The organism is Natrialba hulunbeirensis JCM 10989 (genome assembly GCF_000337575.1).
Lineage (GTDB): Archaea > Halobacteriota > Halobacteria > Halobacteriales > Natrialbaceae > Natrialba > Natrialba hulunbeirensis.
Genome location: NZ_AOIM01000034.1, coordinates 57,672 through 114,386 on the forward strand (window position 1 = coordinate 57,672; position 56,715 = coordinate 114,386).

Sequence of the window (56,715 nt, forward strand, 5' to 3'; positions counted from 1 at the left end):
TTGTCCTCGTCGGCTGTGCTGCGTTCTCGGCACCCGTCGCCGCACAGTCCGAGACGCGCGCCGGGGGGACCATCACCATCGGACCTGACGAGACCGTCGACAGTCTCAACGCTTTCGGTGGCACGGTCGTCGTCGAGGGAACGGTCACCGGAGACGTCAGCGCTGCCGCGGGTGACGTTCGAATCGATGGCAACGTGGGTGGCGACGTCGAGGCCGGCGCCGGAAGCGTCACGATCACCGGCGACATCGGCGGTGACGTCAACGCCGCGACTGGCGGACTTGAAATCGCCGAAGGTGCAACGATCGGTGGCAGCCTCGCCGCCGGCGCGGGGAGTGTGGCCATCGACGGAACGATCGACGGCGACGCCGAACTCGGGGCCGAAACGACGACTCTCGGCGAGGAGGCCGCGATCGGCGGTGACCTGCGCTACGGCGGCGACCTCCAGGGGAACACTGACGCCGTCGCAGGCGAAATCGAGTACGACTCCACGCTCGGCGGCGAGTGGGCCCCGACGTTCGAGCCGATCGGATCGCTGCTCGCCTCGGCGTACATCTTCGTGCTGAACCTGCTCCTCGGAGCCGCGCTGCTCGCTATCTTCCCGCGGTTCTCCGATTCCGTGGCGGGCCAGGTTTCTCAGAAGCCCGTCCGCTCCGGTCTGGTTGGACTTGGTGTGCTCATCGGCGTCCCGCTCTTGCTGATCGCGCTTGCGATCACGATCGTCGGCATCCCGTTCTCGCTCGTCGGCGGACTCCTGTTCGCACTGATCATCTGGGTCGGAATTATCTACGGCCGCTTCGCCGTCGCAGCGTGGCTGCTCTCCGCCGGCGGGATCGACAACCGGTGGCTCGCCCTCGTCGTCGGGCTGGTCGGCGGCGCACTCCTCGCGCAGATCCCCTGGATCGGCGGGCTGTTGAACTTCCTGTTCTTCCTGCTTGGGCTCGGTGCGCTCGCTCTCGCACTGGTCAAGCACCGGCGAACGAGTCGCGAACAGCGCCGAGAGCGGGACCCACAGCCGTACTCCCATCCCGGCCCGCGGCGCGACCAGCCGCGCCGACGCGATCCGGACGGCCGCGACGGATTCGATCAGGACGACCCGACAACTGACTAACGTCACGGAATCTCTCTGTCGCCGTTCAGGGAGCGCGACGGCCGCGAACAACGAACAGCGAACGGCGAACAACGAACGGCGAACGACGTGCTCAAGTTTCACCCGCCGTAACACCATCCATGCGCGTCACCGTCGACGTCAAAGGCGAGGAGACACACGAGATTTCGCTCGCCGACCTCCGTGAGATCGGTGGCGACTCGAGTGCAGACACTGCTGAAGACAAAGAAGCAAAACCGACGTATGCCGACCTGCTTCGAGAAATCGACTTGAGTCCCCACGAGGTGAGCGTGCTGGTTGAGGGACGGCCAGTGCCGGAGGATCAACCGGTCGAGAGCGAGCAGGTGACGGTGTTGCGGTTGATTAAGGGTGGGAGTCGGTAGCCGTGGCCGGTAGCTGATAGCCAACACTACCGCGAGACGACGGAGCCTCAGGCGTTGACGTGCGTTACCTCGTAGCCGTGATCACGAATCGAGCGGATAATTGCCCGCGCCTGTCCCGCGCCGCTGGTCTCGATCTGGAAGTCGAGGTGCGCCTCGCCGACATCGAGTTCCGGCGCCGAGCGGTCGTGGCGCACCGTCTGAATGTTGGCGTTATGGTCGGCGATGACGCCCGAAATCTCCTCCATTTTGCCTGACTGATCGTCGATTCGCACGCGAAGCCGTAGCAGTTGTTCCCGATCGGAAAGCGCGTGGACGAGCACCGTCTGGAGCATCGTCATATCGAGGTTCCCGCCGCAGAGCAGGGCCATCACCGTCTCGCCTTCGACGTCGAGTTCGTCGCTGATAATCGCTGCAACCGAGGCCGCGCCAGCCCCCTCGACGACCTGCTTTGCACGCTCGAGAAGGAGCAAAATCGCTCGTGCAATTTCACCGTCGGTCACCGTCACCACGTCGTCGACGTGCTCCTCGATGAGCGAGAGCGTCAACTCCGAGACGCCGCCGGTCGCGATGCCGTCGGCGATCGTGTTCACCGACTCGAGTGAGATCGGTGCACCCTTCTGGAGGCTATCGGGAACGGTGGCCGCGTCGGTTGCCTGGACACCCACGACACGAGTCTCAGGCGAGTGCTCGGCGAACGCGGTCGCGATGCCGGCGATGAGGCCACCGCCGCCGATTGGGACGACGACAGTGTCGACCTCCGGCAGGTCCTCGTACATCTCGAGGCCGAGGGTACCCTGTCCGGCGACGATCGCCGGGTCGTCGTAGGCGTGGACGAACTCGACGTCCGTGCCGTCGACGAGGTCTTCGGCGAAGTCCATCGCCTCGCGGAAGTCGGTGCCGACGAGTTCGACGTCCGCGCCGTACCCTCTCGTCGCATCGACCTTCGCCTGTGGTGCGGTCCGGGGCATGACGATGGTCGAGTCGATACCGAGTTTCGTCGCGGCGAGTGCGACCCCCTGGGCGTGATTGCCCGCGCTCGCGGCGACGACGCGGTCGGTCCCGTCCTCGGCAACGCACTGTGCGATCTTGTTGTACGCGCCGCGGGTCTTGAACGAACCCGTCCACTGGAGGTGCTCCATCTTGAGGAACACCTCGCCACCGGTCAGTTCGTCGAGCGACGTGCTCCGCTCGACGGGCGTTCGCTTAACAACCGACTCGTCGTCGAACCGGTCGCGAGCGGCCTCGATATCGGCGATATCGACAGAGTCTGAATGTTGCACCATTGTACAGCGTTAAGTACCTCATCCCAGCAATCGGGAATAATAGTTCGGGTTGCACGCCGAAAGTCGTGATCCTGACCACGAGCCACAAACTACGACCGCGGTATAGTACGGTACAGTACAGCACCGGCGACGACGAACTCACCAACCAACGCACTGTTGACACCCGACGACGAACACGACTACATGGCTGGCGACATCCACGTCCGCACCGCCACAGCCGCGGACGAACTCGAGATCCGTCGCATTCTCGACGCCGCGATGCTCACATTTGGGGACCTCGAGACACGGCTTGCGGTGGGAGACGTACTCGTTGCCGGCGACTGGCAGGGCGGTTCGACTGACTCCAACCACACGCCAGAATCCGAGGAAGCCAGCCCGCGAGCCGACGAACGAATCCTCGGCACGCTGGTTCTGGCTCCGGTTCCACCCGAAACAGACGGGTGCAGTACTGGAACAGAGGGTGCTGCCGAGACAAACGAGTCCATAGAACCGGCCCGCGAGAGCGCACACATCGCCGCAATCGCCGTCCGACGACGCCACCGCGGACAGGGAATCGGACGGGCGCTCGTCACGTGCGTACTCGAGTCCGAATCCGAGTCTGAGTCCGAGTCCGTTCCCGAGCGACGAGTGACGGCACACTTCGATGCGGATGTACGGCCTTTTTACGAGTCGCTTGGGTTTGCGATCGAGCCAATCGAGGTGAGCCAGGAAGCCGGGTCGGCCGAATTAGGCGGGCACGACAACGCAACCGGAGCCGATCAGTTTCGTGGCATCGCCGTCGCCACCGACGACGAGTCGGACATTGACACTGGCAGCGACACCGACACAGACAGCGACACCGACACCAACAGCAACACAGACAGCGACACCAACACCAACAGCAACACAGACAGCGAAACCGACTCGGCGACTGATCGGTAGTACTCGAGTTCGGCGAGTCAGTCGAGAGGGAGACGGTTCCATCGGTCCCGATCGTTGTGAGAAACAGTTGGAACTAATACATCGGCTCGCTGTCGTAACGGTATGGCTCCCCGTCGACCCGGTTCGAACTCGCGTCGTCGAGAGTGGCACGCGCTCGTCGAACAGTATACACCGGATGGATCGCTCGGCCGGTTCCTCCTCGGTGCACCGATCGGGACGATTGGATTCTGGTTCCTGTTAATCGCTCTCCTCGAGATACCACGCGGCGGGGTCACACTCGGAGTGCTGTTCTGGACACCGGCACTACTCGGCGCGTCAGTTGCGATGCTGGTGTTCGCCGTACTAATGCTCTGGCCGATCTACCTCTCGCTCATCGGGAACGTCGAGTCGACGGAAGCGTACGCCGAGTCGGTAACCGGCGAGTCGAAATCGACGGGGACCACGTCCGTTAGTGGTTCGACCACGGGACACACTTCGCCACCGACCGGAACACCGGCGGCGGGGGCTCGGTCTCACTCAACTCGAGACGAGAGCCACTCCGGGTCCGAATCGAGTGACCCATTCGAAGAGCTCAAGCGGCAGTACACAGCCGGCAAGATCAGCGAGGAGGAGTTCGAGCGACGGGTCGAGGCACAGCTCGACGGCGGTGACGGGGCCAACACAAACCGCGCGAGCGACGGCGAGACCGAGCTCACCGACCGTCGCTGAGCAGTCGGCCTGCGGCCTGAACACACCAAACTAAACATCGCTGGGCTGTCAGCTAAAATATACTGGACTGAGCAGAGCGTCGCTGATCAGGACAGCTTCGACTGGAACCGATCCAACCCGAACTCGAGCATGTCCGGACTCACAGTCTGGAACTCGTCGTCGTCCGGGAGGAAGGGAACGACGGAGTCCCAGCTATCGCGAGCGTAGCGCTCGTCTAACAGCACGCGGACGCCCGTATCCTCGGGCGAGCGGATCACCCGACCGATCGCCTGCCGAGCCTTCCGAACCGCGGGAATCGTCAGCGCGTAGGTGAAGCCGTCGCCGAACGCGTCGTCGTAGGCGCGACGCACCGCTTTCGTCCGCGGACTCGAGGTATTGACGATCGGAACGCCACAGACGACCGCAGCGGAGAGACGGTCGCCGCTGTAGTCGACACCTTCCGTCAGCGTCCCGCGGAGACTCGTCACGAGCACCTTCCCCTCGCCCGCGAAGAACTCGCTCTTGAGTGACTCCGTCGCCTCGTCGTCGCTCGAAGCGTCGCGGAGCACGGGTTTCTCGAGACGGTCCTCGAGAATCTCGGCGATCCACTCGGCCTCAGCGTAGCTCGGCATGCCGACGAGCACGTTGCCCGGAAGTTGACCAACCTGTGTGATTGCGTCGGCGTAATGGGTCCGCGTCGGATTCTCGTCGCCCGTTCTGCCGCGGTTGTCGTACGTGAACTTCGGCGCGGCGACCGCGAAGCTCTCGCGGTTCTCCTCGGGGAAGTGCAGCCCGTATCGTCGTTCGACGACCGGTCGATCCTCCTCGCGGGCGAGGTACTCGAGTCCCGTGACCTCGGTGAAGGCGTCCATCGGCTCCAGCGTCGCGCTCATCAGGATGCCGCCGCCGAAGGCCGCGAGGCGGTCGCCGATGGCGTCGCTTGGGACGCAGTTGTGCAGCGCGATACGAGCGGTGTAGGCCCGTCGCCAGGAGTCCGCCGGCTCCGTGTCGTTCCAGGTGCGCTCGAGTTCGATCTCGCGGAAGTACTCCGTGTGACCGCAGCGGTACCACTCGCCCAGCACGCGGCCGACGGCGGGTGCGGCCCGCGTCCGGTCTTCGTCTTCGGCCTCGTTCAGGATTCGTGCGGCGACAGCGCCGACAGCCTCGACGCGGACCCAGTCGGCGTCGCCGTAGCCCGCCTCTCTCGCCCACTCCGAGAGTTTGTCTTCGGCCGGCTCCCCGGGGTCACGGAGTGGAATCTCTTCGTCAGGGAGGTCGGTGAGATCCGACCGCCACCCCCTGTGTTTCCGGTCGAGATGGGCGGTCACACGGCGGTCGAGTTCGTCTCTGAGATCGCGGATGAACTCGAGTGTCCGGTTGAGTTCGTCGTAGGTGACGTCGCTGTCCTGGAGTTCGGCGCGGACGAGGTCGGCATCGGCGGTCTGGGAGCCACCGGTTGCCTGGCGGCCCTCGCGTTCGAACTTGATGGGCTGGATAACGCGCGAGAGTTCGGTTTCGGCGTCCCGGAGCGTGGTGTCGGCGACCCCGTCGCTGACGAGGTCGCGCACGCGCGGTTCGAGCATGTGGGCCTCGTCACAGACGACGAACGTGGAATCGTCGAGCAGCGCGCCGGTGAACGAACCGGTCGTTCGCGGGTCGAACGCGTGGTAGTAGTTTCCGATGACGACCTCGGTGTGGGCGAGTGCAGCGCCCATGACCGAGTGCGGGCAGGTACCGTTGCGGACCGAGCGCGCGACGAGGTCCTCCGGCGTGATCATCCCCGCGTCGGTGAGGTCGTAGGGGACCGCTTCGACTGCGTCTCCGTCGCTGCCCTCGTCTGGCAAGTCCTCCAGGTACTGCGCGTAGAACGGACAGAACTCAGTCTCGGCGCTCACCGGCCCGCCATCGGAGTAGGTCGCCATCTCTGGCGGGTAGGCAGCCGTCTCGCCGGCAGTTTCGAGAAATCGTCCCATAGAACCGGAGCGGCCGCTGTCGGCGAGCCCCGTCTGTTGCTGGCGTGCGCTGGCGGTCAGTGCGGCGGCGGTCGTCTCGCCGCCCTCGCCGGTCAGGTCCCGTGTTCGATCGCGGAGGGTCTCACAGCGGTCGTAGACGTTGCTGTCGTCGATGTCACCCGCGCCGGCCCGGTTGTACGGGCAGACGTCGGCCTTCCCGACGAGTGTGAGCCCCGAAACGGGGTCCCAGTCGGCGGGCAAGTTCTCGTTGATCGTCTCGAGGTCGGCTTCGAACTGGCGCAGTTGCTGTTTGACGCTAGTGAGGACGAAGACGCGCTCGTAGTCGGTGTCTGGGTCGCGCACGAGGTCGATACCGGCGGTGAGCGCGATCATCGTCTTCCCCGTCCCGCAGGCTCCTTCGATGACCGTGTATCCACCGTCACGGGCCGCGTCGACGGCGGTGTCGATGCCGTCGACCTGCTCGTCGTAGGGCTCGGCGTGACCGAAGATCGGTCGCCAGTCCGTCATTCTTCCCGTACTCATGGTCGGGTGGCCAAAGCGTTGACGGACCACTCTCGGTGCGGGATCGGATATAAACCTCCGCACAGCGAATCGTGTCAATTCAACGGTTTTTATATCGTGCCGACAGTCAAAGACCGTAATGTCCCTCCCTGACCCTGGTGGCGATTCCCCGTTCTACCGCGACCTCGCGGTCTCCCTGCTCGCGCTCTGTCTCCTCACCAGCCCGTTCCTGGTTGCAACGTTTCACATCGGCGAGCCGGCCCACGAGTTCGACCGCGCGGCGGTGACGACCAACGACAGTACAATCGAATACGCCGACCGAGACGATGTACCGGCCCTGACACCGATCAGTGAGGATATCGACTGCGCCGGCTGGGCTGGCGACCTGCGAGCCTGTGCACTCGAGGAGCAGGTGCTCGACGGGCAGGCGGTACCAGCCGGAATGTGGACGGAAGGAGTGGGCCACACGCCACCGGCAAGACCGTATCTGGCGGGCTACTACCAGTACGTCCAACTCGACAGGCAGGTGTACGAGCCCACGTATGAAACGAACGCGTCGGAACAGCGAAACGGGATGCACAGGGTCGAACTGTCCCTCGAACCCACAAACCCAGACGACGCGCTACAGCGAATCTCGGTCGACGTAACCGACGAGGTTCTCCATCCGACCGTCGCCGAAGCCGCACGAGAGGGGGCAACGACCACTCGCGCCGCCGTCGACATCCCGGAGACACCGATCGAACTCGAGGACGGTACTCGCTACCGGGTGTACGAGAGCCAGCAGGTCGACGATTCGCCGTGGGACTCGAGTTCGCTCGCGTCTGCGCTGCGGTATATCGCGCCGCTGTTGGGGATCGCGCTGCTCGTGTCGCTATCTCGTCGGATCGAGGTGTCCTACGTGGGTGGGGAGTCAGAACGATCGGAGTAGGTTGACCGTTCGGATCGGGTGGGTGGGAGCGAAGGAAGAGCTACTGTCCACCAGTGTTGCCGGTGTCACCGGTGTCGCCGTCGTTACCGTTGTTTCCACCCTCTCCGACGTCTCCACCGTCAAATTCGGTTGTCGATTCGCTCCCGAAGTGCGACTCCTCGTCACTGTCCCCGAAGTCGTCGTCCCCACTATTCTCGTCCTCTACAAGCGCCCACTCGCGCGTCAACGACGGCGTTCCGCGGACTGCGATGGCGACCGCAGCGAGTCCGAAGACCGCGATGCCGACCGCACCGACCGGGTTGACCACGAGTTCGGAACCGCCCTGTGCGAAGACGATCAGCGTCGTGCCGAAGGCGTTGAACGTGCCGTGGAAGATCGCCGGCGCGATCACCGATTTGGCGCGAATCGTGATGTAGGTGTACACCGGCGACATCGCGAGGCAGGCCGCGGTCATGACGGCGACGCCGACGAGCGGATCGGTTGTCGGATAGTTGTACCCCTCGAGGATCACCGGCGCGTGCCAGAGCCCCCAGACGACGCCGATCGCGGCCGACGCCGGCCAGAAGCCGTAGGGTGACAGCTCCGTCAGGAACACGCCACGCCAGCCGAACTCCTCGCCGAACGCGAGGACGGCGTTGATCGTCGCGCCGGTGATGAGTGCGGCGACGATCGTCACGAGCAAGTTGAACGGCCAGTCTGGCAGCGACGGCCCCTCGGGCTGATCCGCGGGGTCGGCCGGTGCGAACTCCGTTCCCTCACCCGTGAACGGGTTCGCGTCGGGCACGAACTCGACGCCGGGCAGCGCGAGCGCGATGGCGATGCCGAGCAGGACAAGTGCGATCGGGACGATTGCGGCGATCGCGAGCCAGCGCAGTCGTTGCCACGGGAATCGAAGACCAGCAGCCTCGAACGACGGCGAGCCGACCATGCAGGTTGCGATCCCGGCGAGCATCGGTGTGAACATATACGCGGGCGCGAGCGCGACCATACTCACGTCGAGCGCCTGCGAAACGAGCACGAACGCTCCCGAGAGCACGACGAGCGAACCGAGGAAGACGGCGATTGGCCGCCGTCCGGGATCAGGAGCGGGACCGGGGTCAGGTCTAGAACCAGAGCCACTATCGCGCTCGGTCACAGCCATCCCTCCTGTGTCTGCGTCGAACCGTCGGCGTGCTGTAACATGGCTGAACTGTACGTCCCGTGAGAATAAGTATTGCACCGTCTCCCCCGCTCGGAAACAGGTGACGAGAGCCAGAATCACTGTTCGGCGTACGCACTCTCACGAGACAAACAGTACGCATACTCACCACGGGACACAAACGCTACACCCCCACCACGGAACACAAACGCTACACCCCCACCACGAACCACAGAGCACAACACACACCCGTCACCACCCCGAACACCACCCATGAGCGACACGAGCGATTCGACCCACGACATCGACACCGAGCAGTGGCGCACCGAACTCGAGAAGAAGCGCGCAGAGAAAAACGAGTTCTTCGCCAGCCACCCCCAGTCACCCGTCCCACCGGAGGAACGCGATGAATTCGAGGCACTCGAGTACTTCGACCCGAATCCGGAGTACCGCGTCACCGCGAGCGCCGCGGTCCACGACGACCCCGAAGTCGTGCTCATGGACACGACGACCGGACGCGAGATGCGATACCTGCGCGTGGCGACACTCGAGTTCGACCTCGAGCGCGCGGACGAGGAACTCGAAAACGTCAGTACGTCACTTGCGGCGTACCAACTCGAGAGTCCGAACCAGGAGCCGTACTTCATTCCGTTCCGGGACAAGACGACGGGCCAGCAGAGCTACGAGGGGGGTCGGTACATGGAACTGGCGGCGGATCGTGATCTCGAGACGGGCGACGAGTTAGTCGTCGATTTTAATCTGGCGTACACGCCGTTCTGTGCGTTCAGCGAGACGTACGACTGCCCGCTCCCGCCGAAGGAAAACTGGCTCGACGTGACGATTCCGGCGGGTGAGCGATTCGAGTAACCGAACTGGTGTCGACCACCGCTATGATGTTGAAAGTTAGCTGGGCAACACGAACAGGCTTGTTTCCACTGGAACGGAAGCACTGTTTCCAGGCTGGTGGTGGGGTGTGACAGACTTCGAGTGGAAATAGGGGGGTTTTGGTCTCTGCGGGTTTGTCGGCGACAATTGTGACGGTGGTGTCGGTATGGTGCGACGCCGACGTAGTTACGGTGCGACGCCGACCGTGAGCAACGTCCCGAACTCGCGGTAGCGTTCGACCATCTCCGCGCGGGTGTCCCAGTCGTCTACCGGGAACTCGGCTTCGGCGGGAATCGTGATCTCGCGGTCCGGAATGTTGTCCTGCTCGGCGACGTACAGTCCGGCGTCACGGAAGGCCTCGCGGTACTGGTCGCGGTCCCAGCGAGTCATCTCGATCGAAATTTTTTCCTGCCACTCGTGGGAGTGAACGTTCTCCTCGTAGTAGTTGACCGCACAGTAGAAGGTGCCGCCGGGGCGGAGCACGCGAGCGATTTCGGCGAGCGTTTCGTGGGGATCGGCGGCGTAGTAGAACGCCTCCATCGACCAGACGTGATCGATAGTGTCGTCACCGAAGGGGAGCGAGCCGAAGTCGCCGACGACGTACGAGACCTGCGGGTCCTGCGTGTAGCCCGCGGCGTTGTGGGCCATTTCGGGTGAGCCGTCGAGCCCGTAGATTCGTCCTGCGTCCTTGGTATCTCGGAGTGCACGGCCGGCGTAGCCGCTCCCACAGCCGAGGTCGAGGACGGTATCGCCGGCCTCCACCGGCATCCGTGCGAGTGCGTGCTTTGCCGTGTGCCAGTGGCGCTCTTCCATCCCTCGGTCGCGACCGCTCGTCGCCCAATCGTCGAACTCCTCGCGTACGCTCATGCAGGAAGTGCAGGGCTACTGGCGCAAAATGGATTCGACTTCTGTCGGCGCGAGACGGGGGCGACAGATACTTTAGGATCGCCTAAAAAGATGAACGTGGAGAGGTTTAGGCCGGCCGAAATGCCGTGGGCATCGGTGTTGGCCGCCGAACAGCGACTGCTCTCCATCGATTTTCGAGGATATACTCGCTGCTAATCGGAAGCTATATGTGTTTTAGGTCGACCTAAAACAATGTATGGAACGGCGCGACACCGACGGATCAATGGGAACAGCGATGAATCGACGGCGGTTTCTGGGCGCAACGGCGGTCTCGATCGGCAGTCTCACCGTCGCAGGCTGTATGGGAAGCTCCGGAGAGGACCCGTTCGACGACTACGGGCCACAGGCTGCCGCCGTCGAATCGTCTGCCGTCTCCTGGGACGACCTCGGCGACCTCGAAGGAGAGCTCACGATCTACTCCGCACGAAGCCAGGACCAGATCCAGCCACTGTTCGACGCACTCGAGGAGCGCTACGACGACTTCGAGATTCGTGACGACTACGACGATGAAGACGACCAACTCGTCAGCCTGCTCGAGGAAGGTGAGAACAGTCCGGCGGACCTTTACTACACGCAATCGTCTGGCGAACTCGCCCGTGTCAAAGCGGAGGGACTCGCACGCGAACTTCCCGAGGACGTTATCGGTGCCGTCGACGACAACTACCGTGATTCCGACGGCCAGTGGACCGGTGCATCCGGACGTGTTCGTGCGATTCAGTACAACACTGACGAGTTCGACGCAGAGGAACTGCCGGACGACATCTTCGAGTACGCAGAAGACGAACGGTTCCAGGATATCATCTCGACACGACCCAACTCCGGCACCTTCCGCTCGTTCATCATCGCGATGATCGAAGCGGAAGGCGAAGAAGCCACCCGCGACTGGGTCAGCAGTATGGTCGACGACCAGAACGCAACGCTGTACAACAGCGGCTCCCAGCAGGCCGAAGCAGTCGCAAACGGCGAGCAGCAGGTCGCTCTCGGGAACCAGTACTACGCCGGCCGAATCGTCGGCAACGATCCCGACGCTCCAATCGACGTCACGTTCACCAACAACGATCCTGGCTGTCTGTTCAACGTCTCCGGTGTCGCCATCCTCGATGGCGAGAACAAGAAGCCGAACCTCGCCGCCGAGTTCACCCGCCACGTCATCGCCGCGGAAGGACAGGAGTTCTTCGTCGACACGAACGGCGAGTACCCCGTCATCGACGGCGTCGACTACGTTGGCGAACTACCGACGCTCGAGGAGATCAACCCACTCGAGTTCGACCTGAATCAGCTCAGCGATCTCGAGCCGGCGAACGACCTGCTCCGCGAAGAAGGCATGATGTGACCGGCGGCGCCCGGACGTAGACAGTTCGAATCGGGAGATTGGATACTGTCCAGTCCAGACCAGTCCGTTCGCTGTCATCAGTGGTTTAGGAAGCCCTAAATCCCTCCCGGCAAAATACTCTGACCGAGTATCACCCGTGGCCTCGAACCGACTGCAGAAACTGTTTGACGCGGCCGGGCAGAACTCGCTCTCCTGGCTACTCGTGTTGAGTGGCCTCATTGCACTCCTCGTCGCGTCACCGCTGCTCTGGATCGGCCAGCGCGCAGCGCAAGTCGAACCGGCACGAGGCTTCGAACTCATGGTCTCGGCGCGCACCGCCGAGATTCTCGTTACCAGCCTCGGGCTCATGGCCAGCGTGACGATTCTCTCTATGCTGATCGGCGTGCCACTCGCAATCGTCACGACGCGAACTGACCTCCCCTACCGACGGTTCTGGACCGTCGTCGCCGCGCTCCCGCTCGTCATCCCCAGTTACATCGGCGCGTTCGCGTTCGTCTCTGCCTTCGGTGAGCACGGCGAACTCGAGTCCGTTCTCGGCATGGCGATGCCGAACATCCAGGGCTTCTGGGGTACTGTCCTGATCATCACGCTCTATACCTACCCGTACGTGTTCCTGACGACTCGGGCCGCCCTGCTCTCGATGGACGCCTCGCTCGTCGACGCCGCCCGGACGCTCAACGCCGACCGATTCGAGGCGTTTCGCCGCGTAACGTTCCCCCAGATTCGGCCGGCCATCGCCGCCGGCTCGCTGCTCGTCGCACTCTACGCCATCTCCGATTTCGGGACGCCAGCGTTCATGCAGACCGAGGTCTTCACGAGCGCCATCTACTGGGAGTACGGCGCGATCAACGTCGAGTACGCCGCCCTGCTGTCACTCCAGCTCCTCGCAGTCACCGGGCTCGTGCTCTTGCTCGAGGCACGCGTCGGCCGAGACGAAGACGCAAGCAGCGGCGACAGTCGCGGCTCACAGATTCGACTCGGTACCTGGAAGTGGCCCACGATGGGCGGAATCGCGAGTCTCGGTATCGTGACGATCGTCGTCCCGGTCGCCATCTTCGGCGTCTGGCTCCTCCGAGGAACCGGCGGCGCCACGACCGCGTACGCGTTCGAACTCGAGTACGCGCTGAACTCGATGGTGCTCGCCGTGCTGGCGGCGCTCGTCGCCTGTGCGTTCGCGCTGCCGGTCGGCTACCTCTCGGCTCGCTCTGATTCGTTGCTCGCGCGACTGTTCGAACGGGTTACCTACGTCGGATTCGCCGTTCCGGGAATCGTTATCGGGCTTGCACTCGTGTTCTTCGGGTCGAGCTATCTCTCGTTCATCTACCGCGAGAGTATCGTGTTGTTGGTCTTCGCCTACGTCGTTCGATTCCTCCCGCAGGCGGTTGGCAATATTCGGACCTCCGTACTGCAGGTCGACGACCAGCTCCAGGAGGCCGCCAAGACGCTCAACGCTAGCCGTGGCGAGACGTTTCGACGGGTAACGCTGCCGTTGATCGCTCCGGGGGTCGTCGCCGGCGGTGTCCTCGTCTTCCTGACGACGATGAAGGAATTGCCGGCGACGCTGATGCTGCAGCCGATCGGCATGGAGACGCTGGTGACGCTTATCTGGGGTGCACACGGAACGGCACACTATCGGTATGCCGCCTTGCCTGCGCTCATTCTCGTCCTCATCTCCGGGCTGTCGATGATTATTCTGCTTCGGCAGGAAGATTCTGACCTGCAGTAACCTCGTTGACAGCGCAGTTCTCGTTGACAGCGCAGCTCTCATTGACAGCGCAGTTGCTCCACAGCAACACAGAAATCATTTCACGAGACCCACAGTAAATCGGTTCACGACACTCACCAAGGGTGTCACATTCACACAGATCCTCACTATTAAGTCCGTTCCAGCAGTTGTTCACTGCAGTATGGATTACACACTCGAGATCGAGGAGACACCGGACAGCGTACCCGGCGGCACAGGCATTCTCTTGCTCCACCCGAGTACCGGCGAAACGGACCGCATCGACACCGACTTCCTCAAAACCGACACCGATCACTTCCTCGTCGTCTCCACGCGAACCACTGCCCGCGAAGTCAAGCAGAAACTCGAGTACTACGACGTCGACGAGGAGCGCGCCGAGATTTTAGATACCCTGAGCATCGAACACGGCTACTCCCGTCGCAAGAGCGACACCGTCCACTACGTCGCCGCTCCCGACGATGTCGACGGCATCATCGAACACATCGACGGCTTCCTCGACAGTCACGACGGCAAACTGCGGCTCAGCTTCGATTCGATCACCGAACTCGCCTACTACGCCGGCGACGACGAAGCCCTCGAAGCGGTCGACCGCATTCTCGACCTACTCGAGTCCTACGATGCAGTCGGGCTCTTTCACGTCTCGGAAGACCCCCATGAACCGGAACTGGTCGAGGCGTTCCGTGATCGCTTCGATGGTGTGATCGATCTCGACGAAGACGGCGACGTCGACGCGGCGTTCTAGCGCCCATTCTGGACGACCAAGCGAACGAGTAGCAGTCAGTCTGAGAATCGATACGGTAGGTGCTATTCGGAGAGCGACCGTTGTGCTACTATTCGGAGAGCGACCGTTTTGCTACTATTCGGAGAGATGCCGTTGTGCCACTATTCGGAGGGCGAATCCATCACTCCGCGAGCGCGTCGAACGTCTTCTCCGCCCACCGGATCGCATACTCGGGGCCATGATCGCGGTAGGCGCTCGTATCCAGTGCTGCGAACGGTGCCGGCAACTCGATCGCGTGCTTGATCGACGCACAGGCAAGTTCGGTCGCATCCGCAAAATCCGTCTCGCCGCGTGCGACCGCACGCGGGAGTCCAGCAACCCGGTCCTCGAGTCGTGTTCCCGCATCCTGCCAGGCGTCACCGAGTTCTGCGCGGTCCGACTGCTCGTGCCACTCGGCAAAGACTTCCCGGGTCTGGAGTCCGAGCCAGCCGTCGTACAGCGCTGCCGCGATCTGGTAGGTGCTGTTCGGGTCGAGATCGACCGCCTGATCGAGATCCGCATACTCGTCTTCGAAAAAGCCGATGAAGTGCTCGGGAACATCGAGTCCGAGTTCGACGAACGCCTCTGCGAGAAGGAAGTCGACGAACGACTCCGGCGACCCCTCGACTCGGGGCTTGACGAGGACGAGCGGCGGCTCCGTCTGGCGCGTCCAGACGACACTCCCGTCGCCTGGCATCCCGATCGTGAGATCGGAACTCGCGTATCGTGACAGCAGCGTGGGTGCATCTTCGGGCAGCCACGCTGCTGGATAGTTCGCCGGCTCGAGTGTGTCGACCACGAGACCGAGATCCTCGGCGAGCGCCGGCGGGAGTGTCTCGAAGTCGCGCTCGCAGTCGAAGACGAGAGTGTCAGGCGCGTGTTCGTCTCGAACTGCCTCGACCGGGCGTGAGAGGTCGCGAGCCTCGAACATCAGACGAAAACGTTCTGGAAGACCAGCAGGATCGACAGCAGCGCCGATACAGCGACCGTCGTAACGACGACCTTGGTTGCAGTGCTCATGGTCGGGAACTGTCGCCCGCGTCGCTTAAATCCATCTGTCCCGGCCGAACAGTGGGTTCACTCTGCTCGGCCGACCGTTGTGCTCACTCTTCGCCGCCATCTCGCCAGGAATCAGGAACGTCGATCACGTACCGACCGTCCTCCTGTAACGAGATAATGTACTCCTCGCGGTTGTAGAGCTCCATCAGATTGAGTTCGTACTGACCGGGACGAACGATCCGAATGCTCTCGAACTGCTTGTTGAGTTCTTCCCGGAGTTCTTCCATCGACGGGTTCTCGCCGCTTGGCTCGCTGACGACGCGACCGTGCTCCGGCGGACTGTCGTCGGCTGGCTGCTCCGAATTGCCACTGGGCTCTGTGTTCGCAGACGCCGCTGGCTCACCAGACTGGCGCTCGACAGACTCGTGGCGTTCCGCACCACTCTCTCCGTGTTCACCACTCGCCGGTGTCGACTGCGACGAAGCACTGGTCGCCGTCCCCGTCGGCAACTCGTCCGATGGGACGAACTCGCTTCGTGCATCCGACTGCGCCGTGTTCTCGCTGTTTGCCATCGTCGTCGACGACGATGGCGATGGCGCAGTCTCCGAACTCGAGTCCGACCGCTGCTGGCGTGAGCGTGGTCCACTCGAAGCAGACCCCTCGCTGCTGGCTGCCTCGTCTGTGTCGGTAGACGAACGAGCGGACGAAGATGCCTGTTCCCAGGAAGAGGAGGCAGCTTCGCCCGCAGACGACCGATCCTCCGGACGCCGGGCGCTATCCGGCCACTCCTTGAAGGAGCCAAAGTCATCCGACTGTGATTCCGATCCTGGCGCTGTCTCCGAATTCGGGTCTACGTTGGATCCGCGCGCAGGTTTGGAGTTCGGGTCGAGGGTCTCTGCGGTATCGGCAGTATTGTCAGTATTGGTGGTATCAGCAGTACCGGTAGTTTCGGTGGGACCACCAGCATCAGCAGACGACGGACTCGAATCCGTCTCCGACGCTGGCGACGTTGGCCACGCCGACGAGGGATCCGGTGCATCCTCGGTGTCGTCTCGAGTAACCCAGTCGCGGACCGTTTCGGCTGCGCGGCTCGTGACACCACTCGAGTCCGTGTCTTGATCTGGGGGTGAGTTGGAGTCGGAACTCCGTGTTCCGGCTCCGCCAGGGGAGTCGGCTGAGCTGGGCGAATCGGACGAATTGGGCGAACCAGCACCAGCGCCACCAGACGGATCCGACGCTGTATCCGCGTTCGTCGCAGACGATGGCGTGAACTGGAACTTGTTCCCGTTGCAGTCAGGACAGCCCGAAAGCATCTCCTTGGAGCCGTCCGGGAACGTCCGACCGCAGTTCGTGCATTCGTGTGGCATTAGTCTCTCACTCTCCTCACTGGCTGTGCGCTAATCACGGGAAACGAGCGCGCTGATGAGTGTTTCGTCCTTGTGGAGTGTCTCGATCTGGTTCGCCGGGCCGATCACCGTCAACTTCGCCTCGGTTTCGTCCGATCCCATGAGTCGGCCAAGCAGCGACGAGTCGCGCGTCTCCGACTTGGGATACGTCTCGATTTCGATCCCGTTGAACTCGTCCGGGCTGATCTCGGACATCGTCACCTCGATGAGTCGACTCTCCTCGTCTGGAGTCAGTCCCTCCTCGAGGATAACGATATTGCCGTCGTGGACGCCGTCTAAGATCATCCGGATCTTCTCCATCGTCGCCATGCTATCCATGCGCTCACCGCTGATGAGATCGATCTGGACACCGTCGGAGTCCGGCGGATCGGAGTCGTCCGCGTTAGTTGCTGTTGGCATCGGTGCTCACCCGAAGTACTCCGCGATATTCTCGTAGACTTCGTCCATATTCTCACCCTCCTTTGCGGACAGCGGGATCGTCTTGTGCTGCGGGAACGCATCCTCGATGCGCTTGACACTCGAGTCGTCCAGGTCGATCTTGTTCGCGAAGATGAGAACAGGCAGGTCCCGAGACTCGATGATGCCGATCAACATCGTGTTGACCTGCGTGATCGGATCTTCTGCGCTGTCGAGGACGTAGATAACGCCGTCGACGTCCTCACGAAGCCAGTGCATGGCCTCGGCGACGCCTTCGGTCGCCTCACGAGAGCGGCGGATTGCGTCGTCCTCCTCCATTTCGTCGGTGAATTCCTCGTAGTCGACTTTCGTCGTGACACCGGGTGTGTCGACGATGTCGATCGTCACCGTCTTGCCGTTGCGCTCGATCTCGACATCTTCTTTCCTGCGCGCGCGCCGCGTTTCGTGTGGAACGTGGCTTTCAGTCCCGATCGCATCGCCAGTCCAGTCGCGAGCGATCCGGTTCGCGAGCGTCGTCTTTCCAGCGTTCGGTGGACCATAGATACCGATTCGTTTGGGTTCCTGTTCGGAGAACAGGCGGTCCGTAACCCGAGAGATACTATCTTTGAGTTCTGTGAACAGTCCCATCTGTAGGGCCCTCCAGCACCGCGGGGTGCATCTGCGCGTACTACTGACTGAACTCACTTAAGCCTACGTCAAACGTGTTGATTTTCAGACGAAAAAGCATAGATTGCTGTCAGGTTCGACGGCACAATCGAATTGTGGTGTTGCTGCAACGGTACGGATTACCGAAATACAGGGATGAACGTGTTTCAGAGACCAAGCGACGCCGATGGGTCTAAGCGGTATCTGGAGGGTGAAATCTGAACTGCATCGGGAGCGACACTCTGAGCCGAAGAGATGGCTGCTGAACCTGAGTGCTGAACTGGGGTTGAATTCCGCTGGAGGTGTGAACTGCTTGTGGCCTGAGAGTGCGATCGGAGGTGTATAGAGATTCAGAGGAGGTTGACAGAGATTGACAACGATCGACAAAGGTTGATCGAAAATGATAGAGATTGTATTTCTCACGAACAACTAGATGTAACTAACATAGACTAGAATGCGCTAGATTAATTTAAGGTAGTCAGATTTCGGAGATGGTGTCGGAACATAGCGTATTCTGAACACCCCCACCCCTTCATTTCAACTGGAGAGTGACGAGGGTGTAGGGTAGTACAGTGGCAGACGATCGGTTGTGATGGCCCTTGTTTCGCCTCGAACGCAAATACAGAGGGTCTGTCGGGAGAAAACAGAGAGTACGGGTGGTCTAGTAACAGATCTCCCTGAAAGGGACAGATCTAGTAGCAACTAGCAATAAAACTAACTCCTCTAGTAAAAATACCAATTTGCTAGTGGTACGGACCGTATTTCTCACCCACCATTATAAATCCAGTCCTTCTAGAAGTCATCCCTCCCCACCCCTCTCTCACACGTCTCCAGTTGAAACGAAGGGGTGGGGGGCATCGTCCCTCCACTCTACAAGATTCTTGAATTGCTGCTGGCAATACTCGTGACAACAATCCACATCCACATCCGCACTCTCACTCACACCCAGGCACACACTATTACACGTACGCACACGTTACACACTTTACTTGCAGGTCAGCGACTTCTTCACAGGCATATTATGCCCGGTGTTAGGACAAAATCGCCGACTCAGTGGTGGTTGGCCACCCGGGGACGGACTCACTCCCGCGCACGGTGGCGCGGGGTACGCGCCCTCGTATCTTTCCAGACTACCGACAGCTCCCTGAAATCGGTCCCAGATACTCTCACAGATCACCCGAACAAACGAATCACCCGATCAGGTTGACCACCGCCCACGGCATGATGGACTACCGACCACGGCACGAACTGTTCCGCCCGCTCGAGTACCAACTTCATCCGAGAGTCGGGTAGTTCGTTCTGACTGTTCTGTTCTGTGAATCGCTCACCGTCCGTGAATGGAAGGGAAGAATTTAATATCACCGTCTTCCTCTGTTTCGTTTGCATCAACTGGATCCGAACCGGGTCAGTAGGAGAGTAGACCAGCCTCGTTGGCTCGCCTACACCGTTATATCCTTGCCGTCGGGTTTGGATCTGCACTCGAAACAAGGGGGTACGTGTACGACGAATGTCAGACGACGAAACGGAACAAACAGGTTCGAACACGGACACAGAAATGGGGTCAGAGGAGGACGATTCCACAGCCGACGACCGTTCCTCTCAACAGACCGACTCGTCTTCGTCCACGAGTTCGAACCACGACTCGAGTTCGGCTGCAGGGGCGGCTGATGGATCGCCAAACCCACCAGCCCAGAACACGTCCGCAGCGGAGACGACGACTACTGCGAGCGAGTCAGCATCTAGTGAGTCTGATCCGGTATCAACTACCCATACTCTCGATTCCGAAACCGTGGATACTGAGGGCTCCGTCAGTACTGAGACGTCCGTCGAGAGCGTTGGTACTGCCGCCGATACCGATTCGGAGATCGACGCCGGCGCTGGCACTGATACTCACACTACCGCTGGCGGCACACCCACCAACACGGACAATAGACACGGCTTCTCGACCGATTTCGGCGACACTGACCTCGGCAGTAGTGAAGAGGACTCGAACCAGGGCCTGTTCGACGACCTCCTGAGCGGCGAACCGATCTTCGAGAACAAGGAAGTCCTTCGCCCGTCGTACACACCACACGAACTCCCCCACCGAAGCGATCAGATCAACAAGATGGCGACCATTCTGGTCGCCGCACTCCGCGGCGAAACACCATCGAACATCCTCATCTACGGAAAGACCGGGACGGGGAAGACCGCGAGCGCGAAGTTCGTCAGTAAGGAACTCGAGAGCACCTCCCAGAAGTACAGCGTCCCGTGTGACGTCGAGTACATCAATTGCGAGGTCACCGACACGCAGTATCGCGTGCTTGCACAGCTCGCGAACAAGTTCATCGAGAAGAACAAGGCGCGAATCGACGATCAGATCGAATCGCTGCAGGCGCTTCGGGACGACGTCACGGCATATGAGGAGGCGTCCGCACAATCCGACCACGAGGACGCCGCCGGCTCCCCGTCGACCCAGCCAGAACCCGAACACCACCGCAACATTTCGACTGGAAACGACCCTGGACAGAGAGGATCTGAGGGTGCAAACGGTTCACAGTCTCCAGTCGAACAAGAGGGGTACAGTGGTGGCGCTACGAATCGGCCATCACATCCACTCGAGGAGACCGCTTTCGAATCGGTTGCCGACATCGACGCTCGGATCGAGTCCCTTCGCGAGGACAAGGATTCGTTCGAAGAGGTACCGATGACCGGGTGGCCGACTGATCGTGTCTACAGCGTCTTCTTCGACGCTGTCGACTACGACGAGCGGGTGGTCGTCATCATGCTCGACGAAATCGACAAACTCGTCGAGAAGAGCGGTGACGACACGCTCTACAATCTGTCGCGGATGAACTCCGAACTCGAGAACTCCCGCGTCTCGATTATCGGCATTTCGAACGACCTCAAATTCACTGACTTCCTCGACCCGCGTGTCAAGTCCAGTCTGGGGGAGGAGGAGATTGTTTTTCCGCCGTACGACGCCAATCAGCTCCGGGATATTCTCCAGCACCGTTCCGAGGTCGCGTTCAAGGAGGGCGCACTGTCCGCAGACGTGATCCCACTGTGTGCGGCGTTCGCTGCACAGGAACACGGCGACGCGCGGCGTGCGCTAGATCTCTTGCGGACGGCGGGCGAACTCGCCGAGCGTTCGCAGGCCGAGACCATCGTGGAAGAACACGTTCGCCAAGCGCAGGACAAGATCGAACTCGACCGCGTCGTTGAGGTCGTCCGCACTCTCCCGACCCAGAGCAAACTGGTCCTGTTCTCGATCATCCTTCTGGAAAAGAACGGTGTGCACAGCATCAACACGGGCGAGGTGTTCAACATCTACAAGCGCCTCTGTGAGGAGATCGATGCGGATGTCCTCACACAGCGCCGTGTGACGGATCTGATCAGCGAACTCGACATGCTCGGAATCGTCAACGCTGTCGTCGTCTCGAAGGGACGCTACGGCCGAACGAAGGAGATCAGCCTCTCGGTGCCGATCGACGAGACGGAGGCGGTACTGCTCTCTGATTCCAGACTTTCGGATATCGACGATATCCAGCCGTTCGTGCAGGCACGGTTCGAGAACTGACCGCAAGCGCGTCCCTGTTCTGTTCTATCCTATCCTGTCTGATCCAGGTTCCCACTCGCTCGGCCTGTCCGAAGGAGGGATATCTCCGGACTCGCTTTCCCCCAGTATGCAGCGACGAACGGTCCTCGCGGGACTCGGTAGCCTCCCCGGTATTCTCGCGCTGAGTGGCTGTCTTTCCGACGATCACGACGGTGAAATTGAGGAGTTCGAACGCGGCGAGATCGAGATCACCATCGACGACGAGTCGATCGAGTCGATGGACAAGATCCAGGCCGAACACGCCGACAACGACTCGATAGATTTCCACCTCCACGAGTTCGACGACTACTGGTACATGGAAGGCGAGGAACGGGTGACCGTCGCGGAGGGATTTAACCTCCTCCCGCATTTCGAGTACGAGCGCGTCGACGATTCGAACGTGGTGACGTTCGACGGGACGGTGTACGACGACCGCGATTCAGAGACGACGATTGCAGTCGAAGTCGACGGCGAGGCGGTTGATCCAACGGCCCACGAACTCACCGACCGTGAGGCACTGGTACTCGAGATCGAGTCCGGCAAGAACGACTGATTGCGTCTTGGTTTGAACGACCGGCTGTGGTCTGTTTCTGTCCGAAATTCCTGAGCGGATGTTCCTGTCCGAATTACGTCCTGGACCGGTGTGCTGCAGCCGCGACTCCAACGCCAGCGCTGGCAGCAACACCGATCCCGGCGTTGCTCATCTGATCAAGCATTGCACCGTCGATCAGTCCTGTCGCACCGGGTGCGATCGGGCCGAGCATACCGCCGAAGAATTCGTCGAACGCGAGGCGGATGTGGCCGAGCCACGGGATGCGGAACATCGCCTTGCCGGTCACCCAGTCGGGATGGACGATCGTCGTCGCGGCTCCGCCCTGGTACTGGTCGTAGCCGTTGTTGTTGTCGCCCATCGTGACGAACCCGTCGTGTGGCGCTGGACAGGTCCGAACCTGGTTGCAGGTTGCGCCGCCGACGATTTCCTCGTCTGCCTTCGTGTCGACCCAGTTTTCGCCTTCGTCGACCCAGAAGTGTGCCCGGTGTATCACCGGTGTCTGTCCTGGGTCGCCATCAGGCATGAAGACGATTACGTCTCCCGGCTCACCGAACTTCTCGTGGCCGCCGTTCTGGCCGTTCTCGAGTGTCACCACACCGGTCTCGCCGGCGGGGTCGTCGCCGACGAAGCGGTCATCGTCGACGACGAAGATGAGATCGCCGCGTTCCATGTTCGGTTCCATGCTGCCGCTCTCGACGGCGACCAACGGTGGCCAGATCCCACTCACAGCGAACAACAGGAGGCCGATCGCGGCGACGATCGCGACACTGCTCAGAATGTCTCTGATGATGACGACTGATCCATCGTTCGAGCGCAGAAACCAGCGGATAACGCCGTCGTCTTCGATAGTCACGCGGTCGTCGCGCCGGCCGGTGTCACTCGCGACAGCGGTTGGTTCGACCGCTTGATCGTGTTCACTGGCGTCCTCGCGGTGGGTTGGTTCCCGTTCTGTGTTGGTACTGGTCGAGTCAGTCGGGGCGTCGGTGTCTGACTCGGGGGTTTGGTTGGTGTTGTGATCGCGATTGCCTTTGTGTTCGTCTCCGTCTCCGTTTTTGTCTCTGTCTTCGTAATCGTGATCGCGATCGTGATCGCGACGTCGGTCACCAACATCGTCGTCAGTCCCACCGGGATCAGGGCCGCTCATCATCCCGCTTTTTGCTGGGGGCTACAATCAACCTTCTGCTCAGTCGAACCACGTGAAGTCGCCCAGATCTGGCCCGAGTTCGTTCTGGATTCGCTATCCTTTTCCCCCAGGTCACGAATACGACTCGTGTGCCACTCGAGGGGCCGGCCCGAATCGTCAGCGAACTTACGAGCCGCGGCTACAACGCTGAGCGCGAAGCAGTGACCCATATCGCCGCGGCGGACCAACCCGCGGCCGTCCTCGAACAGGTCGTCGAGGGGATGCCCGACGATGCGTTGGTCGTTCGAACGGATCACGTCGAAGCCGTGCTAGCGGCTGGCGAAGACCCCTCCGTTTCAACTGGAGATCCTCCTGCAGATCAGTACGACACTACGGGATCAGTTCCAGCTGAAACAGGGGGGTCTGTATCGGCCCCAACCTCCGACTCGGAGCCCAACGCGCAGATCGAACGCAACAGCGATCCTTCGCTTCGCTCGCTCGAAATCGACGGCGACATGACCGGTGACAGTACGGGAACCGGCGAGTACGAGGACTTCGTCGCCGTCTTCCGTGACCGACTCGAGCGCCTCGGCGGGAAGCTCCGCGGTCGGGTCAACCACCGGCCCGCGACGGCCATCCAGTCGATGCCGGGCGGCAGCGAGGCGGGAATGGTCGGGCTGGTCAACGACATCCGCTCGACGGCGAGCGGCCACTGGCTGATCGAACTCGAGGACGCCACGGGTACGTTCCCGTGGCTGGTGATGAAAGACCGCGAGTTCGCCGATATGGTCGACCAACTGCTCTGTGATGAGGTGCTGGCGATGGAGGGAACTCTCTCGGACGACGCAGGCATCGCCTTCGTCGACTCGATGTACTTCCCGGACGTGCCGCGTACGCACGAGCCGTCGACGGCAGACCGCCACGTGCAGGCGGCGCTGATCAGTGATGTCCACGTCGGCAGCCAGGAGTTCATGGCTGACGCCTGGGACGCCTTCGCGGACTGGCTCTACACGGAGCAGGCCCAGCACGTCGAGTACCTGCTGATCGCGGGTGACATGGTCGAGGGCGTCGGCGTCTACCCGAACCAGGACGATGAACTCGACGTGGTCGACATCTACGAGCAGTACGAGGCCTTCAACGAGCGCCTCAAGCAGGTTCCCGGCGATCTGGACATCGTCATGATTCCCGGTAACCACGACGCGGTTCGGCTCGCAGAGCCCCAGCCTGGCTTTGACGACCGGCTTCGCGACATCATGTCCGCCCACGATCCACAGATCGTGAGCAACCCCTCCACCGTCACCGTCGAGGGCGTCTCTATTCTCATGTACCACGGCGTCTCGCTGGACGAGGTTATCGCCGAACTCCCCGAGGAGAAAGCGAGCTACGACGAGCCGCACAAAGCGATGTACCAGCTTCTGAAAAAGCGCCACGTCGCGCCGCAGTTCGGTGGTCATACCCGTCTTGCACCCGAAGAGGAGGACTTCCTCGTCATGGACGAGGTACCGGATATCTTCCACACCGGCCACGTCCACAAACTCGGCTTCGGAAAGTACCACAACGTGCTCGCGATCAACTCGGGCTGCTGGCAGGCCCAGACGGACTTCCAGAAGAGCGTCAACATCAACCCCGATTCGGGCTTCGCACCGATCGTCGACCTCGATACGCTCGACGTAACGGTACAGAAATTCAGCTAACGACTCGTTCCGGCGCGTGTGGCGCATCTGACCGCACGCGATCCGTCAGCATCAGCTATGACGGCTCCAGTCGAAACCGAACCGTTTGCGCTCCGTCGAAGCGCGGTCCACGCCCCTCCCTCGTGAATCCGAGTTCGTCGGCCGCCGATTCGATCGACTCGTTTTCGGGAGGGGCAAGCACCTCTACCGCCATCGACTCGCGCTCGGCGAACCGAACCGGCTCCGCCAGCAACTGTCGACAGGCCTCGCCTGTCCCATCGAGTTGTGTCACGTGCACCGTATTCTCGCGCGCATCAAAGCTAATGAAGCCGAGCAGGTCCTCCGGATCCGAGCCGCCGTACTGCGAGCCCGAACTCGAGACGTCGGCGTTCGGATCGTGGCTGCCGTCCTCTGCGACGCGGACGGTGCGATCGTGGACGAGGTTTCGCATCACGTCGGTCGGCGAGTCGGCGATCGCCGCCAGCGCGTCCGCGTCGGCCTCGAGTGCGTCCCGTACGTTCATCGGTGTGTGGTAAAGGCACCCATGAATATAAATCCGTCCGCGATCTGCTCGATTCTCCCGCGTCTCAGGAAACTGGTTCGGCCGCGACGACCGACTCGAGAGCGGGTGACGTGGCCGACGATCGTTGATGGTCGAAAATGTGAATTCACCGACGACAGGGGACAGAACACCGGAAAAATACGTGGAAGGGAACACAGTTATCTGCTCGCTCTGGTAACGGAATCAGTATGAGCCACGCCACCGGTATTCGCTCGATTGGACGGAACGAGGTGCCCCTATGCGCGTTGTAGCCAAGTTCGGGGGGACGAGCCTCGGTAGCGGCGACCGTATCAATCGTGCCGCAAACTCGATCGCGGCCGCCGTCGAGGACGGCCACGAAATCGCCGTCGTCGCGAGCGCGATGGGATCGACCACTGACGAACTGCTCGACGAGATTTCGTTCGAGACGGACGAAGCCGACCGCGCTCAGATCGTGAGCATGGGCGAACGGACCTCCGTTCGGATGCTCAAGGCCGCGCTTTCGGCCCGCGACATCGACGCCCGATTCTTAGAACCCGGCAGCGAGGGCTGGCCGGTCGTCACCGACGAGTACGGCGAAGTCGACGTCGAGGAGACCAACGAACGCGCCCGAGCGGTCGCCGCGGAGATGGATGAGACTGTCCCGGTCATCACCGGCTTCCTCGCCGAAGGACCGGACGGCTCGATCACGACGCTCGGCCGCGGCGGCAGCGACACGACCGCCGTGATGATGGGCAAGTACATGGACGCCGACGAGGTCGTCATCGTCACCGACGTCGAAGGCGTCATGACTGGCGACCCACGGGTCGTCGAAGGTGCACGAAACGTCGGCGAAATCTCCGTCGACGAACTGCGCAATCTCTCGTTCCGCGGTGCCGAAGTCGTCGCACCCTCCGCGCTTTCCTACAAGGACGAGACGCTCGACGTCCGCGTCGTCCACTACCAGCACGGCGACCTCCTCTCGGGCGGCACGAGCATCGAGGGCGAGTTCGAAAACCTCGTCGACCTCCGCGAGCGCCCGCTCGCCTGCCTCACCGTCGCCGGCCGCGCGATCCGCAACGAACCCGGCATCTTCCACCACCTCTCGGCCGCGCTGAGCGAGAGCGATGTCAACATCGACGCCGTCGCCAGCGGCATGGACTCGGTCACGTTCTACATCGACGAGGACGAAGCCGAACGCGCCGAGAACATCCTCCACCGCGAGGTCATCGCCCGCGACGAACTCTCGAGTGTCACCGTCGACTCACCCGTCGCCGTCATCCGCGTGACGGGCGGCGAACTCCCCAATCAGCCCGGCGTCATCAGCGAGATCGTCAACCCGCTCGCCGAGGAGCGCATCCACCTGCAGGACGTCATCACGAGTGCGACCAGCGTTGCGCTGTTCGTCGATTGGGACGACCGCGAGACGACACTCGAGTTGACGCAGGATCTGTTCTGAGGAGTCGGTTGGTTTCGTTTTTCGGGTTCCGAAGGAGTGTTCGGTATCCTTCTGGGTGAGCGGTGCTGCGTACTCGAGTTGGGACGTGTGTTGCTCCGGTTGGGCTCGTTTTAGAGCCCCGTCGTTCAGTCTGGTCCCGTTTATTTACCTGTTAGTCTGCACAGTGGCTGCTACTGAGTCGTGCTACTGAGTTGCTGTAGCGAGTCTTCAGGCCCTACGAGGAGGCCAACGATCGAGAGCGCAAGTCCTGCGTACACCAGCAACCCAGCCGAGGGACCGAAAAAGGTCGCTGCCAGGACGAGATTCATTCCAACGAGTACGAACTTCAAACCTAACATACGATCTCTCTTGACCCAATTGACAATAATTTATCTCTTCGTTGGCAGTACTCTCTGTGTCCACCCTGTGTAGCACGCTCACGATTCCGTTCATCAGTGTCCCTGTCTGGCCGTAAACGCACTCCTCGAGACGAAAGCGAACACGAGGTTCCAGCTAGACTGAACACGCGTGGCGTTCTCGAGTCCTTATGGTCGCATACAAATCGAAGATGGTCGAGCGAATCCGGCTCCCCTCTCGAGAACAACGCGAGCGAAATCTCGAGGCCGCCGGCTACAATCTCTTCAATCTCCCCTCCGAGGAGGTCTTCGTTGATCTGCTGACGGACAGCGGTACCGGCGCGATGAGCGACGCCCAGTGGGCCGCCCTGATCCGCGGTGACGAGTCCTACGCTGGTTCTCGCAGTTTCGAGGAACTCGAGGAGGCGGTCGCAGACGTGATGGGATTCTCGAACGTCGTCCCAACCCACCAGGGCCGCGGCGCTGAGAACGTCCTCTACGGGGCGCTCCTCTCGGCTGGCGATGTCGTGCCGAACAACACACACTTCGACACGACGCGCGCGCACATCTCGAATCAGGACGCTGACCCGGTCGACTGCCCGGTTGAGTTCGCCCACGATCCGGACGCCGACGAGCCGTTCAAGGGCAACTTCTCGGTCGAGCGCGCCCGTGCCGTCGTCGACGAGCACGGTGCCGAGCGCATCCCGGTCGTCGTCCAGACGATCACGAACAACTCGGCGGCGGGCCAAGCGGTCAGCGTCGAGAACACCCGGAAGGTCCGCGAGTTCGCCGACGAGATCGACGCCACGTTCGTCATCGACGCCTGCCGATTCGCGGAGAACGCCTACTTCGTCAGCCAGCGCGAGGGGGAGTTCGGCGACGCCTCGATCGCCGACATCGCCCGCGAACAGCTCGGCTACGCCGACGCACTCGTGATGAGCGGCAAGAAGGACGGGCTGGTCAACGCCGGCGGCTTCGTCGCCACCGACGACGACGCGCTGTTCGAGCAGTGTAAGCAGCGCGCGATCCTCTACGAGGGGTTCCCGACCTACGGCGGGATGGCCGGCCGCGACGTGGCAGCGATGGCCGTCGGCCTCCGCGAGGCCGTCGAGGACGCCTATCTCGAGGACCGCATCGAACAGGTTCGCGAGTTCGGCGCACAGCTTGCCGCCGTGGGGGTACCGGTCTACACGCCGACCAGCGGCCACGCGGTGTACATCGACGCGGGCGAACTCTTCCCCCACCTCGACGCCGCGGAGTTCCCCGGTCAAGTGCTCGCCTGCGAACTCTACCGTGAGGGCGGCGTGCGCGGCGTCGAACTCGGCAGCTTTGCGTTCCCGGACACCGACCGGCCGGAACTGGTCCGCCTCGCCGTTCCGCGACGCACGTATCACCGCGAGCACTTCGATCACGTCGTTGAGACTGCCGAGGCCGTCCTCGAGAAGCGCGAGACGGTCTCCGGACTCCAGCTCGCGAGCGATCCCGTGATGCCCGAGATCAGACACTTTACGGCGGAACTCGAGCCGGTCCCGTCCTCGCAGTAGCCGATTTGGCTCCGGTTCGCTTCGCGTTCCGTTTCGCAGTAGCCGATCAACTTCCTATAGAGAACTCAATACTTCTCGCAAAAATTACTTATAATCGTACGTGATTGTCCCTGGTGATGCCCAGAGATGACATTCCACATGATGGGGAGCCGAGCAAAAACGGACTCACACGCCGTGAGGCACTCGGAACGTACGCCGCTGCCGGAATCGGCGCGGCGATGGTACCGGGAGCAGTCACCGCGACTGCAGCGACGGACGCCGACGGCCCTGTCTTCGAGGACGGACGCGCCCAACCCGTCTTCGCGGAGGACGACGTACTCCGCGAGGAGTTCTGGGTCGAAACGGAGACCGACACGACCGACACCGGCGACCTGGATCGGATTCACGTCGAAATCGCCAGGCCCGAGTCGACTGTAGACAGCGATGTCGCGCTACCGGTAATTATGGAGCCCAGTCCGTACTTCGGCGGGCTGGATATGAGCACGGCCGACCTCTACGACGTCGACGTGTCGCTGTACGAACCGGATAAACCGGGTCGCGATAATCGGCCCCGAAGCGATACGTCGACCGAGCAGACGGTCGAGAGCGACGACCTGACGGCGTTCAGCGGCAGTGCAACCGACTGGATCGGACCGAGCACGTACGAGGAGTACTTCGTTCCCAGAGGATTCGTCTTCGCGTACGCCTCCTCGCGCGGCACGCACAAGTCGACCGGTGCGAACACCTGTGGCGACGAACACGAGGTGAACGGCATCAAAGCCGTCGTTGACTGGCTGAACGGCCGCGCGACGGCCTACGACTCCCGCTCCGGCGGCGACCCAGTCGAGGCCGAGTGGACGACCGGCAAAACCGGCATGATCGGCGCGTCGTACAACGGCACGCTGCCCAACGGCGTCGCGGCGACCGGCGTCGACGGCCTCGAGGCCATCGTCCCCGAAGTCGCAATCTCCAGCTGGTACGACTACTTCAGAGCGAACGGCCACGTCGTCGCCCCCGGCGGCTGGCAGGGCGAGGACGCCTACCAGCTCGCCGCGTGGGTCACGACCCGGGAAGACCGGGAGGTCGCCGAACCCGTTCTCGAGCAGATCGAAGCCGACCAGGAGCGCGAGACCGGCAACTACAACGAGTTCTGGGACGCCCGCAACTACGTCACCGACGCCGACAACGTCGAGGCCGCCGTCCTCGTCACCCACGGACTCAACGACGACAACGTCAAAACCAAGCAGTTCGCCCAGTGGTACGACGCACTGCGCGAGGCCGGCGTCTCGCGCAAGATCTGGCTCCACCAGGGCGGGCACTCGAGTCCACTCAGCCATCGGCCGGACGACTGGCTCGACGAGTTGAACCTGTGGTGGACGCGCTGGCTGTTCGGGGTCGAGAACGACGTGATGGACGGACCGACGGCGACGGTGCAGCGTGAGGACGACTCCTGGACCACGTACGACGAGTGGCCGGTTCCGGGGACGAGCGAGGCCGAACTCAACTTCACGCCGGGCGGCCGGATGTCGGGCGGGCTCACACTCGAGCACACGCGTGGCCGACCGGTCACCGAGACGGTCGTCGACCCAGCGGAACCGGACACGCCGGCGGACGACCTGATCGCGGCCGACGAGTCGGAACACCGACTGCTGTATACGACCGCACAACTCGCGGAGGACGTTCACCTGAGCGGTACGGTCGAACTCGACGTGCGACTCTCGTTCGACTCGGAATCGGCGAACGTGACGGGCGTGCTGGTCGATGTCGGACCGGACGGGGAGACCGAAATCATCAACCGCGGGTGGATGAACCCGCAGAACCGAAAGTCGGACTCGGAGACGTTCGCCATCCATCCCGGCACGCCGTACCGGCTTTCGTTCGACCTCCAGCCGGACGATCACGTCTTCGCGTCGGATCACCGGATCGGTATCGCCGTCCTCTCGACGGACTACGACTTCACGCAGCGGCCGCCGGAGGAGAAAGAACTCACGCTCGACGTGAAACAGAGCGCCGCCCGGCTTCCGATCGTCGGCGGTGTGGATGCGCTGAGTGACGCGCTTTCGGACGACTGACGAAGCCGATAGTCACCAGTCCGACGGCTCGGTTTGATTTTTCGATTCCTTGATTAGTCGCTTCTCTCCCGTCTGCTTACCGGCTCGAGAGCAGTCCGCGCGCTCGGTCTCGGATACCCGGCTCCGGTTCTGGCTGGGAGCGACTCCGTAGCCCACGTTCTGCCGCGCTTCGGACCGCCTGCTTCGCCGCCGCGGATTCGGCAACGTCGAGCGCCCAGTCGGGAACCTGCGACTCGATCTCCGAGCGCTTCTCCGCTTTGAGCTGACTGTACTTTCTGAGCGCGAGGCCGACGCCGATGAAGAGCCCGGCGTCCGTCAACTCCTGTCTGAACCGGTTCTTGTCGTCTCGCACCGCAATCGCTTTGATCAGCGAGAGGACGCCGATCGCGAGGTAGAGCTTCGACGTCTTCGAGGGGTCACCGCTGAGTATCCGTTGTAGGGCCATGCGCGGCGACGTACCACGCTCGCCGTCTTAAAACTGCACCGAGTTCTCTGTCTCAATCTCCGATTTCGTCGTCCCAGGTCTCGAGCCAGGTCGCGAACTCCCCCTCCAGGTCGTCGTAGGTGTGCGTTACTGCCTCGGCTGGCTCCTGTGAGTTCTCGAGGAACGTCGCATCGAGATCGACGTACTCGTCTTCGACGGCGGGGAACTGCGCGTTTCGCGTCGCGAGCTCGGCCTGTGCCGTCCGGGAGAGCAGGAGGTCGACGAACTCGTAGGCGAGGTCCGGCTGCGTCGCGTCCGCAAAGATCGCAGCGCCCTCCGTACTCTGATACCCTGTGTCGTTGAGCGACGCGATCTGGTGGCGTTGCATGTCTCGGTCCGTCGCGGCCGCAACTACCTGATCCGTCGAGTACGAGACCACCATCGGGCGCGCACCTTCGAGATAGGCGTCCCGATACGCGTCCGTCCAGCGCTCCTCGATGCGAACGCCGTTCGCCTGCAACTCTTCCCAGAAGGAGAGCATGCCAGAGCCGGACCCGAACTCCGCGACCGTCCACAGGAAAAACGCCTGCCCCGGATTCGACACGCGCGGCTCCTGTGCGAGTAACGTGTTCGCATACGTCGGCTCGAGGAGGTCCTCGAACGTCTCGGGTGGGGACTCGAGTACCGTCTCGTCGTAGACGAGCGAGAGGTAGCTGGTGCCCACAGGGAGTACGCGGTCGCGCGGGTCGTCGAAGGCGAGATCGGACTGGATTCGGTCGGCGTGCTCGAGTCGGTCGCGCTCGAGCGATTTGAACAGTCGCGTGTCGCCGTGGGCGTCGAGCACGGAGTCCACGAGTGCGAGTTCGCTCGCGGTGAGGCCGAGGATGACGTCGGTGTCGATGTCGGCGTCGAGACGGGCGCGCTGGATGTAGTGTTCGATGCCGGATTCGGGGACGGTCCACTCGATTTCCTCCTCGAACTCCTCTTCGACAGTTTCTCGGAACCAGTCGCCGGCGGGGTTGGGGGCCTGCTCGGGATTGGGACCGGTATCAGTATCGGTATCGGTATCAGGTCCGTGGTCTGAGCCGGTTGCAAAGGAAGTGTAGGTCGCGACCCGCAGCGGGCCCGTTTCGGCGGCGTGTTCTTCGTTCTCGCCGTTGCGGGTCAGACAGCCGGCGAGTGTGGCGACCGAGCCGCCGCCGACGCCGCGGACGAACGTCCGTCGGTCCATTAGTCGCATATTATGCCGCGCGGGCTTAAGGTCCCTGCCCGCTCACAGAATCGATTTGCCGGTAGTCGATGCTTTCTGCGATCAGCGGTCCGGTAGTGGGGGTGTACGCCCCGAAACAGTCCGAAACTGCCTGGTTCGACCACAGCCATTTTTCTCGCTGCTCGTCGTTGGTTGCCTATGAGTCGTGGCCGAACCGTCGTCAACGCGCTTATTGGGGCTGTCGTCGCCGTCGTCCTCTCGTTCATCCCTTTCTCGACGATCATCGGGGGTGCAGTCGCCGGCTTTCTCGAGGGACCGGAGACGAGAGACGGCGTCCTCGCCGGCGCACTCGCCGGTGCGGTTATGTTCGTCCCGATTATCGGAATCGCCTTCGTCTTCCTCGGGTTCTTCGGCTTTGGCTTCGGCGTCGCTGCCGTCCCGTTCGAGGGCTTTGTCGTCGTGCTTGCCTTCTTCGGGTTGCTCTCGACGGTCGTCTTGCTCTACACCGTCGGCCTCTCGCTGCTCGGGGGTGTCATCGGGTCGTACCTCGCCCGCGAGTTCCCGTCGGCGCGACACCGGACGACCCAGACGATCGGAACGGAGCCGTCACGGCGCGAGGGGCGACGCGGTCGCCGCGTGCGTGCGCCACGGTCCTCGAGCGCTCCCGGCACGACAGGGTCGTCCACGAGACATCACGACCGAACTGGCCGCTCACGGTCGCCTCCCAATGGGCCACCCTCGTCTGATCGATCGGATCGTTCTACTCGTCCCGACCGCTACGGATCTACAGCTACCGACCGACGCGCTCGCTCGGATGCGGGTCGCGATCACGACGCCGAAACTGCTTCTTCCACCGACATGACGGCTCCTGACCGTTCCGATCGAGAAGCGACACGATGGCGCGAGACCGACGAGGACACCGATGATACCAATACCGGGACCGATGAGTCGGGAGCCGGTGACGATGGTCCGAATGAGGCGTGACTCGACACTTTTTGCCCTCTCACTCGTACCGAAGCGCGTCGATCGGATCCGTTCTGGCCGCCCGCCAGGCGGGATAGAGCCCCGAGAGAACGCCGACGAGGATTCCCACGGCGACCGCGAGTGCGACGTACTCGTAGGGGTAGACGAGCGGAATATCGATGTACCACGCGCCGGCGTAGCCAACGGCGAGTCCGAGCACCGTGCCGAGGATGGCACCGATAATTCCCAGGACCACCGCCTCCGTCAGGAACAGCCCCAGCACGTCCCGGTTCTGCGCACCGACGGCTTTCATAATCCCGATCTCACGGGTGCGTTCGGTGACGCTGACCAGCATGATGTTCGCGATGCCGATCGAACCGACGACGAGTGAGATGGCCGCGATGCCGACGATGAAGTTCTGGAGCAGGTCGAGTATGTCCTGCAGTTGCTGGAGCAACTCGGTACTCGTCTGCATGGTGATCTCGAGGTCGTCGCCGAGCAACTCGCTCGCATCGGAGTCGCCGCTCTCGAGTACGGCCAGTGCGCTGTCGCGAGCCTGATCGATATCTCCGTCGTCGGCAGACGGTGCTTCGACGACGATCGCGAGGAATCGGGCATCCTCGGCGGTTGCCGGTTCGTCGTCATCGTCGTTGGCTGGATCAGCCTCGTCCGATCCACCGCCACCATCACCGTTATTCCCATCGCCATCACCGAATCCGGCACCGATCCCGTCCACCTCCTCCGTGTAGTAGGGATCCGTCGGCACGTACACCCGCGGCGACGGCTCGAACCCTTCGAACGGACTCAATCCCTCCGAACTGTCCGTGATTCCGACGACGGTCACAGACGTCTGCTCGCCGCCCTGCCTGACGATGGTCAACTCGTCGCCGACAGAAACGTTCTCCTCGAACTGGCCGGCAACTGCCGGATTGATTACCGCCTCGCGTTCGCCCATCTCGAACTGCCGGCCGTCGTCGATCGTATCTGGTCTGATGTACGGCGGCCCCGCGGCGATCAGCGCATCGCTCTGTGGCGTGAGCTCGCCGTCGGAGGCGAGCGCCTGCGTCGAAATCGGCATATAGCCGTAGGCCGCGTCGACGTCCTCGAGCTCGTCCACCTGCTCGAGATCGTCCTGCGTGAACACCGGCTGCGCGCCGGCGAGCGGCCCGCCCTCTGTCTCTGGGTCGGCGGCCCAGCCGTAGAGATTCCGCTGATCGTCCGGGCTAATGTCGCCGAGCAAACCGGCCTGCAGGCTCGCACCCAGCGTGACGAACGCGATCACCGCTGCAATGCCGATGATAATTCCAAGCGTCGTCAGCGCTGAGCGCAACCGGTGGCTCCCGATCGAGCGCCAGGCAAGCCGACCGAACTCGAGTGGGCGCATCAGCTGTTCGCTCCGCTCGCCGATCCTGTGCGCTCGTCGTGGTCGTGGTCGGGGTCGTGGCCGTTGGTATGTCCAGCGCTCGACCGCGGACTCGCACCACTCTCGTCGAGCGCTTCGATCCGCTCGATCTGCCCGTCGAGCAGGTGGACGATCCGCTCTGCGCGCGATGCCACGTGGCGCTCGTGGGTCACGACGAGCATGGTTGTCCCGGCGTCGTGGAACTCGTCGAAGAGGTCGAGCACGTCGGCCTCAGTCTCGGTGTCGAGATTCCCCGACGGCTCGTCGGCCAGCACGATCGTCGGATCGTTCACCAGCGCACGGGCGAGGGCGACGCGCTGGCGCTGGCCGCCAGAGAGCTCGTTCGGCATGTGATCCATTCGATCGCCGAGTCCGACGCGCTCGAGTAACTCGCGTGCGCGGTCGTTTCGCTCGCCGCGACCGATCCCCTGAAAGAGCTGCGGCAGGGCGACGTTCTCGAGTGCGGTGAGCCGCGGCATCAGGTTGAACGTCTGGAAGACGAAGCCGACGGTCGTGCCGCGGAGGGTGGTCCGTTCGCGGTCGTCGAGTTCCCCGACGTCCTGTCCGCCGACGACGACGGTGCCGTCGGTGGGGGTGTCGAGACAGCCGACGAGGTTCATCAGCGTCGACTTGCCGGAGCCGCTTGGTCCCATGATCGCGGTGTAAGAACCCTCTGGAATCTCGAGGTCGACGCCGTCGAGCGCGTGGACGGGTTCGGCCAGCTGGTAGGTTTTACGAACGTGTTCGAGGCTGACTGCAGTCCCCGTCGCCATGGGTGTTCGACCACGGTGGGTGTGAAAAAGGTTCGCGGCGGTTGCAACGCCACAGATCGCGCGTTTCAGCCGATGGTGTTGAAAATACAAAACGTTGACTTGCCGTGGTCTCGGAGAGTACCTCGATGAGCGACCGTCCCCGCTCTGATTCCCCCTCCGGTTCGGCGGCCGACTCGAGTACACACTCGCGTCCAGACTCGGGTCCATCTCCGAGCTCGGATTCGGATGCGCCCGCAGCCGACACTGCCGAGCCCTCGAGTACTCCTGACTCCCGCCCCAGTGACGGACTCGGTCGCTGGCTGCTCCGTTCGGACGATGCCCGTGCCGTTGCGTGCAGAGATGTCGCGAGCACCGTCGCCGTCGTCGGACTGATTGGCCTGTTGCTCGTCGCGTTCAGCGGCGTCTGGCCACCTCTGGCTGCAGTCGAGAGCGGGAGCATGGAACCGAACGTGGCCACCGGTGACCTCGTCTTCGTCGCCGACAGCGACCGGTTCGTCGGCAGCGAAGCCGTCGGCGAGACCGGCGTGGTCACTCGGGACGCCGCACTGACTGCTGATGGCACCCACGTCCGGTTCGGCGAACCCGGTGATGTCATTGTCTTCACACCAGACGGCGATCCGAGCGCGACGCCGGTCATCCACCGCGCACACTTCTAGGTCGAGGAGGGCGAAAACTGGGCCGAGACGAAGGCGGACGCCGACGCGCTCGGTGACAGAACGTGTGCGGCGCTGCACTCGTGTCCGGCACCACACGACGGCTTCGTCACGAAGGGTGATGCGAACAGCCTGTACGACCAGGTTGGGGGTCAGTACGCCGAGACGACCGTCGTCAAACCAGAGTGGGTCACCAGCAAATCCGTCGTCCGCCTCCCGTGGCTCGGCCAGGTTCGCGTCGCACTCGAGTCCCTGTTCGCGGTGACGACTACACCGCCGCTCGCTGGCTCCCAGTTCGTGGCGGCGTTCGGATAGTACCAGACTGTGGCTGATCGCGAGGTGTCTGCTCGACCTCGGCCGCGGTGTTCTGCGGGTAATGCGACCAGCGCAACAGCAGACAACGCGACCAGCGTGACAGTGGACACGCGACTAGCACGACACGAGATGTACAACGTTTTTCTCCTCGCCGCTCGCCTGACGAACCAGACCATGAAGACCGAGGGCGGGAGCGACACGGCGAAGCGACACGCAGGCGAGCGCGCGGCCGACGCCGTCGAGGACGGCACCGTCGTCGGCCTCGGAACCGGCTCGACGGCCGCCTACGCGATCGAGGCCATCGGCCAGGCCGTCGCCGACGGTCTCGACGTTCGGGCCATCCCCACGTCGTTCCAGTCGCGCCAGCTGGCACTCGAGTACGACATTCCACTGACGACCCTCGATGCGGTCGACGGGGTGGATCTCGCGATCGACGGCGCGGATCAGGTGGTCGACGATCCCGAGTCGGCCGCACACGGCGCGCTCATCAAGGGCGGTGGGGGCGCACACGCCCGCGAGAAACTCGTCGATGCGGCCGCAGACCGCTTTTTGGTCGTCGCCGATCCGTCGAAACTCACGACCGAACTCGACCGGTCGGTTCCACTCGAAGTGCTGCCGGACGCCCACACCGTCGTCGCCGAGCGCGTTCGCGAACTGGACGGCGAGCCAACGCTTCGTGACGCCGAGCACAAGGACGGCCCGGTCGTCACCGACAACGGAAATCTACTTCTCGACTGCGAGTTCGGCGCGATCGAGGATCCAGACGCGCTCGCGACCACACTCGCCTCGATTCCGGGCGTCGTCGAACACGGCCTGTTCGTCGGGCTGGCCGACGCGACCTACGTCGGCACGGACGACGGTGTGGACGTTCGGACGTACTGATCTCAGCGGTCGTTTGCTGGTCCGATTGTCTTCTCTCCGTTACCCTCCTCGACAGTCGCAGGCGCATCCGCCCGCCCAGCAGCCAGCGCAGCGACCAGATAGACCACACCAAGCGCACGCGTGAGCGGCCCCACCCACGGCTTCACCTCGAGTTCGTCCGGATTCTCGTAGGCGACTCTGAGACCGAACTCGAGTGCCGACCGTGGCGCGAGCGCCATCGCGAGGCCGAGGCCGGCCAGCAGTGGGCGAGCGAGTGCGGGCGGACCGCGTTTGCGGACGGCGGCCCACGTGAACACGAGCGCTTCGAGTCGAGCCATCGGGATCGTCCACCGTCTGAGCCGGCCCTCACCGGGGTTTTCGAAGGCGATTCGCTCTGCAGCGCGGACGATGCGCCGCGGCGCGGCGAACTCGAGGATGCCGATCCCGGTCAGGAGGTGACGGAACATAGGCGGAATTCGACGGGAAGTGCCAAAAGCGTGTGTCTGGTGTGAGATACGAGTGGGCGGTCTGGTGGTGGTGAGAGTGAGAACGGATCGAACTCGAGACTCGAGGGCCCACACCTGCGCACCGAGAATGGACACCTTTTCAATACCGACACCCTCACCTTCGGATGGAGACGATTCGATGCCCGAAACATCCGACAGGAAAGACGACCACATCCGCATCATCGAGGAGGAAGACGTCGAGACGGCAGGCACCGGCTTTGCCGACATCGACCTCGTCCACGAGGCACTGCCGGAGATTCACCGCGACGAAATCGACACTACGATCGAGCTGTTCGGGCACGAGTTAGCGGCCCCGATCGTCATCGAGAGCATGACCGGCGGCCACCCCAACACGACCAAGATCAACCGCGCACTCGCCGAAGCCGCCCAGGAGACGAACATCGCCATGGGCGTTGGCAGCCAGCGCGCCGGCCTCGAACTCGACGACGAGGACCTGATCGAGTCCTACACCGTCGTCCGCGACGTCGCCCCCGACGCCTTCCTCTACGGCAACGTCGGCGCGGCACAGCTACTCGAGTACGACGTGGAGGACGTCGAGGCGGCCGTCGATATGATCGACGCGGACGCGATGGCGATCCACCTCAACTTCTTGCAGGAAGCCGTCCAGCCTGAGGGTGACGTCGACGCTCGGGGCTGTCTCGCCGAAATCGGCCACGTCGCGAGCGACCTCTCCGTGCCGGTCGTCGTCAAGGAGACGGGCAACGGTATCTCGCGCAAGACCGCGAGTCGCCTCACCGACGCCGGCGTTGACGCCATCGACGTGGCCGGCCAGGGCGGCACCACGTGGTCCGGCATCGAATCCTATCGCGCCGCCGCCGTCGGCGCGTCCCGCCAGGAGAAGATCGGGCAACTGTTTCGCGCCTGGGGCGTCCCGACTGCCGTGAGTACATTCGAGTCCGCGTCGATGCACGACTGTGTGATCGCAAGCGGCGGCGTCCGCTCGGGACTCGACATCGCGAAGGCAATCGCCCTCGGTGCTCGTGCGGGCGGTCTCGCCAAGCCGTTCCTCGGCCCGGCAGGCCAGGGCACCGATGCAGTCGTCGATTTGATCGAACAGCTCGAACTCGAACTGCGAACGGCGATGTTCGTCACGGGGTCGGCCTCCGTCGCTGACTTACAGGAAGCAGAGTACGTCGTTGGCGGCCGAACGAAGCAGTATCTCGACGAGCGCCAGCGTCGCCGGTAAGCGCTGACTCCTTTCCTCCCCTCTCGCGTCGTTATCTTGCTGGTTACTGACGGCCGTTTTCGGAACGTGATCGTTCAGTTGGTACTGATGCAGTGCCAGTGCCAGTACTAATATTCGTTCTCGTGTCAGTAGTTGTCCAGCCAACAAGCGTCAACGACTGTTACTGACAGTGACAGCGATAGCTATCGCTCACCAGTGTAACGTACGAAAGAATTGTGGTAAACGCTACCTTACAGGTCGCGCGGCTGGACCGTCTTTCGGTCGTTTGCCTCTGCGCGACGTGCAGCGTCTTCGAGGAGTTCGTCGACTTCCTCGTCGAGTGCGTCGTAGAAGTCCGAGGCGACGTTCTTGTCATCGAGCGCTTCCTTCACAGCAGCTTTGACGATAAGGTCTGCCATACGATGTAGCGATTTCCCTTTCCACCATATAAATGCTTTGGTTATTTACGGAAATACCGGGTCGTCAGCGGTTGCGACGCCCATTTCGGGGGGTCCGATCACCGGAAAGTATATGACTTATGAGTCACGCGAACGGTCTTTCACCCGTTCGAGCGCATCGATTCTGCTCGCGCGCGCCGCTGGGTCCTCTCGCGCGCGGTTTCGACACCTCCCTCGTCGGTCCGACGGATTCGAGTATCGCGGCCCCCCATCGAACGTATGCGCGAACTTCTCGATGCCGTCGCCGACGGCACCCTCTCTCCCGAACAGGCCGAGGCCGAACTCAATGGCTACGTCACCGGCGAGGCCGGCCGCTTCGACGCGGCCAGACAGTCACGACGAGGCATTCCCGAGGCGATCCTCGCCGAGGGCAAGTCCGCCGCACAGGTCGTCGCGCTCGCAGAGACCGCACTCGAGACGACCGACCGGGCGCTGCTCACTCGTGTCAGTGACGACCAGATCGACGCGCTCCGAACGGCGCTGGCCGATTCCGCGCCTGATGCGACGATCGAGCGCCGTGGCACGACCGTCCGCGTTGTCGGCTCCGACTTCGATCAGCCGACACTCGAGGCGACTGTCGGTATCGTGACGGCCGGCACGGTCGACAAGCCAGTCGCCGACGAAGCCGAAATCGTCTGTGCAGACGCCGGCGCAACGATCGACCGGGTGGACGACGTTGGCGTTGCGGCCCTCGCACGGACACTCGATCAGGTCGAGCGCTTTCGCGACGCGGACGTCTTGATCGTCGCCGCGGGGCGGGAGGGTGCGCTGCCGACCGTCATCGCCGGTCTCGTCGATACGCCGGTTATCGCGGTTCCCGTCTCGAGTGGCTACGGTCACGGCGGCGACGGTGAGGCAGCCTTGGCGGGCCTGCTCCAGTCCTGTACGGTGCTCTCGGTCGTCAACATCGACGCCGGCTTCGTTGCTGGCGCACAAGCGACCCTGATTTCGCGCGCGATCCATGGGGCTCAAGACTACTAAGGTTGTTCGTACCAAAAGATAATCTCAGTAGTGACAAACTGCATAACTCGTTCTAGGAAGGATTTTTATTTCTTCTACGAATAGTACTGGGTGCCGGTGAACTCGCCGGTGTAACCCATGCCCAAGTGTGACCACTGCGACGCGCACGTTTCCGAACGGTTCGCGCGTGTCTTCGCCGACGCACACGGCGAAATCCGCGCGTGTATTAGCTGCTCGGCCAATGCGGGGATCGCTGAAGCCTCACGCGAGCGTGCCCGTCAATTATAGTGCCAACCGACCCGACCCGCTACGAACTGCACACCTCAACTGACGACTCCGTACTCGGACGAGGTCCTTTTTGTTGCGTGTTGCCATCTCCTGTATGAGTTGTTGTCCAGCGTTTGCCAGCGTTCTCGGCCCCGTCGTTGATCCTCGCTGCTCGAGTCACAGGAATGTTTATTTGCAGACTGGACAAACCTTCTCGAAATGAGGCAGACAGTCGACCCCGACTTCGAGTTCGACCGCAGACCCGTGCTCTGGGGCGCGATTGCAGTCGTGATCCTGGGGTTCGCCGTGAACTTTCTCCTGAACCGACCGCTGTGGCTCGTTCTGGTCGCGCTGGTCGGTGGCGGTGTCGCGGCCGCACGGAGTGACTTCTACGAGGTCCCGGCCAACAACGGCGCCGTCGCAGCGGTCCTCGGGACGCTCGCGCTGATCCCGTTTCTGGCGTTCGCACGCGTCTCCTGGTTGTTCGGTATCGAGGGCAGCGGCGATACGCTGTTTCTCTCGGCCGTTCTCGGTCTCGCCTGGGTCGCCATCGTCCTCATTGTGCTCGCGCCGCTCGGATACGTTGGCGGGATGCTCGTCGATATGATCCGCCGCCGGATCGGCGGACCGATCGGCTACTGATCGCGACGTGGTTCGTCCACTCCAGCCACTGCGTTCGTGCAGTTCAAGCCACTGCGTCCAACTTTGGGTCGGGTACACAGCCTCACTCTCTGTCCTGTTCTACAGTCTTCGCTTATCCATCACAGCCACCCGGTCAATCCGATAGCATCCTTTTTCGGCCCCGTTTCCCTACACTCGTCCGATGTCGGAGCCAGACGCCACAGGTCACTCTGCCGGTGGGGGACAGTCGGAGAGAAACGGGACCAGCACCGACACCGGCACCAACCCCGACCCCGACGCCGGCACCGAACCCGACCCCGACACCGGCACCGAACCCGACACCGAAGCCGCCGACGGCCGCCACATCGTCTACGTACTCGAGTGCACCGACGGCTCGCTCTACACCGGCTATACGACCGACCTCGAGCGACGGGTCGCCGAGCATAACGCGGGCGAGGGCGCGAAGTACACCCGCGGGCGAACGCCGGTCGAAGTTTGCTATCACGAACGCTACGAGACGCGCTCGGCCGCCATGTCTCGTGAGTACGAGATCAAGCAGTTGACCCGCACACAGAAGGTGCGACTCGTTGGCCTCGAGTGAGGCCCCGATTGTGGCGCACTTCGAGTACGGGAGTCGGTCGCCACAGGGGGGTTCGAAGAACAGGCATGAACCGGTCGGATCTCTCTGGGAATCCACCGGCAAGCGTTCTTTGCCCGCGGCTACTGCCTACCGGCGAACGGCGTTCGAACTGCTCCGCTATCGACGCAATTGTGTCTTCAGATAGTATTTATCTCCATCTCTCCGAAAAATAGATAGTGGCGGTTGCTGTCCGTACGAACGATATGGACATTGACGATCTCAAACAGCCGGAGTATACTGGCGAGAATCGCTGCCTACCGTGTACGCTGGTCAACCTGGCGATTGCCGCGGTTGCTGGCTGGCTCGTCGCTCGGAAACACAGGGCCGCCGGCATCCTCGTGCTTGCCGTCTCGACTGCGATAATCTACTTTCGTGGCTATCTCGTCCCCGGGACGCCGACGTTAACCAAACGGTATCTGCCGGCGGACGTGTTACGCCTGTTCGGCAAGGAGCAAGACCCCGAAATCGCCGGCGGGTTCCAGGGCGTCGATGCCGGTACGGTCTCGAGTGGAGCCGATGTCGACTCGATGGCCAACGAGCAGATCGGCATCGACACCACTGACGCTCACGCTGGCGTTGACACGACCGACCCGGACGACGCTACCGTCCACTTCGATCCGATGGTCGAGCCGCCCGGCCCCGACGCAACGGTGCAGTCTGAACCGCCGGCTCACTATGTCGACGGCGACGATGACGGTGATGGCGACGACGACGGTGGTTCCGATCCCGAAGCCATCGACCTCGAGGCGTACTTCCTCGAGCACGAGGTCATCGAGCCCTGCGAGGACATCGATGACCTCTGTCTCACCGCAGCATTCGACCGGGTCTGGTTCGACGAAATCGACGCCGTTGACGTGGAATCCATCGAGCGTGCCGACATCGTCGAGGCGTTCGACTTCGAGGCTGACCTCGACGAGTTGGATCTCGAGCCCCGCGGCGACGGCCTGGTCCTCCGTGCAAACCGCCAGGCCGTTGGACGGTGGCCGTCCAGGACGGCGTTACTCGCCGATGTCGCCGCGAGTCGCACCCTCGCGGAGTGGATGCCCGACTGGGACACACACGACCCGCAGATGAAGGGCGAGATCTGTAACGCGCTCCGAATGTTCTTAGAGGAGTGTCCGACCGGCGGCGATGTACACATGACGGAGGAGGTTGTCGAGTCCTGTTGTACGTCCCACGACGTGATCGCCGTGATCTGCGAGAAGTCGGGCGATCGGCTGTTCGAGCATCGCTTCGACGCGGCCGAGGCCTAATACGGACTGCCGTATCGACGTCCCGATTCGACCGTAGCCGTATTGCAGTTGGGCCGGCAATGACGTCCAGTAAACAGTCTGTGTCGCGTTCGTCTCGTGTTGAACCGGTCGTCGTTCAATCGTCGTCGGCCGCCCGCGTCGACGTGACACTGGGATCGATGAACGCGTACTCGGCGAGGTTCTGCCCGAGCTTTTCTACCCGCTCTTGCAGGTCGGTGTCGCGGAACCGACGCCCGTCAATGGCGTCGGGGTCGTTCTCGAACTTCGCCTTTGCGTTGCGAAGACCAACCTGGTGGGGCAGGACCCAGCCGTGGACGCCCCGCACCGTGATTCGGAGGTGGTCGAGCGTCGAGCCGTAGCTGCCGCCGCCGGCGGTCGCGAGCAGGCCGACGGTGGTGTCCTCGTACTCATCCCAGCCGCAGTAGTCGTGGAAGTTCTTCAGTGCACCCGAGTACGAGCCGTGGTAGACCGGCGTGCCGAGGGCGACGGCGTCTGCCTCCCGCACGAAGGCTTTCACCTCCTGTTCGTCGCCCTGCTCGTCGACGTCGGGATCGTAAAGCGGCAGGTCGTACTCGCGGAGGTCGAGCAGCGTCGTTTCGGCACCGGCCTCGGCGGCTGCTCGCAGGACGTACTGCAGTGCGGTTCGCGTGTAGCTCTCCTCGCGAAGGCTTCCGCTGACTGCGAGGACGGAGGGTGTGGAGCGGCTCATTGGTTGAGGTAACGTGAACTGGCCCAATGTGCGTGTCGCTTCGATGTGCGTGTAACCCACGTACCGGCCCGTCTGTACAGTTACCCGTGCTGCAAGTCTATCGTCTCGACCAGTGGACTGCAGCGTCGCTTTTTTCGCATCCGGCAGTGAGTCCACGCCTATGGACGCCATCACGTTCGGCACCGACGGCTGGCGAGCGACACTCGAGACGTTCACGACGCCGCGCGTCCGCATGGTCGGCCAGGGCGTCGCGACGTACCTCACCGATGAGGGTTGGGACGCCCCCGTCGTCGTCGGCTACGACGCCCGCGAGAGTTCCCGCGGATTTGCTGAAGAACTCGCCAGAGTGCTGTGTGCGAACGGCTTCGACGTGCTACTCCCCGAGCGAGACTGCCCGACGCCGCACGTGGCCCACGCGATCGTCGAGCGTGACCTTGCTGGCGGCCTCGCGATCACTGCCTCGCATAATCCCCCGGAGTACAACGGTGTGAAGTTCATTCCCCACACCGGCGCGCCGGCACTCCCCGACGTCACGGACGCGATCGCCGACCGTCTCGCGGAGCCGGACCCGCTTCCCGACTCCGAGCACGGCTCCGTCCGGGAGGTTGATCTCGCGACGCCACACGCCGACGCGGTGTTCAATCTCGTCGGGTCGATCACTGAACGCGGCGAGGGCGATCCCGATCCCACCCTCGACCTTGGCGAAACAGACCTGACCGTCGCCTACGACGCCATGCACGGCAGCGGCCGCGGCGTCACGGACGCCGCCCTCGAGCGCGCTGGCCTCACCGTCGAGCGCCTGCGCTGTGAGCGCGACCCCGACTTCGGCGGCGGCGCACCCGAACCGGCCGCAGAGCACCTGACCGACCTGATCGATTCGGTTACCGACCCCGACAGCGCACCTACCCTCGGTCTCGCAAACGACGGCGACGCCGACCGACTCGCCGTCGTCACACCCGCCCGCGGCTATCTCGACGAGAACCTCTTTTTTGCCGCGCTGTACGATTTCCTCCTCGAGTCCGACGCCGGCCCGGCGGTCCGCTCGGTCTCGACGACGTATCTCATCGACCGCGTCGCCGAGGCGCACGACGAGGCCGTCCACGAGGTCCCGGTCGGCTTCAAATGGGTCGCCCAGGCGATGGCCGACCACGACGCCCTCGTCGGCGGCGAGGAGTCCGGCGGCTTCACCGTTCGCGGCCACGTCCGCGAGAAGGACGGCGTCCTCGTCGCGCTGCTCGCAGCCGCCATGCACGCCGCGGAACCGATCGACGACCGAGTCGACCGACTGCTCGAGGCCCACGGGACCGTCGTCCAGGACAAGAGCAGCGTCGACTGTCCCGACGAGGAGAAGGCGCGCGTGCTCGGTGCACTCGAGTCGGAAATCCCTGAAACCGTCGCCGGCACGACGGTTGCGGACGTGAACACCGCGGATGGATTCAAGCTGCTACTCGAGGACGGTTCGTGGCTGCTCGTGCGCCCGAGCGGGACGGAGCCCGTGTTGCGAGTCTACGCCGAGGCCGAGACGGACGACCGCGTGGCGACGCTGCTCGACGCTGGCGAGTCATTGGTCGAACCGCTCGTCGAGTCACACGGCTGAGCGATTGGGCCGGTGACCAGTCAGCCGGTGGGCTGGTTGCGTGTTCCGGGCTTGCACTTACCGGCTCGGTCGTCGATGAGTCGGACATGGACAATCGACGCGAGGACGCCGCCTACACCGAGTTAGATCCGGACACTTGGCACCAGAACGACGAGGGGAGCTACTACATCGACTGCCCCGAGTGTGGCTCGGCGGCGACGCTGATGAACGTGGTTCAACACGGCCGCTGTAACGGCTATCTCGACCAGCGAGCGGGAGAGACCGAACTCGACGAGGAGGCGATGGGCTGTACGGCGACGCTCTGGTTCGAACTCGGATATGTTTCGAATCCGGAATCTGAGGACGAGGCGACGGCTGGCGACGATGTAGCCGCTGATGGTAACGCGAGGGCTGCTGAGGACGACACAGAGACGAGCATCGAGTCTGACGAGGGAGTCCCAGCAGAGGGAGAACCGGTGGGAGCGGAGGGAACGGTAGACGAAGATCAGGAAAACTGAATTGACTGAATTGACTGAACTGACTGAACTGGTTGAACTGAGTCTCCAAATCGTCAGTCGTCAATTCGCCGCGCCGGCACACCGACCACCGTCGTACCCGGTTCGACATCGTCGGTGACGACCGAACCAGCACCGACAGCCGCCTCTTCACCGATCGTAATATCACCGAGTAGCGTCGCGTTCGCGCCGATTTTCACGCCGTCCTCGACCGTTGGATGTCGCTTGACCGGCTCGTTCGTGTCGCCGCCGAGGGTGACGCCGTGGTACATGTGTACGTCGTCACCGACTTCGGCGGTCTCGCCAATGACGACACCCATCCCGTGGTCGATCGTAACCCGCCGTCCGACCGTCGCGGCGGGATGGATTTCGACGCCCGTCAGGAGTCGAACGAGATGCGACAGGAGGCGGGCGAGCAGCCGAAAGCCGCTATTCCAGAGCCGGTGAGTGACTCGGTGTCCCCAGACGGCGTGGACGCCGGGATAGGTGAGCGCGACCTCGAGACACCGGCGTGCGGCCGGGTCCCGGTCGCACATCGCCCGCGTGTCCTCGCGTAGTCGTCCGATCATCTCCCACTTGCCTCCCTGCTGTCGGGACGACGCTGATGCTCACTCCGTTGGCCGCCCGCTGTCGCTGGCGTGTACCATCGACAACACCGGCGTTCGACGTATCGTGGTCGATTCCTGCCGGTACACGCGCGGTCGCCGGAGACAACCATACGCCACCATATATCGGTACCCTGCCTAAAAGGTTCGATTCGGCTGCTCTTCGGGGCCGTGTACCGCTTCTCACAGTTGGTCCTATCCACCTACACGGTACCTGCTCTCTCGTCTGCACCGCGTCGATTCCACACTACTTCGATTACTTTCCTCGTGCGAGCCGACTCCCAATCCGATCCGGGAGTCCCGCCTCCTCGACTGCCTCTTGCACCGCCTCTACGTCGTACTCGACGCGATGCGTCTCGACGGTCATCGCCGCCAGGTCCACGACCGCATAGCCCGCTCGCGGATCACCATCTCGTGGCTGGCCGACGCTCCCCGGATTGATCACGATCCCCTCCGCGAAGCGTTCGACCCCCTGTACGTGCGTGTGACCGAGCACCAGCACGTCTTCCTCGTCGAGCAACTGCGCCGAGAACTCCTCCGGATACGTATACCGCGAGTAGCGTTGTGGATCATCTGGATGCCCGTGGACCAACTTGACGCGCCCGTCGCACTCGAGTCGCTCCGTCGGCAATCCCTCGAGCCACGCGCGCTGGTCTGCTGTTAGCTGGTCGCGAGCGTGCTCGACGCCCGCCCGCGCCATTCCGTTGAATCGGAACGGGGTCTCGCCAGCGACGGCGGCGTCGTGGTTCCCGAGCACGGTCGGGACGTCCCGCTTGTGCAACTCGTCGACGCACTCTCCTGGCCAGGGGTTGTAGCCGACGACGTCGCCGGCACAAAGGAGTTCGTCGACCGGCGGCATGTCCGCGAGGACCGTCTCGAGAGCGACCCGATTCCCGTGGATGTCCGAGATGAGACCGACCTTCATAGCTGTCACTCACCATTCACTGTCGCGAGACAGTTGTAGGTTGCTCACGCAGCGCACAATAGACACAGTCGGGCAGCGCCGCCTTAGTCCCCGTTCTCAATCGCCGTCTCGAAGCCGTCCTCGGTTCGGACGACCCCCGCCGCACACACCGCGTGTTCGTACTCGAGTGCATAGCTCTCGCTGGCTGCGTCCGCGGCGCTCTCGGCGTCGAAGTCGATCGGCTCCGGTGCGTCCTTCTCGTAGGTCGCCACGAGCGTTGGCTCGTCGACGGTCTCGACGAGCAGTGCGTCCTTTCGGACGGTTCCGATCAGTGCCTCGCCGTCATCAGTGATCGTCGCCGCGATCCGTGGCGTGTCGTAGTCGTCCTTCTCGTAGTCGAGTGCGAGCAGACTCTCCGCGAGTGCGTCCCGTGCCGGGTAGCCTAACTCGAGTTTCTCCGCGATTGGGTCGACGTGCGAGCCGTTACCGAAGGCGACCGTCTCGCCGGTCGGTGTTTCGACGACGCGCAGGCAGTTGTAGGAGACGTACGGGTTGTCGGTGTCCGGCGCATCCTCGGTCGGACCGACGGTCAGTGCCTCAGCATCGTCTCGCGCAGTGATTGCTCGGTTCGGGAACGACCGTGAGGAGACGCGGTACGCGCCACCCTCCGGGCCAACGACGACGAATCGTCCGACGTACATACTCGAGTATGCTTGGGTTGGGAGAATAGTGGTGTCGGTTCGCGATCACACGAGTAGCGTACTCCCATCCGCTTTCCGTCTGCGGGTTTATATTAGATGCTGGAACGAACGGAGGTGTGACTACGGAAGACGAATGTATCGAGGCACTCCGGGAGGCTGCCGAACGACTTGGTGAGTCGCCGACGAAGGCACAGTACGAGGAACTCGGGCTGACACCTGCCTCTGCGACGATCATTCGAACGTGTGGTGGCTAGAACGACGCGAAGGAACGGGCCGTACTCGAGACATCGTACTCGAGAGGGTCTCGAGTAAGACCGAAGCCAGACGATATTGAACTTCTCAAGGAACGTCCTGGGATGCACTCTCTGTGACTCACGTTGTCTCGCTCATCTGAGTTCGTAACACTCTAATACGAACCCCAACTACAGACTGGTACGACGTTGGTAGCCGACACCGGCGGCGTCATGTCAAGTCCATTGGGGTAGCGGCCAATCCTGAAGCCTTCTGGGGGCTTCGACCCTGGTTCGAATCCAGGATGGACTACTTCTCACATTTCAACTCGAGTTCACTCGGAGTCTCTTCTCCGGGTCTCCAGTTGAAACGAAGGGGTCTGGTCAGGTATCTCACCCAGTGACGACGAAGCAGGTCGCGAGTGCTATTGGCGTCGACCCCAACGGCTATAATTCGCGGACGTGTTCCCTAAATTATGAAGAGACGAACGCTTCTCCGAGCGACTGGTGGCGCGGTTCTCGGTGGTTCGGTCGGTCTCGCTGGGTGTCTAGACCAGTTTTCGGATTCCGAATCCGGCGATACCGACTCTCACGACTTCCCGGCGGACTACGAAACCGAGACGTTCGACGGCCAGACCGTCCCGTTCGCACCGCTCGAGGACGTCGCTGAGTGGTGGGAGAACGACGAGGCCCGATTTGTCGACGCGCGGACCCAGGTGCAGTACGACGAGGCCCACATCGAGGGTGCCGTCTTCAGCCCCTCACCGGACGGACTGGAATCGGCCGACCCGGTTGCAGAGTGGGACACTGACACGCGAATCGTCACCTACTGCGTCTGCCCGATCGCACAGGCGGGCCAACGAGCGGCGACACTTCTCGATAACGGCTACACGGACGTCTACGGCCTTGCAGACGGATTCAACCCCTGGCGCGAGAACGGCTACCCCGTTGAGAGCAACGACGGCCAGGCGTCGCTGTCGACCTACGAAATCGAGGGCGAGACGGACCCCGCGGACGCCGGCGAGTACGCACTCGCGGTCCATCCCGAGACCGGCCAGCGCGAAGCCAGCCGTATCGACGCGGACGGCGGGTACGAACTGTCGCTGCACTTCGTCGACGTTCCCGACTCGTCGCTACTCGAGTTGCGGACGCCAAGCTACGAACTCGAGGGGACGATCGAGGAGTTCTCGTCGGCGACTGTTCAGGTCTGAGTCTGCGTCGTCACTGCTCGCGCGGTTCCGTTTCCTCACTGGTCGCGTACGCACCCGCACGCTCGAGTACCCCTCGCTTTCGGAGCACGCTGGGCGTACGACAGATACCGGGTGCGCCGGTAGCCTGCGGGACGGTGCAGTTGTTGCAGCTATCACAGAGGACGCGTGGCGCGGTATTCTCGTCAATAAGAGTGGAATCCACGTCGATATCAAGCAGCCGCGCACCGAGTCGGGGTTCGGCGTAGAACGGCCGAGCCATGCCGACCATATCGCATGCAGGCTCGGTCTCCTGCCCGGATTCGACGCCTCCGTTCTCCTCGTCCGCGCCGAGCAATCGATCCATCTCAGCGCGCTCTCGAATCCCACCTTCTGCGAGTACCGGAATCGACACCGCCTCGCGAACCCGTCGGCAAAACTCCTCGTTCCAGGCTGGCTCGAACCCGTACTGCAGCGACTGGACCCAGTTTGCGAGCGAGACGAGTCGTCGTCGTGCAGGCCCACCGAAGGCCGCGTCGTACGCCTCCTGTAAGTTGTCGTTTGCCCATGCTCGCTCCGGGTATTCGCCACGCACGATACTCATATCCCAGACGACCGATGTCTGGACCGGCACCACGGCGTCGTAGCCGATCCGCTCGAGTCGGCGCGCAATTTCGACGCCGTCCGAGAGCGAGAGTTTCCGCCGAACGATCGGCGGGGGTGGTGCGGGCGTCTCTGCTGGCACCTTGGTTACGACTGGAACGTCGCCCGCCCGCTCACGAATTTCGTCGTGGACCAGCGCGAGGAACTCGAGTCGGGCCTCGGGCGAGCCCCCAAACTCGTCGTCGCGGCGGTTGTAGAACGGCGAGAGGAACTGCTGGATGATCCCCATGTTCGCTGCGGCGAGGTGGATGCCGTCGTAGCCCGCATCGACGGCGGACGCGGCCGCGCGGCCGAAATCCGCCGCGAGGTCATACACCTCGTCGGTCGAGAGCACATGCGGGTCGTACGAGAGAAACCCGAGTCGGTCGAGCAGGCGCAGCTGCCACGGTGGTTGTGACACCGCTAGTTGCTCGAGATCAGGATGCTTGGCGCGATACTCGGCATTCCAGGTCTCCATGCTCCGAAGGCCGCCGTGCTCGAGTTGGATGAAAATCCGACCACCGTGGTCGTGAATCCGGTCGGTCAGTCGCGACAGCCGTGAGACGAACGCGGGGTCGTGCACGCGAGTCATCCCTGGTGCAGCGCACCCGCCCTCGCCGCGAACGATGGTTGCACCCTGGAAAATGAGGCCCACTCCCGACGCTGCGGCCGGCTCGAGGTCGTCGATCAGCGCGTCGACTGCATCAGGGCCGTTGCCCGCGCACTCGAGTAGCGGCGCGCGGTAGAGCCGGTTGGGGATCGTCACGCCGCCGATGGTGAGGGGGTCCTCGAGGGTGGCCATCTGTGTTGGTAACGGCGGTTCAACGGGGATGGATAAGAGTGTGCTGTCGGTTTGTCGGTTTTCGGTTGCGTGTACCGGTTGGGGACGATCTCCGTGTGCTAGTGCTACTTCTCGACTTCGAGCAACGCCACCCGCTCACGAACCAGTGCCCCGAGCGAGGCGTCCGTCGCGGCGCGTTCGGCGCCGGTGATGTCGAAGAACGATTGCAAGGTTTCCTCGTCGGTGTCGTCGAGCGTCGGTTCGGGCTCGACGAACGTCTCGAGTTCGGTGATCGCCTCGCGGGCGGCCTCGAGGTCGCCGCGTCCGTTCTCCGTCGACCCGGCGTGGTCGATGAGAACGACGGCGCGAGTCTCGCCCTCGCTGACGCCCATCTCGAGTGCCTGGTCGATCTGCCGTCGGCCCGCGGCATAGAGCAGTATCTCGACTGCCCGGTCGCGAGCGACGTTCTCGCCGCGGTCGATCGCACGGTCGGCGAACTCGACGGTTCGCTGGAGGTGTTGCTGGCCGGCGACGTATCGTGCGTCGAAGGCCTGTATCGTCACGCCGTGGCGCTCGCTGATCTCGCCCAGGTCGGTGACGAACGCATCGAGGTCGTCGACTGCGAGGCGGCACTCGAGTAGCTCCGGGTCCATTAGAAATCACCCAGGCTGGATTGGTTGTCGTCGGCGTCTGTGTCTGTGTTTGTGTCTGTGTCGCCCTCAGTAGCGTCTCCACCGGTGCTCGGTTGGTCGCCACTCGAGTTGGCCGACTCCGACCCGGAGCCGCCCTCAACCGGAATCGGCTCGACGCCGTCCATCGACGGATCCTCGCGGCCGGCGTTCTCGAGGATGTTCTCGGCCGTCTTCTTGCCCTTGAGCACGTGCAGGATGACGCCCTTGTCCGCGGATCGGAGGGCTGCGGGCTCTTCGATGCCGGCCGCGTAGAGCCGCCGGGCGCGCTTGCGACCAATGCCGCTCACCGAAACGAGCTCGAGTAGTTCCTCGCCGACGCCGTGTTCGACGCGGGCGCGGGCCTCGCGGACCGCGACGGCCCACTCGCTGCCGATTTCGCTCGCGAGCGACTCTGCCGCGCCGAGCAGCCACTCGGCGGTGTCGATCTTGCCGCGGAGGTCGCCTGGGCCGATCTTGTACCGTTCGGTGATCTGTTCCTCGTCGTCCTCGGTCGCCCAGTCCTCGAGTAGCTTACCGGTCTTGAGGGCGGCGAGCCAGTCCTCGAAGCGCTCTTCCTCGAACTCGCTGGGTGCGTCGCCGAGCAGTTCGCGCTCGCGTTCGTAGTAGAGTTCGCCGAACTTCTCGTCCTCGCCCGAGCGCAGGTAGAGTTCGTACATGTCTGGCGTGCGCGAGACGAGCTGGTAGAGCCCGAGGGCCGTCGGGCGCTCGTCGGCGTCCTCGAGTCCGTGGACGATTTCGGCGGCGCTCATCGGGTCGAGGTAGAGCCGTGAGACGGTGTGGCCGAGGCTGGTGGCCTCGAGGTCCTCTTCTTGACCGGTTGTGCCCCCGCTGTCACCGCCACCACCGCTGTCGGCCAGATCGGCCGCCGACGTGAACGCGCTCGCCGCGTCTGCCTCGCTGTTGAGCGTATCCTCGGGACCGCCGCTGCGCTCGATAAAGTCGTTGCGCTCGAGATAGCTCAACACGTCGTCGGTCACCCGCTCGAGCCGTCCCCCCTCGCTCGACTGGCTCGCGTAGAGCGTCGCCTCGAGGAACTCGAGTAACCCTTCGCGTGTACGAGCGAATCCGGAGGCGATGGTCGCGAGGACGTGCGTCCGAAGCGCTGGCTCTGCGGCCAGCTTCGAGCGGACTGGCTCGGGGTCGGCCCAGACGTAGCGGTCGAACAGCTCCTGACTCTCGTCGTGGCTCTTTGCGAGCAGGACGGCCTCGCCGTAGGGGTCGAGACCGGGGCGACCTGCCCGGCCCATCATCTGGTGGACCTCGAGCACGTCGAGCGGGGCCATCCCACCCGCGCTCGGGTCGAAGCGCCGCCAGTCGCGGACGATGACGCGCCGGGCCGGCGTGTTCACACCGGCGGCGAGCGTCGGCGTTGCGGAGATGACCTTCAGCAGTCGATCACGGAAGGCGTCCTCGACCAGACTGCGCTGGGTACTCGAGAGGCCTGCGTGGTGGAACGCCGAGCCGCGCTCGACGCAGTCGGCGAGGTCCTGACTCGTCTCGGTGTCGCTGTCCTCGCGGATCTCGGTGGCCAGTGCTTCCAGATCGCTTCGCTCGCCGGCGGTCAGTTCGCGACTCGAAACCTGTCCGAGCCTGCGCGCCGCGGCCTCGGCGTTTCGCCGGGAGTTGACGAACACGAGCGAGGAGCCGCCCTCCTGAAGGATGTCGCGGACGAGTGCGGCTTCCTGCTTTTCGCCGGCTTCGACGGGAACCTCCCGCGTCTCGCCGTCGTCGAAGTTGAGTGCGTTGCCGTAGTGGACGCCCATCTGGAGGTCGATCGGCCGCCAGTCGGTGTCGACCAGCTCGGCGTCGAGCCAGTCGGCGAGTTCGTCCGCGTTGCCGACGGTTGCAGAGAGTGCGACGACCTGCAGTTGCGGGTTGAGCCGCCGGAGTTTGGCGAGGGTCACCTCGAGTGTCGGGCCGCGGTTTCGGTCGTCGATCAGGTGCACCTCGTCGCTGACGACGCAGGTCAGGTCGGAGAGCCAGTCCGCGCCGTTTCGCACGAGTGAGTCAACCTTCTCGCTGGTCGCGACGATGATGTCTTTCGTGGCGAGCCACTCGCTGGTCGACTCGTAGTTGCCGGTGGCGACACCGGTCGTAACGCCGAACTCCTCGTAGGCGTCGAACTCGGCTTTCTTCTCGCTGGCCAGGGCTCGCAGCGGGACGATGTACAGCGCCTTCCCGCCGCGCTTTACGGCGGAGAGCATCGACAGCGCGGCGATCATGGTCTTGCCGCTGGCGGTGGGGACGGCGGCGACGAGGTTCTCGCCCTCGGTCGCACCGGCCTCGACGGCCTCGGCCTGCGGCGGGTAGAGCTCCTCGATACCCTGCTCCTGGAAGTGCGAGCGGGTACCGGGCGGGAGCCCCGACAGCTCCTCGACGTTCATTACCCGTGATTGGCGCGTCTTTCGGTTTAAACTGTCGTCTCTCGAGCCGGCATCGGTCTCGTCGGAGTGCTGTCGTGAGTAGTGAGTGACGCGTACGCTTGTGCTCTCTCCCCGAGCCGCCGTGCTTGTCCCAGTACGGAAACCGTGGCTCGTGACCCGACTGACTCCAGCGAGCATGACGAGACCCGGATTCACCACCTCGAGTGTACGGTCGTCATTCCAACGCTGGGTGAGATTCGTTCCGACGACGTCGGGAGCAGTCTCAGCCGGCGATAGACCGATCCCTGTGGCCGCTGTACACGGTGTATGGTCGATCCAGCCACTGTTCTCGTTCCGACGCTCGGCCGCCCTCGCGAAGACGACGCCCTCGCTTACGCCCTTGAGACGTTTCCCAACGCCAACGTGAGACTTCTGGCGATCGTAACACCGCTCGATGCGCGGATGAGCGAGGGCAGCGTTCTCGAGCGCGCTGACGAGCGAACAGCCGAAGCGCGCGAGCGCGCAGCTCGTTTGCTGGCTGTAGTCGACGAGTCGGCGGGCGACCGGGTCGAAATCGACAGCACAGAGGGGCAACCCGGCACCGTCGTTCCGAAGTACGCGACCGACCACGATGTCGATCACGTCGTCATGTACGGTCACGATACCCGATCGAGCGGTCTCGTCGCTCGATTTCTCGGCCGTGGCGTCGCGACAACAGTGATCGAACGAACCTCACAACCGGTAACAATTCTCCAGTGAACCGGGAGCGGTCTCGAGTGTGGCCGACGTGTTGCTCTCGAGTTGGTTCAAGCGTGGCCGACCTGATCGCTCGCGAGCCGAGCGTACTCAGCTACCGATCGCGAACGCGAGTGCCTGATAGAGCCCGTAGCCGACCACGATCGAACTGCCGAGTGTCAGCAGCCAGAACGTCACCGTAACGCCGATTTTTCGACGGGAGACGCCGGCCGATCCCGCTGCCAGCCCGCCGCCGATGACACCCGAGAGGATGATGTTGTTGAGCGAGATCGGGATACCGAGTGCGATTGCGAGTTGTGCGATTATGAAGCCGGGAACCAGCGCGGCAATCGAGCGCCGGACGCCGAGTTGCGCGTACTCCCTGGAGGTCGCCTGCAATAATCGTGGTGCAGCCATCCAGGCACCGGCGAGAATGCCTGTCGCCCCGATCGAGAGCAGGACGATCCCCGGTAGGCCGAGTTCGACGCGAAAGAGGTTCTCGAGCGGCCCGGTTGCGAGCCCGACCTGTGAGCCCCCTGAGGAGAACGCAACGATTCCGCCGAGGACGAGCAGAAACGAGCGAATACCGTCCTCGACGGAGACGCGGACTCGCCTTCGGACCCAGTAAAACCAGAGCGCACCGACGGCACCCGTCACGATGAGGACTCCAACTGTCACGTCTGCGACGAGGGTCGGGCCGCCGCCGACCTGCTGGGAGATGAAGCGCGCAAGCGTTCCCTGATCGGCAACCGGATCCGGGATAACCCCGAGACGGACGTTCGCGACGATTGCGCCGACGATTCCCGCGAGCAGCGGAACGCCAACCGTTTCTGGGATCTCTTCGCGCCTGAGCGTGACTGCGGTCGCATACGCCAACCCACCCGACATGAACGGGACCATGATCCAGAACGTTCCGAGTCGCTGGTAGGTCGCCATCGCCGGATCGCCGCCGAGTGAGAGGCCAACACCGACCATTGCACCCGTCGTCGCGAATGCAGCAGGGATCGGATAGCGAGTATAGATTCCAACGGCCATAAAGCCCGCTGCGGTGAGCAGTCCCGCAGTTGCGGCCAGCGGTGTGATCGCGACGCCGTCGATCAGATCCGCACCAACGGTTTCGGAGATGCTTCCGCCCTGCATGAGCGCTCCCGCCGCGGCGAGCACGCCGATGACGAACGCGGCTTGCATCGTCGAAATAGCGTTCGCACCGATTGCAGGTGCAAACGGCGGTGAGTTGCTGTTCGCACCAAGCACCCACGCCATAAACACACAGGTGAGTACGGCAAACCCGACCAGCAGGGCGAACGACGGTGCAACCATCCGTTCACCGACGTTCGACGACGCGACTGAAAAGAATATGCACTCCGTGGAAATCGGCGCGTTCACACGAGTTGTTCGTTCCCGTGGCAGTCAGTCGTCGTGTGACAAAGGCCGCATCGGTGCCAGAAACGAACGACGCGACCAGCACTCAGACGGGCATATGTGGCCCCAGAATCGCGACGACAACCGCGAGGGCGGCGATGACACCGGTTCCGTGGATAACGAGTCGCCGTCGCCACGCCGAGAGCGGTCGGCCGAGACGCTCACCGACCTCATCGAGTACCAGCGAGAGCACGCGGCCGCCGTCGAGTAGCGTTACCGGTAGCGCATTGAGCAACCCGAAGTTCGCGCTCAGGAGGGCCGTCCAGAACGCGAGGTTCGTCACGAGACCCAGCGCGGCGATCGACTCTGCA

The 56,715-nt window shown here is 63.0% G+C and carries 53 protein-coding genes, 1 tRNA gene and 2 pseudogenes (2 of these 56 running past the window's edge); 30 read left to right on the top strand and 26 right to left on the bottom strand.

What is annotated here, in order from left to right:
- Both C483_RS10715 and samp2 read left to right on the top strand, forming a co-directional pair.
- Positions 1-1,109, top strand: the 3' portion of a protein-coding gene (locus C483_RS10715) for a bactofilin family protein (RefSeq protein ID WP_006653378.1). 58 nt of this gene lie to the left of the window's left edge; 1,109 of the gene's 1,167 nt are visible here — the last part of the coding sequence; the start codon falls outside the window, past its left edge; it ends in the stop codon at positions 1,107-1,109.
- Between the two features lie 119 nt (positions 1,110-1,228).
- Positions 1,229-1,489, top strand: coding sequence for a ubiquitin-like small modifier protein SAMP2 (gene samp2 / locus C483_RS10720; protein WP_006653379.1), 261 nt, complete (start codon positions 1,229-1,231; stop codon positions 1,487-1,489).
- A gap of 47 nt (positions 1,490-1,536) precedes the next feature.
- Here samp2 and ilvA read toward each other — a convergent pair whose 3' ends face one another.
- The gene (gene ilvA / locus C483_RS10725) at positions 1,537-2,772 is read right to left on the bottom strand and encodes a threonine ammonia-lyase (protein ID WP_006653380.1); all 1,236 of its coding nucleotides are present in this window, start codon (positions 2,770-2,772) and stop codon (positions 1,537-1,539) included.
- Positions 2,773-2,955: 183 nt separating this feature from the next.
- Here ilvA and C483_RS10730 point away from each other — a divergent pair, with 183 nt between their 5' ends.
- Positions 2,956-3,693, top strand: coding sequence for a GNAT family N-acetyltransferase (locus C483_RS10730; protein ID WP_049912574.1), 738 nt, complete (start codon positions 2,956-2,958; stop codon positions 3,691-3,693).
- A 102-nt stretch (positions 3,694-3,795) separates the two neighbouring features.
- A complete protein-coding gene (locus tag C483_RS10735; RefSeq protein WP_006653382.1) occupies positions 3,796-4,401 on the top strand; it encodes an SHOCT domain-containing protein in 606 nt (201 codons plus the stop codon).
- A gap of 86 nt (positions 4,402-4,487) precedes the next feature.
- On the opposite strand, the gene C483_RS10740 is transcribed toward C483_RS10735, so the two are convergent.
- Positions 4,488-6,860 carry an ATP-dependent DNA helicase gene (locus C483_RS10740; protein WP_006653383.1) on the bottom strand — a complete coding sequence of 791 codons (2,373 nt, stop codon included), beginning with the start codon at positions 6,858-6,860 and terminating at the stop codon, positions 4,488-4,490.
- Between the two features lie 133 nt (positions 6,861-6,993).
- On the opposite strand from C483_RS10740, the gene C483_RS10745 reads away from it, so the two are divergent.
- Positions 6,994-7,782: a hypothetical protein gene (locus C483_RS10745; RefSeq protein WP_006653384.1), complete on the top strand. Its 789-nt coding sequence runs from the start codon at positions 6,994-6,996 to the stop codon at positions 7,780-7,782.
- Between the two features lie 40 nt (positions 7,783-7,822).
- Here C483_RS10745 and C483_RS10750 read toward each other — a convergent pair whose 3' ends face one another.
- The gene (locus C483_RS10750; RefSeq protein ID WP_006653385.1) at positions 7,823-8,923 is read right to left on the bottom strand and encodes a CPBP family intramembrane glutamic endopeptidase; all 1,101 of its coding nucleotides are present in this window, start codon (positions 8,921-8,923) and stop codon (positions 7,823-7,825) included.
- A gap of 270 nt (positions 8,924-9,193) precedes the next feature.
- On the opposite strand from C483_RS10750, the gene C483_RS10755 reads away from it, so the two are divergent.
- A complete protein-coding gene (locus tag C483_RS10755; RefSeq protein WP_006653386.1) occupies positions 9,194-9,787 on the top strand; it encodes a DUF1684 domain-containing protein in 594 nt (197 codons plus the stop codon).
- 204 nt (positions 9,788-9,991) lie between these two features.
- Here C483_RS10755 and C483_RS10760 read toward each other — a convergent pair whose 3' ends face one another.
- Entirely contained in the window at positions 9,992-10,672 is a 681-nt protein-coding gene (locus C483_RS10760; protein WP_006653387.1) for a class I SAM-dependent methyltransferase, read from the bottom strand.
- A 235-nt stretch (positions 10,673-10,907) separates the two neighbouring features.
- Here C483_RS10760 and C483_RS10765 point away from each other — a divergent pair, with 235 nt between their 5' ends.
- The 3 genes from C483_RS10765 (at position 10,908) to C483_RS10775 (ending at position 14,530) form a co-directional block, all read left to right on the top strand.
- Complete coding sequence (locus C483_RS10765; RefSeq protein WP_006653388.1) at positions 10,908-12,044, top strand: extracellular solute-binding protein; 1,137 nt, start codon at positions 10,908-10,910, stop codon at positions 12,042-12,044.
- Positions 12,045-12,180: 136 nt separating this feature from the next.
- Positions 12,181-13,770: an ABC transporter permease gene (locus tag C483_RS10770; RefSeq protein WP_006653389.1), complete on the top strand. Its 1,590-nt coding sequence runs from the start codon at positions 12,181-12,183 to the stop codon at positions 13,768-13,770.
- 181 nt (positions 13,771-13,951) lie between these two features.
- Entirely contained in the window at positions 13,952-14,530 is a 579-nt protein-coding gene (locus C483_RS10775; protein WP_006653390.1) for a DUF7090 family protein, read from the top strand.
- A 160-nt stretch (positions 14,531-14,690) separates the two neighbouring features.
- Here the strand turns inward: C483_RS10775 and C483_RS10780 are convergent, their stop codons facing one another.
- The 5 genes from C483_RS10780 to C483_RS10795 all read right to left on the bottom strand — a co-directional run bounded on the left by C483_RS10780 (position 14,691) and on the right by C483_RS10795 (position 17,997).
- Positions 14,691-15,479 carry a DUF7089 family protein gene (locus C483_RS10780; protein ID WP_006653391.1) on the bottom strand — a complete coding sequence of 263 codons (789 nt, stop codon included), beginning with the start codon at positions 15,477-15,479 and terminating at the stop codon, positions 14,691-14,693.
- Entirely contained in the window at positions 15,479-15,568 is a 90-nt protein-coding gene (locus C483_RS21345; RefSeq protein ID WP_006166207.1) for a hypothetical protein, read from the bottom strand. Before C483_RS21345 ends, C483_RS10780 begins: the two co-directional genes overlap by 1 nt.
- 83 nt (positions 15,569-15,651) lie before the next feature.
- Positions 15,652-16,914, bottom strand: a complete 1,263-nt coding sequence (locus C483_RS10785; protein ID WP_049912575.1) for an OapC/ArvC family zinc-ribbon domain-containing protein — start codon at positions 16,912-16,914, stop codon at positions 15,652-15,654.
- Positions 16,915-16,944: 30 nt separating this feature from the next.
- A complete protein-coding gene (locus C483_RS10790; RefSeq protein ID WP_004267523.1) occupies positions 16,945-17,352 on the bottom strand; it encodes a DUF2073 domain-containing protein in 408 nt (135 codons plus the stop codon).
- 6 nt (positions 17,353-17,358) lie between these two features.
- The gene (locus C483_RS10795; protein ID WP_006653393.1) at positions 17,359-17,997 is read right to left on the bottom strand and encodes an Era-like GTP-binding protein; all 639 of its coding nucleotides are present in this window, start codon (positions 17,995-17,997) and stop codon (positions 17,359-17,361) included.
- A 1,525-nt stretch (positions 17,998-19,522) separates the two neighbouring features.
- Between C483_RS10795 and C483_RS10800 the strand changes: the two genes are divergently transcribed.
- Both C483_RS10800 and C483_RS10805 read left to right on the top strand, forming a co-directional pair.
- Positions 19,523-21,574, top strand: a complete 2,052-nt coding sequence (locus C483_RS10800; protein WP_006653394.1) for a Cdc6/Cdc18 family protein — start codon at positions 19,523-19,525, stop codon at positions 21,572-21,574.
- Positions 21,575-21,680: 106 nt separating this feature from the next.
- On the top strand, positions 21,681-22,145 hold the full coding sequence (locus C483_RS10805) for a hypothetical protein (RefSeq protein WP_006653395.1): 465 nt from the start codon (positions 21,681-21,683) through the stop codon (positions 22,143-22,145).
- 73 nt (positions 22,146-22,218) lie between these two features.
- On the opposite strand, the gene C483_RS10810 is transcribed toward C483_RS10805, so the two are convergent.
- On the bottom strand, positions 22,219-23,289 hold the full coding sequence (locus tag C483_RS10810) for a S26 family signal peptidase (protein WP_049912577.1): 1,071 nt from the start codon (positions 23,287-23,289) through the stop codon (positions 22,219-22,221).
- A 128-nt stretch (positions 23,290-23,417) separates the two neighbouring features.
- Between C483_RS10810 and C483_RS10815 the strand changes: the two genes are divergently transcribed.
- On the top strand, positions 23,418-24,962 hold the full coding sequence (locus C483_RS10815) for a DNA-directed DNA polymerase II small subunit (protein WP_006653397.1): 1,545 nt from the start codon (positions 23,418-23,420) through the stop codon (positions 24,960-24,962).
- 55 nt (positions 24,963-25,017) lie between these two features.
- Here C483_RS10815 and C483_RS10820 read toward each other — a convergent pair whose 3' ends face one another.
- Positions 25,018-25,464 (bottom strand): hypothetical protein, encoded by a 447-nt coding sequence (locus tag C483_RS10820; RefSeq protein WP_006653398.1) that lies wholly within the window; start codon positions 25,462-25,464, stop codon positions 25,018-25,020.
- 277 nt (positions 25,465-25,741) lie between these two features.
- Between C483_RS10820 and C483_RS10825 the strand changes: the two genes are divergently transcribed.
- From C483_RS10825 to C483_RS10840, 3 genes are all read left to right on the top strand, one after another.
- Positions 25,742-26,920, top strand: coding sequence for an aspartate kinase (locus tag C483_RS10825; protein ID WP_006653399.1), 1,179 nt, complete (start codon positions 25,742-25,744; stop codon positions 26,918-26,920).
- A gap of 526 nt (positions 26,921-27,446) precedes the next feature.
- Entirely contained in the window at positions 27,447-28,799 is a 1,353-nt protein-coding gene (locus C483_RS10835) for a tryptophanase (RefSeq protein ID WP_006653401.1), read from the top strand.
- A gap of 116 nt (positions 28,800-28,915) precedes the next feature.
- Entirely contained in the window at positions 28,916-30,850 is a 1,935-nt protein-coding gene (locus C483_RS10840; RefSeq protein WP_006653402.1) for a Xaa-Pro dipeptidyl-peptidase, read from the top strand.
- Between the two features lie 76 nt (positions 30,851-30,926).
- On the opposite strand, the gene C483_RS10845 is transcribed toward C483_RS10840, so the two are convergent.
- Together C483_RS10845 and C483_RS10850 are read right to left on the bottom strand one after the other, a co-directional pair.
- Positions 30,927-31,295, bottom strand: coding sequence for a hypothetical protein (locus tag C483_RS10845; protein ID WP_006653403.1), 369 nt, complete (start codon positions 31,293-31,295; stop codon positions 30,927-30,929).
- A 52-nt stretch (positions 31,296-31,347) separates the two neighbouring features.
- Entirely contained in the window at positions 31,348-32,505 is a 1,158-nt protein-coding gene (locus C483_RS10850) for a thiamine ABC transporter substrate-binding protein (protein WP_006653404.1), read from the bottom strand.
- Between the two features lie 177 nt (positions 32,506-32,682).
- On the opposite strand from C483_RS10850, the gene C483_RS10855 reads away from it, so the two are divergent.
- On the top strand, positions 32,683-33,468 hold the full coding sequence (locus C483_RS10855) for a DUF5518 domain-containing protein (RefSeq protein ID WP_006653405.1): 786 nt from the start codon (positions 32,683-32,685) through the stop codon (positions 33,466-33,468).
- Between the two features lie 19 nt (positions 33,469-33,487).
- On the opposite strand, the gene C483_RS10860 is transcribed toward C483_RS10855, so the two are convergent.
- Both C483_RS10860 and C483_RS10865 read right to left on the bottom strand, forming a co-directional pair.
- The gene (locus C483_RS10860; RefSeq protein WP_006653406.1) at positions 33,488-34,831 is read right to left on the bottom strand and encodes an ABC transporter permease; all 1,344 of its coding nucleotides are present in this window, start codon (positions 34,829-34,831) and stop codon (positions 33,488-33,490) included.
- Entirely contained in the window at positions 34,831-35,622 is a 792-nt protein-coding gene (locus C483_RS10865) for an ABC transporter ATP-binding protein (protein ID WP_006653407.1), read from the bottom strand. Before C483_RS10865 ends, C483_RS10860 begins: the two co-directional genes overlap by 1 nt.
- Before the next feature lie 125 nt (positions 35,623-35,747).
- Here C483_RS10865 and C483_RS10870 point away from each other — a divergent pair.
- Positions 35,748-36,590, top strand: a pseudogene (locus C483_RS10870) (S26 family signal peptidase).
- 174 nt (positions 36,591-36,764) lie between these two features.
- Entirely contained in the window at positions 36,765-37,472 is a 708-nt protein-coding gene (gene rpiA / locus C483_RS10875) for a ribose-5-phosphate isomerase RpiA (RefSeq protein ID WP_193787508.1), read from the top strand.
- Between the two features lie 2 nt (positions 37,473-37,474).
- Here the strand turns inward: rpiA and C483_RS10880 are convergent, their stop codons facing one another.
- Positions 37,475-37,918, bottom strand: a complete 444-nt coding sequence (locus C483_RS10880; RefSeq protein ID WP_006653410.1) for a hypothetical protein — start codon at positions 37,916-37,918, stop codon at positions 37,475-37,477.
- A gap of 178 nt (positions 37,919-38,096) precedes the next feature.
- On the opposite strand from C483_RS10880, the gene fni reads away from it, so the two are divergent.
- Positions 38,097-39,164, top strand: coding sequence for a type 2 isopentenyl-diphosphate Delta-isomerase (fni, locus tag C483_RS10885; RefSeq protein ID WP_006653411.1), 1,068 nt, complete (start codon positions 38,097-38,099; stop codon positions 39,162-39,164).
- A gap of 230 nt (positions 39,165-39,394) precedes the next feature.
- Here the strand turns inward: fni and C483_RS10890 are convergent, their stop codons facing one another.
- Positions 39,395-39,562 carry a DUF1931 family protein gene (locus C483_RS10890; RefSeq protein ID WP_004267503.1) on the bottom strand — a complete coding sequence of 56 codons (168 nt, stop codon included), beginning with the start codon at positions 39,560-39,562 and terminating at the stop codon, positions 39,395-39,397.
- Positions 39,563-39,820: 258 nt separating this feature from the next.
- On the opposite strand from C483_RS10890, the gene larB reads away from it, so the two are divergent.
- The 5 genes from larB to C483_RS10910 all read left to right on the top strand — a co-directional run bounded on the left by larB (position 39,821) and on the right by C483_RS10910 (position 43,342).
- Entirely contained in the window at positions 39,821-40,582 is a 762-nt protein-coding gene (larB, locus tag C483_RS10895; protein ID WP_006653412.1) for a nickel pincer cofactor biosynthesis protein LarB, read from the top strand.
- A 117-nt stretch (positions 40,583-40,699) separates the two neighbouring features.
- Positions 40,700-40,849 carry a DUF7563 family protein gene (locus C483_RS21350; protein WP_012996607.1) on the top strand — a complete coding sequence of 50 codons (150 nt, stop codon included), beginning with the start codon at positions 40,700-40,702 and terminating at the stop codon, positions 40,847-40,849.
- A gap of 198 nt (positions 40,850-41,047) precedes the next feature.
- Positions 41,048-41,470, top strand: a complete 423-nt coding sequence (locus tag C483_RS10900) for a DUF5518 domain-containing protein (RefSeq protein WP_006653413.1) — start codon at positions 41,048-41,050, stop codon at positions 41,468-41,470.
- Positions 41,471-41,813: 343 nt separating this feature from the next.
- Complete coding sequence (locus C483_RS21170) at positions 41,814-42,050, top strand: GIY-YIG nuclease family protein (RefSeq protein WP_049912596.1); 237 nt, start codon at positions 41,814-41,816, stop codon at positions 42,048-42,050.
- 242 nt (positions 42,051-42,292) lie between these two features.
- Positions 42,293-43,342 (top strand): hypothetical protein, encoded by a 1,050-nt coding sequence (locus tag C483_RS10910; RefSeq protein ID WP_006653415.1) that lies wholly within the window; start codon positions 42,293-42,295, stop codon positions 43,340-43,342.
- A gap of 115 nt (positions 43,343-43,457) precedes the next feature.
- Here the strand turns inward: C483_RS10910 and C483_RS10915 are convergent, their stop codons facing one another.
- Complete coding sequence (locus tag C483_RS10915; protein ID WP_006653416.1) at positions 43,458-44,051, bottom strand: NADPH-dependent FMN reductase; 594 nt, start codon at positions 44,049-44,051, stop codon at positions 43,458-43,460.
- Between the two features lie 160 nt (positions 44,052-44,211).
- Between C483_RS10915 and C483_RS10920 the strand changes: the two genes are divergently transcribed.
- The gene (locus C483_RS10920) at positions 44,212-45,648 is read left to right on the top strand and encodes a phosphoglucosamine mutase (RefSeq protein ID WP_006653417.1); all 1,437 of its coding nucleotides are present in this window, start codon (positions 44,212-44,214) and stop codon (positions 45,646-45,648) included.
- Between the two features lie 86 nt (positions 45,649-45,734).
- Entirely contained in the window at positions 45,735-46,145 is a 411-nt protein-coding gene (locus tag C483_RS10925) for a hypothetical protein (RefSeq protein ID WP_006653418.1), read from the top strand.
- Between the two features lie 53 nt (positions 46,146-46,198).
- Here C483_RS10925 and cysE read toward each other — a convergent pair whose 3' ends face one another.
- From cysE to C483_RS10940, 3 genes are all read right to left on the bottom strand, one after another.
- Positions 46,199-46,711 carry a serine O-acetyltransferase gene (gene cysE, locus C483_RS10930; protein WP_006653419.1) on the bottom strand — a complete coding sequence of 171 codons (513 nt, stop codon included), beginning with the start codon at positions 46,709-46,711 and terminating at the stop codon, positions 46,199-46,201.
- 292 nt (positions 46,712-47,003) lie between these two features.
- Positions 47,004-47,672, bottom strand: coding sequence for a metallophosphoesterase family protein (locus C483_RS10935; protein ID WP_006653420.1), 669 nt, complete (start codon positions 47,670-47,672; stop codon positions 47,004-47,006).
- Positions 47,673-47,755: 83 nt separating this feature from the next.
- Positions 47,756-48,352 (bottom strand): IMP cyclohydrolase, encoded by a 597-nt coding sequence (locus C483_RS10940; protein WP_006653421.1) that lies wholly within the window; start codon positions 48,350-48,352, stop codon positions 47,756-47,758.
- A gap of 116 nt (positions 48,353-48,468) precedes the next feature.
- Here C483_RS10940 and C483_RS19525 point away from each other — a divergent pair.
- The 3 genes and pseudogenes from C483_RS19525 to C483_RS10950 all read left to right on the top strand — a co-directional run.
- A pseudogene (locus C483_RS19525) lies at positions 48,469-48,722 on the top strand (homing endonuclease associated repeat-containing protein); the annotation flags it as partial.
- Between the two features lie 100 nt (positions 48,723-48,822).
- Positions 48,823-48,895, top strand: a tRNA-Gln gene (locus C483_RS10945).
- Positions 48,896-49,058: 163 nt separating this feature from the next.
- Positions 49,059-49,793, top strand: coding sequence for a rhodanese-like domain-containing protein (locus C483_RS10950; protein WP_006653423.1), 735 nt, complete (start codon positions 49,059-49,061; stop codon positions 49,791-49,793).
- A 10-nt stretch (positions 49,794-49,803) separates the two neighbouring features.
- On the opposite strand, the gene C483_RS10955 is transcribed toward C483_RS10950, so the two are convergent.
- The 3 genes from C483_RS10955 to C483_RS10965 form a co-directional block, all read right to left on the bottom strand.
- Positions 49,804-51,213 carry an oxidoreductase gene (locus C483_RS10955; RefSeq protein ID WP_006653424.1) on the bottom strand — a complete coding sequence of 470 codons (1,410 nt, stop codon included), beginning with the start codon at positions 51,211-51,213 and terminating at the stop codon, positions 49,804-49,806.
- 104 nt (positions 51,214-51,317) lie between these two features.
- Positions 51,318-51,845, bottom strand: a complete 528-nt coding sequence (cgi121, locus tag C483_RS10960) for a KEOPS complex subunit Cgi121 (RefSeq protein ID WP_006653425.1) — start codon at positions 51,843-51,845, stop codon at positions 51,318-51,320.
- A complete protein-coding gene (locus C483_RS10965) occupies positions 51,845-54,268 on the bottom strand; it encodes an ATP-dependent DNA helicase (RefSeq protein WP_006653426.1) in 2,424 nt (807 codons plus the stop codon). Before C483_RS10965 ends, cgi121 begins: the two co-directional genes overlap by 1 nt.
- A gap of 306 nt (positions 54,269-54,574) precedes the next feature.
- Here C483_RS10965 and C483_RS10970 point away from each other — a divergent pair, with 306 nt between their 5' ends.
- Positions 54,575-55,006: a universal stress protein gene (locus C483_RS10970; RefSeq protein ID WP_006653427.1), complete on the top strand. Its 432-nt coding sequence runs from the start codon at positions 54,575-54,577 to the stop codon at positions 55,004-55,006.
- 87 nt (positions 55,007-55,093) lie between these two features.
- Here C483_RS10970 and C483_RS10975 read toward each other — a convergent pair whose 3' ends face one another.
- Entirely contained in the window at positions 55,094-56,302 is a 1,209-nt protein-coding gene (locus tag C483_RS10975) for an inorganic phosphate transporter (RefSeq protein WP_006653428.1), read from the bottom strand.
- Positions 56,303-56,450: 148 nt separating this feature from the next.
- Positions 56,451-56,715 carry the final stretch of a site-2 protease family protein gene (locus C483_RS10980; RefSeq protein WP_006653429.1) on the bottom strand. The gene runs 653 nt beyond the window's last position, so the window shows 265 of its 918 coding nt (coding positions 654-918); the start codon falls outside the window, past its right edge; it ends in the stop codon at positions 56,451-56,453.

Coding starts and splice junctions, on each gene's coding strand:
- samp2 (WP_006653379.1), top strand. CDS start 1,229: ATGCGCGTCACCGTCGACGTCAAAGGCGAGGAGACACACGAGATTTCG.
- ilvA (WP_006653380.1), bottom strand. CDS start 2,772: ATGGTGCAACATTCAGACTCTGTCGATATCGCCGATATCGAGGCCGCT.
- C483_RS10730 (WP_049912574.1), top strand. CDS start 2,956: ATGGCTGGCGACATCCACGTCCGCACCGCCACAGCCGCGGACGAACTC.
- C483_RS10735 (WP_006653382.1), top strand. CDS start 3,796: ATGGCTCCCCGTCGACCCGGTTCGAACTCGCGTCGTCGAGAGTGGCAC.
- C483_RS10740 (WP_006653383.1), bottom strand. CDS start 6,860: ATGACGGACTGGCGACCGATCTTCGGTCACGCCGAGCCCTACGACGAG.
- C483_RS10745 (WP_006653384.1), top strand. CDS start 6,994: ATGTCCCTCCCTGACCCTGGTGGCGATTCCCCGTTCTACCGCGACCTC.
- C483_RS10750 (WP_006653385.1), bottom strand. CDS start 8,923: ATGGCTGTGACCGAGCGCGATAGTGGCTCTGGTTCTAGACCTGACCCC.
- C483_RS10755 (WP_006653386.1), top strand. CDS start 9,194: ATGAGCGACACGAGCGATTCGACCCACGACATCGACACCGAGCAGTGG.
- C483_RS10760 (WP_006653387.1), bottom strand. CDS start 10,672: ATGAGCGTACGCGAGGAGTTCGACGATTGGGCGACGAGCGGTCGCGAC.
- C483_RS10765 (WP_006653388.1), top strand. CDS start 10,908: ATGGAACGGCGCGACACCGACGGATCAATGGGAACAGCGATGAATCGA.
- C483_RS10775 (WP_006653390.1), top strand. CDS start 13,952: ATGGATTACACACTCGAGATCGAGGAGACACCGGACAGCGTACCCGGC.
- C483_RS10780 (WP_006653391.1), bottom strand. CDS start 15,479: ATGTTCGAGGCTCGCGACCTCTCACGCCCGGTCGAGGCAGTTCGAGAC.
- C483_RS21345 (WP_006166207.1), bottom strand. CDS start 15,568: ATGAGCACTGCAACCAAGGTCGTCGTTACGACGGTCGCTGTATCGGCG.
- C483_RS10785 (WP_049912575.1), bottom strand. CDS start 16,914: ATGCCACACGAATGCACGAACTGCGGTCGGACGTTCCCGGACGGCTCC.
- C483_RS10790 (WP_004267523.1), bottom strand. CDS start 17,352: ATGCCAACAGCAACTAACGCGGACGACTCCGATCCGCCGGACTCCGAC.
- C483_RS10795 (WP_006653393.1), bottom strand. CDS start 17,997: ATGGGACTGTTCACAGAACTCAAAGATAGTATCTCTCGGGTTACGGAC.
- C483_RS10800 (WP_006653394.1), top strand. CDS start 19,523: ATGTCAGACGACGAAACGGAACAAACAGGTTCGAACACGGACACAGAA.
- C483_RS10805 (WP_006653395.1), top strand. CDS start 21,681: ATGCAGCGACGAACGGTCCTCGCGGGACTCGGTAGCCTCCCCGGTATT.
- C483_RS10810 (WP_049912577.1), bottom strand. CDS start 23,289: ATGAGCGGCCCTGATCCCGGTGGGACTGACGACGATGTTGGTGACCGA.
- C483_RS10820 (WP_006653398.1), bottom strand. CDS start 25,464: ATGAACGTACGGGACGCACTCGAGGCCGACGCGGACGCGCTGGCGGCG.
- C483_RS10825 (WP_006653399.1), top strand. CDS start 25,742: ATGCGCGTTGTAGCCAAGTTCGGGGGGACGAGCCTCGGTAGCGGCGAC.
- C483_RS10835 (WP_006653401.1), top strand. CDS start 27,447: ATGGTCGCATACAAATCGAAGATGGTCGAGCGAATCCGGCTCCCCTCT.
- C483_RS10840 (WP_006653402.1), top strand. CDS start 28,916: ATGCCCAGAGATGACATTCCACATGATGGGGAGCCGAGCAAAAACGGA.
- C483_RS10845 (WP_006653403.1), bottom strand. CDS start 31,295: ATGGCCCTACAACGGATACTCAGCGGTGACCCCTCGAAGACGTCGAAG.
- C483_RS10850 (WP_006653404.1), bottom strand. CDS start 32,505: ATGGACCGACGGACGTTCGTCCGCGGCGTCGGCGGCGGCTCGGTCGCC.
- C483_RS10855 (WP_006653405.1), top strand. CDS start 32,683: ATGAGTCGTGGCCGAACCGTCGTCAACGCGCTTATTGGGGCTGTCGTC.
- C483_RS10860 (WP_006653406.1), bottom strand. CDS start 34,831: ATGCGCCCACTCGAGTTCGGTCGGCTTGCCTGGCGCTCGATCGGGAGC.
- C483_RS10865 (WP_006653407.1), bottom strand. CDS start 35,622: ATGGCGACGGGGACTGCAGTCAGCCTCGAACACGTTCGTAAAACCTAC.
- rpiA (WP_193787508.1), top strand. CDS start 36,765: ATGAAGACCGAGGGCGGGAGCGACACGGCGAAGCGACACGCAGGCGAG.
- C483_RS10880 (WP_006653410.1), bottom strand. CDS start 37,918: ATGTTCCGTCACCTCCTGACCGGGATCGGCATCCTCGAGTTCGCCGCG.
- fni (WP_006653411.1), top strand. CDS start 38,097: ATGCCCGAAACATCCGACAGGAAAGACGACCACATCCGCATCATCGAG.
- C483_RS10890 (WP_004267503.1), bottom strand. CDS start 39,562: ATGGCAGACCTTATCGTCAAAGCTGCTGTGAAGGAAGCGCTCGATGAC.
- larB (WP_006653412.1), top strand. CDS start 39,821: ATGCGCGAACTTCTCGATGCCGTCGCCGACGGCACCCTCTCTCCCGAA.
- C483_RS21350 (WP_012996607.1), top strand. CDS start 40,700: ATGCCCAAGTGTGACCACTGCGACGCGCACGTTTCCGAACGGTTCGCG.
- C483_RS10900 (WP_006653413.1), top strand. CDS start 41,048: ATGAGGCAGACAGTCGACCCCGACTTCGAGTTCGACCGCAGACCCGTG.
- C483_RS10910 (WP_006653415.1), top strand. CDS start 42,293: ATGGACATTGACGATCTCAAACAGCCGGAGTATACTGGCGAGAATCGC.
- C483_RS10915 (WP_006653416.1), bottom strand. CDS start 44,051: ATGAGCCGCTCCACACCCTCCGTCCTCGCAGTCAGCGGAAGCCTTCGC.
- C483_RS10920 (WP_006653417.1), top strand. CDS start 44,212: ATGGACGCCATCACGTTCGGCACCGACGGCTGGCGAGCGACACTCGAG.
- C483_RS10925 (WP_006653418.1), top strand. CDS start 45,735: ATGGACAATCGACGCGAGGACGCCGCCTACACCGAGTTAGATCCGGAC.
- cysE (WP_006653419.1), bottom strand. CDS start 46,711: ATGATCGGACGACTACGCGAGGACACGCGGGCGATGTGCGACCGGGAC.
- C483_RS10935 (WP_006653420.1), bottom strand. CDS start 47,672: ATGAAGGTCGGTCTCATCTCGGACATCCACGGGAATCGGGTCGCTCTC.
- C483_RS10940 (WP_006653421.1), bottom strand. CDS start 48,352: ATGTACGTCGGACGATTCGTCGTCGTTGGCCCGGAGGGTGGCGCGTAC.
- C483_RS10950 (WP_006653423.1), top strand. CDS start 49,059: ATGAAGAGACGAACGCTTCTCCGAGCGACTGGTGGCGCGGTTCTCGGT.
- C483_RS10955 (WP_006653424.1), bottom strand. CDS start 51,213: ATGGCCACCCTCGAGGACCCCCTCACCATCGGCGGCGTGACGATCCCC.
- cgi121 (WP_006653425.1), bottom strand. CDS start 51,845: ATGGACCCGGAGCTACTCGAGTGCCGCCTCGCAGTCGACGACCTCGAT.
- C483_RS10965 (WP_006653426.1), bottom strand. CDS start 54,268: ATGAACGTCGAGGAGCTGTCGGGGCTCCCGCCCGGTACCCGCTCGCAC.
- C483_RS10970 (WP_006653427.1), top strand. CDS start 54,575: ATGGTCGATCCAGCCACTGTTCTCGTTCCGACGCTCGGCCGCCCTCGC.
- C483_RS10975 (WP_006653428.1), bottom strand. CDS start 56,302: ATGGTTGCACCGTCGTTCGCCCTGCTGGTCGGGTTTGCCGTACTCACC.